This window comes from Lysinibacillus sp. FSL M8-0216, assembly GCF_038595555.1.
GTDB lineage: Bacteria > Bacillota > Bacilli > Bacillales_A > Planococcaceae > Lysinibacillus > Lysinibacillus fusiformis.
In genome coordinates, this window is sequence record NZ_CP152007.1 from 3,861,532 (window position 1) to 3,919,202 (window position 57,671).

The 57,671-nt window shown below is 37.6% G+C and carries 58 protein-coding genes and 1 riboswitch (2 of these 59 only partly in view); of the genes, 10 read left to right on the forward strand and 48 right to left on the reverse strand.

Annotation, left to right across the window (positions count from 1 at the left end; translation table 11 throughout):
* Positions 1-1,436 carry the 5' portion of a leucyl aminopeptidase gene (locus tag MKX57_RS19200; RefSeq protein WP_008178088.1) on the reverse strand. 73 nt of this gene lie to the left of the window's left edge, so only the first 1,436 of its 1,509 coding nucleotides appear in the window; its start codon is at positions 1,434-1,436; the stop codon falls past the left edge of the window.
* 123 nt (positions 1,437-1,559) lie between these two features.
* On the opposite strand from MKX57_RS19200, the gene MKX57_RS19205 reads away from it, so the two are divergent.
* Complete coding sequence (locus tag MKX57_RS19205; RefSeq protein ID WP_008178086.1) at positions 1,560-2,042, forward strand: divergent PAP2 family protein; 483 nt, start codon at positions 1,560-1,562, stop codon at positions 2,040-2,042.
* Between the two features lie 97 nt (positions 2,043-2,139).
* On the opposite strand, the gene MKX57_RS19210 is transcribed toward MKX57_RS19205, so the two are convergent.
* The 5 genes from MKX57_RS19210 to MKX57_RS19230 form a co-directional block, all read right to left on the reverse strand.
* Positions 2,140-2,469, reverse strand: a complete 330-nt coding sequence (locus MKX57_RS19210; RefSeq protein ID WP_004228336.1) for a YuiB family protein — start codon at positions 2,467-2,469, stop codon at positions 2,140-2,142.
* A 201-nt stretch (positions 2,470-2,670) separates the two neighbouring features.
* Complete coding sequence (locus MKX57_RS19215; RefSeq protein WP_008178083.1) at positions 2,671-4,464, reverse strand: carbon starvation protein A; 1,794 nt, start codon at positions 4,462-4,464, stop codon at positions 2,671-2,673.
* 118 nt (positions 4,465-4,582) lie between these two features.
* Positions 4,583-5,326 carry a LytTR family DNA-binding domain-containing protein gene (locus tag MKX57_RS19220; protein ID WP_008178082.1) on the reverse strand — a complete coding sequence of 248 codons (744 nt, stop codon included), beginning with the start codon at positions 5,324-5,326 and terminating at the stop codon, positions 4,583-4,585.
* Positions 5,327-5,332: 6 nt separating this feature from the next.
* Positions 5,333-7,084, reverse strand: a complete 1,752-nt coding sequence (locus tag MKX57_RS19225) for a sensor histidine kinase (RefSeq protein WP_043990438.1) — start codon at positions 7,082-7,084, stop codon at positions 5,333-5,335.
* A 24-nt stretch (positions 7,085-7,108) separates the two neighbouring features.
* Entirely contained in the window at positions 7,109-7,606 is a 498-nt protein-coding gene (locus tag MKX57_RS19230; protein ID WP_008178080.1) for an NUDIX hydrolase, read from the reverse strand.
* Positions 7,607-7,773: 167 nt separating this feature from the next.
* Here MKX57_RS19230 and MKX57_RS19235 point away from each other — a divergent pair, with 167 nt between their 5' ends.
* Both MKX57_RS19235 and MKX57_RS19240 read left to right on the forward strand, forming a co-directional pair.
* Positions 7,774-8,325 (forward strand): hypothetical protein, encoded by a 552-nt coding sequence (locus MKX57_RS19235; RefSeq protein ID WP_239355273.1) that lies wholly within the window; start codon positions 7,774-7,776, stop codon positions 8,323-8,325.
* A 155-nt stretch (positions 8,326-8,480) separates the two neighbouring features.
* Positions 8,481-9,002 (forward strand): GNAT family N-acetyltransferase, encoded by a 522-nt coding sequence (locus tag MKX57_RS19240; RefSeq protein WP_008178077.1) that lies wholly within the window; start codon positions 8,481-8,483, stop codon positions 9,000-9,002.
* A gap of 183 nt (positions 9,003-9,185) precedes the next feature.
* On the opposite strand, the gene MKX57_RS19245 is transcribed toward MKX57_RS19240, so the two are convergent.
* On the reverse strand, positions 9,186-9,560 hold the full coding sequence (locus MKX57_RS19245; RefSeq protein WP_036127329.1) for an iron-sulfur cluster assembly accessory protein: 375 nt from the start codon (positions 9,558-9,560) through the stop codon (positions 9,186-9,188).
* 186 nt (positions 9,561-9,746) lie between these two features.
* On the opposite strand from MKX57_RS19245, the gene MKX57_RS19250 reads away from it, so the two are divergent.
* Positions 9,747-10,439, forward strand: coding sequence for a DUF2225 domain-containing protein (locus tag MKX57_RS19250; RefSeq protein ID WP_089986182.1), 693 nt, complete (start codon positions 9,747-9,749; stop codon positions 10,437-10,439).
* Positions 10,440-10,486: 47 nt separating this feature from the next.
* Here MKX57_RS19250 and MKX57_RS19255 read toward each other — a convergent pair whose 3' ends face one another.
* Positions 10,487-10,723, reverse strand: a complete 237-nt coding sequence (locus MKX57_RS19255; RefSeq protein WP_004228295.1) for a NifU family protein — start codon at positions 10,721-10,723, stop codon at positions 10,487-10,489.
* A gap of 84 nt (positions 10,724-10,807) precedes the next feature.
* Here MKX57_RS19255 and MKX57_RS19260 point away from each other — a divergent pair, with 84 nt between their 5' ends.
* Positions 10,808-11,143, forward strand: coding sequence for a YuzD family protein (locus MKX57_RS19260; RefSeq protein WP_008178069.1), 336 nt, complete (start codon positions 10,808-10,810; stop codon positions 11,141-11,143).
* 46 nt (positions 11,144-11,189) lie between these two features.
* Here MKX57_RS19260 and MKX57_RS19265 read toward each other — a convergent pair whose 3' ends face one another.
* A complete protein-coding gene (locus tag MKX57_RS19265) occupies positions 11,190-12,254 on the reverse strand; it encodes an NAD(P)/FAD-dependent oxidoreductase (RefSeq protein WP_008178067.1) in 1,065 nt (354 codons plus the stop codon).
* Between the two features lie 269 nt (positions 12,255-12,523).
* Between MKX57_RS19265 and MKX57_RS19270 the strand changes: the two genes are divergently transcribed.
* Positions 12,524-12,760 (forward strand): YuzB family protein, encoded by a 237-nt coding sequence (locus MKX57_RS19270; RefSeq protein ID WP_008178065.1) that lies wholly within the window; start codon positions 12,524-12,526, stop codon positions 12,758-12,760.
* 80 nt (positions 12,761-12,840) lie between these two features.
* On the opposite strand, the gene MKX57_RS19275 is transcribed toward MKX57_RS19270, so the two are convergent.
* Both MKX57_RS19275 and MKX57_RS19280 read right to left on the reverse strand, forming a co-directional pair.
* Positions 12,841-13,593 (reverse strand): TIGR01457 family HAD-type hydrolase, encoded by a 753-nt coding sequence (locus MKX57_RS19275; RefSeq protein WP_008178063.1) that lies wholly within the window; start codon positions 13,591-13,593, stop codon positions 12,841-12,843.
* Positions 13,590-14,042 carry a DUF86 domain-containing protein gene (locus MKX57_RS19280; RefSeq protein WP_036119960.1) on the reverse strand — a complete coding sequence of 151 codons (453 nt, stop codon included), beginning with the start codon at positions 14,040-14,042 and terminating at the stop codon, positions 13,590-13,592. Before MKX57_RS19280 ends, MKX57_RS19275 begins: the two co-directional genes overlap by 4 nt.
* Positions 14,043-14,130: 88 nt before the next feature.
* Between MKX57_RS19280 and MKX57_RS19285 the strand changes: the two genes are divergently transcribed.
* Positions 14,131-14,397 (forward strand): DUF3055 domain-containing protein, encoded by a 267-nt coding sequence (locus MKX57_RS19285; protein ID WP_008178058.1) that lies wholly within the window; start codon positions 14,131-14,133, stop codon positions 14,395-14,397.
* A 123-nt stretch (positions 14,398-14,520) separates the two neighbouring features.
* On the opposite strand, the gene MKX57_RS19290 is transcribed toward MKX57_RS19285, so the two are convergent.
* From MKX57_RS19290 to sufC, 15 genes are all read right to left on the reverse strand, one after another.
* Entirely contained in the window at positions 14,521-14,715 is a 195-nt protein-coding gene (locus tag MKX57_RS19290; RefSeq protein ID WP_008178056.1) for a hypothetical protein, read from the reverse strand.
* A 50-nt stretch (positions 14,716-14,765) separates the two neighbouring features.
* Positions 14,766-15,293: an HAD family hydrolase gene (locus MKX57_RS19295; protein ID WP_008178054.1), complete on the reverse strand. Its 528-nt coding sequence runs from the start codon at positions 15,291-15,293 to the stop codon at positions 14,766-14,768.
* Between the two features lie 110 nt (positions 15,294-15,403).
* On the reverse strand, positions 15,404-15,754 hold the full coding sequence (locus tag MKX57_RS19300; RefSeq protein ID WP_008178052.1) for a YutD family protein: 351 nt from the start codon (positions 15,752-15,754) through the stop codon (positions 15,404-15,406).
* Positions 15,755-15,786: 32 nt separating this feature from the next.
* Positions 15,787-16,704 carry a lipoyl synthase gene (gene lipA / locus MKX57_RS19305; RefSeq protein ID WP_043990437.1) on the reverse strand — a complete coding sequence of 306 codons (918 nt, stop codon included), beginning with the start codon at positions 16,702-16,704 and terminating at the stop codon, positions 15,787-15,789.
* 106 nt (positions 16,705-16,810) lie between these two features.
* The gene (yunB, locus tag MKX57_RS19310; protein WP_008178049.1) at positions 16,811-17,608 is read right to left on the reverse strand and encodes a sporulation protein YunB; all 798 of its coding nucleotides are present in this window, start codon (positions 17,606-17,608) and stop codon (positions 16,811-16,813) included.
* A gap of 23 nt (positions 17,609-17,631) precedes the next feature.
* Positions 17,632-18,741: an HD-GYP domain-containing protein gene (locus MKX57_RS19315; RefSeq protein ID WP_008178047.1), complete on the reverse strand. Its 1,110-nt coding sequence runs from the start codon at positions 18,739-18,741 to the stop codon at positions 17,632-17,634.
* 36 nt (positions 18,742-18,777) lie between these two features.
* Complete coding sequence (locus MKX57_RS19320; protein ID WP_008178045.1) at positions 18,778-20,142, reverse strand: bifunctional UDP-sugar hydrolase/5'-nucleotidase; 1,365 nt, start codon at positions 20,140-20,142, stop codon at positions 18,778-18,780.
* 36 nt (positions 20,143-20,178) lie between these two features.
* Positions 20,179-21,003, reverse strand: a complete 825-nt coding sequence (locus MKX57_RS19325) for a sulfite exporter TauE/SafE family protein (RefSeq protein WP_090003323.1) — start codon at positions 21,001-21,003, stop codon at positions 20,179-20,181.
* A complete protein-coding gene (locus MKX57_RS19330) occupies positions 21,003-21,860 on the reverse strand; it encodes a DUF72 domain-containing protein (protein ID WP_090003324.1) in 858 nt (285 codons plus the stop codon). The genes MKX57_RS19325 and MKX57_RS19330 overlap by 1 nt, the downstream gene beginning before the upstream one ends.
* A 134-nt stretch (positions 21,861-21,994) precedes the next feature.
* Positions 21,995-22,990, reverse strand: coding sequence for an ABC transporter substrate-binding protein (locus MKX57_RS19335; RefSeq protein ID WP_043990435.1), 996 nt, complete (start codon positions 22,988-22,990; stop codon positions 21,995-21,997).
* A 406-nt stretch (positions 22,991-23,396) separates the two neighbouring features.
* Positions 23,397-24,794, reverse strand: coding sequence for a Fe-S cluster assembly protein SufB (sufB, locus tag MKX57_RS19340; RefSeq protein WP_342550524.1), 1,398 nt, complete (start codon positions 24,792-24,794; stop codon positions 23,397-23,399).
* 99 nt (positions 24,795-24,893) lie between these two features.
* A complete protein-coding gene (gene sufU, locus MKX57_RS19345) occupies positions 24,894-25,319 on the reverse strand; it encodes a Fe-S cluster assembly sulfur transfer protein SufU (RefSeq protein WP_008178033.1) in 426 nt (141 codons plus the stop codon).
* Positions 25,309-26,538 (reverse strand): cysteine desulfurase, encoded by a 1,230-nt coding sequence (locus MKX57_RS19350; protein ID WP_107922464.1) that lies wholly within the window; start codon positions 26,536-26,538, stop codon positions 25,309-25,311. The genes sufU and MKX57_RS19350 overlap by 11 nt, the downstream gene beginning before the upstream one ends.
* Positions 26,538-27,845, reverse strand: a complete 1,308-nt coding sequence (gene sufD / locus MKX57_RS19355; protein WP_107922463.1) for a Fe-S cluster assembly protein SufD — start codon at positions 27,843-27,845, stop codon at positions 26,538-26,540. Before sufD ends, MKX57_RS19350 begins: the two co-directional genes overlap by 1 nt.
* Before the next feature lie 18 nt (positions 27,846-27,863).
* Positions 27,864-28,649: a Fe-S cluster assembly ATPase SufC gene (sufC, locus tag MKX57_RS19360; RefSeq protein ID WP_085961721.1), complete on the reverse strand. Its 786-nt coding sequence runs from the start codon at positions 28,647-28,649 to the stop codon at positions 27,864-27,866.
* A 516-nt stretch (positions 28,650-29,165) separates the two neighbouring features.
* On the opposite strand from sufC, the gene MKX57_RS19365 reads away from it, so the two are divergent.
* Positions 29,166-30,068: a LysR family transcriptional regulator gene (locus MKX57_RS19365; protein ID WP_090003326.1), complete on the forward strand. Its 903-nt coding sequence runs from the start codon at positions 29,166-29,168 to the stop codon at positions 30,066-30,068.
* Between the two features lie 93 nt (positions 30,069-30,161).
* Here MKX57_RS19365 and MKX57_RS19370 read toward each other — a convergent pair.
* From MKX57_RS19370 to MKX57_RS19445, 16 genes are all read right to left on the reverse strand, one after another.
* Positions 30,162-31,519, reverse strand: a protein-coding gene (locus MKX57_RS19370; RefSeq protein ID WP_085961709.1) for an IS3 family transposase whose coding sequence is annotated in 2 segments (ribosomal slippage) — positions 30,162-31,066 and positions 31,066-31,519 — 1,359 coding nt in all. Because the reading frame shifts where the segments join, the coding sequence is not laid out codon by codon here.
* Between the two features lie 98 nt (positions 31,520-31,617).
* Positions 31,618-32,679, reverse strand: a complete 1,062-nt coding sequence (locus MKX57_RS19375; RefSeq protein ID WP_089986186.1) for a glycosyl hydrolase family 18 protein — start codon at positions 32,677-32,679, stop codon at positions 31,618-31,620.
* Positions 32,680-32,701: 22 nt separating this feature from the next.
* Positions 32,702-34,453, reverse strand: coding sequence for a polysaccharide deacetylase family protein (locus tag MKX57_RS19380; protein WP_342550525.1), 1,752 nt, complete (start codon positions 34,451-34,453; stop codon positions 32,702-32,704).
* Positions 34,450-36,321, reverse strand: coding sequence for a glycosyltransferase (locus MKX57_RS19385; RefSeq protein WP_089986188.1), 1,872 nt, complete (start codon positions 36,319-36,321; stop codon positions 34,450-34,452). Before MKX57_RS19385 ends, MKX57_RS19380 begins: the two co-directional genes overlap by 4 nt.
* Entirely contained in the window at positions 36,318-37,748 is a 1,431-nt protein-coding gene (locus MKX57_RS19390; RefSeq protein WP_237068863.1) for a polysaccharide deacetylase family protein, read from the reverse strand. The genes MKX57_RS19385 and MKX57_RS19390 overlap by 4 nt, the downstream gene beginning before the upstream one ends.
* Positions 37,749-37,764: 16 nt before the next feature.
* Positions 37,765-39,090 (reverse strand): nucleotide sugar dehydrogenase, encoded by a 1,326-nt coding sequence (locus tag MKX57_RS19395; protein WP_342550526.1) that lies wholly within the window; start codon positions 39,088-39,090, stop codon positions 37,765-37,767.
* 676 nt (positions 39,091-39,766) lie between these two features.
* Positions 39,767-40,618, reverse strand: a complete 852-nt coding sequence (locus MKX57_RS19400; protein ID WP_008178012.1) for a MetQ/NlpA family ABC transporter substrate-binding protein — start codon at positions 40,616-40,618, stop codon at positions 39,767-39,769.
* A gap of 66 nt (positions 40,619-40,684) precedes the next feature.
* Positions 40,685-41,353: a methionine ABC transporter permease gene (locus MKX57_RS19405; RefSeq protein ID WP_107922460.1), complete on the reverse strand. Its 669-nt coding sequence runs from the start codon at positions 41,351-41,353 to the stop codon at positions 40,685-40,687.
* Positions 41,343-42,371, reverse strand: a complete 1,029-nt coding sequence (locus MKX57_RS19410; RefSeq protein WP_036120001.1) for a methionine ABC transporter ATP-binding protein — start codon at positions 42,369-42,371, stop codon at positions 41,343-41,345. The genes MKX57_RS19405 and MKX57_RS19410 overlap by 11 nt, the downstream gene beginning before the upstream one ends.
* Positions 42,372-42,454: 83 nt before the next feature.
* Positions 42,455-42,559: riboswitch (SAM riboswitch) on the reverse strand.
* A gap of 56 nt (positions 42,560-42,615) precedes the next feature.
* Positions 42,616-42,927 carry a thioredoxin family protein gene (locus tag MKX57_RS19415; protein ID WP_089986190.1) on the reverse strand — a complete coding sequence of 104 codons (312 nt, stop codon included), beginning with the start codon at positions 42,925-42,927 and terminating at the stop codon, positions 42,616-42,618.
* A 15-nt stretch (positions 42,928-42,942) separates the two neighbouring features.
* A complete protein-coding gene (locus MKX57_RS19420) occupies positions 42,943-43,284 on the reverse strand; it encodes a hypothetical protein (protein WP_025116633.1) in 342 nt (113 codons plus the stop codon).
* A gap of 91 nt (positions 43,285-43,375) precedes the next feature.
* Entirely contained in the window at positions 43,376-43,756 is a 381-nt protein-coding gene (gcvH, locus tag MKX57_RS19425; protein WP_025116632.1) for a glycine cleavage system protein GcvH, read from the reverse strand.
* Positions 43,757-43,837: 81 nt separating this feature from the next.
* On the reverse strand, positions 43,838-44,194 hold the full coding sequence (locus MKX57_RS19430; RefSeq protein WP_008179957.1) for an arsenate reductase family protein: 357 nt from the start codon (positions 44,192-44,194) through the stop codon (positions 43,838-43,840).
* A gap of 182 nt (positions 44,195-44,376) precedes the next feature.
* Positions 44,377-46,161 (reverse strand): acyl-CoA dehydrogenase family protein, encoded by a 1,785-nt coding sequence (locus MKX57_RS19435; protein WP_008179958.1) that lies wholly within the window; start codon positions 46,159-46,161, stop codon positions 44,377-44,379.
* Between the two features lie 242 nt (positions 46,162-46,403).
* On the reverse strand, positions 46,404-47,576 hold the full coding sequence (locus tag MKX57_RS19440; protein WP_008179961.1) for an acetyl-CoA C-acetyltransferase: 1,173 nt from the start codon (positions 47,574-47,576) through the stop codon (positions 46,404-46,406).
* Positions 47,577-47,628: 52 nt separating this feature from the next.
* Entirely contained in the window at positions 47,629-50,013 is a 2,385-nt protein-coding gene (locus MKX57_RS19445) for a 3-hydroxyacyl-CoA dehydrogenase/enoyl-CoA hydratase family protein (RefSeq protein WP_089986191.1), read from the reverse strand.
* A gap of 375 nt (positions 50,014-50,388) precedes the next feature.
* Between MKX57_RS19445 and MKX57_RS19450 the strand changes: the two genes are divergently transcribed.
* Together MKX57_RS19450 and MKX57_RS19455 are read left to right on the forward strand one after the other, a co-directional pair.
* A complete protein-coding gene (locus tag MKX57_RS19450; protein WP_008179965.1) occupies positions 50,389-50,706 on the forward strand; it encodes a thioredoxin family protein in 318 nt (105 codons plus the stop codon).
* A gap of 59 nt (positions 50,707-50,765) precedes the next feature.
* Positions 50,766-51,269 carry a C39 family peptidase gene (locus tag MKX57_RS19455; protein ID WP_043990671.1) on the forward strand — a complete coding sequence of 168 codons (504 nt, stop codon included), beginning with the start codon at positions 50,766-50,768 and terminating at the stop codon, positions 51,267-51,269.
* An 89-nt stretch (positions 51,270-51,358) separates the two neighbouring features.
* On the opposite strand, the gene MKX57_RS19460 is transcribed toward MKX57_RS19455, so the two are convergent.
* From MKX57_RS19460 to MKX57_RS19485, 6 genes are all read right to left on the reverse strand, one after another.
* Positions 51,359-52,246: a 5'-3' exonuclease gene (locus MKX57_RS19460; RefSeq protein ID WP_008179968.1), complete on the reverse strand. Its 888-nt coding sequence runs from the start codon at positions 52,244-52,246 to the stop codon at positions 51,359-51,361.
* Positions 52,247-52,357: 111 nt separating this feature from the next.
* On the reverse strand, positions 52,358-53,344 hold the full coding sequence (locus MKX57_RS19465; RefSeq protein WP_107922456.1) for an agmatinase family protein: 987 nt from the start codon (positions 53,342-53,344) through the stop codon (positions 52,358-52,360).
* Positions 53,345-53,574: 230 nt separating this feature from the next.
* Positions 53,575-54,567, reverse strand: coding sequence for a polysaccharide deacetylase family protein (locus MKX57_RS19470; protein ID WP_089986193.1), 993 nt, complete (start codon positions 54,565-54,567; stop codon positions 53,575-53,577).
* A gap of 4 nt (positions 54,568-54,571) precedes the next feature.
* On the reverse strand, positions 54,572-55,318 hold the full coding sequence (locus tag MKX57_RS19475) for a hypothetical protein (protein ID WP_237068862.1): 747 nt from the start codon (positions 55,316-55,318) through the stop codon (positions 54,572-54,574).
* Positions 55,299-56,972 (reverse strand): GNAT family N-acetyltransferase, encoded by a 1,674-nt coding sequence (locus MKX57_RS19480; RefSeq protein WP_342530607.1) that lies wholly within the window; start codon positions 56,970-56,972, stop codon positions 55,299-55,301. The genes MKX57_RS19475 and MKX57_RS19480 overlap by 20 nt, the downstream gene beginning before the upstream one ends.
* A 1-nt stretch (position 56,973) precedes the next feature.
* Positions 56,974-57,671 carry the 3' portion of a glycosyltransferase family 4 protein gene (locus MKX57_RS19485; protein ID WP_008179977.1) on the reverse strand. It continues 433 nt past the right edge of the window, so only the last 698 of its 1,131 coding nucleotides appear in the window; its start codon lies beyond the right edge, outside the window; it ends in the stop codon at positions 56,974-56,976.

Here is a 57,671-nt window from a genome sequence, read left to right on the forward strand (position 1 = left end):
CCTAGATCATGGACAGCTACTGCATCGGATGTTCCGGCAATATCAAGGTGAATCCAAGGTGTTTCACCAACAAATTCTCCGACAAAGCCCCCACCAAAAATCATATGTCCATCACGACCAGGTGAGTTGTTTAAATCTGCCACATCAGATTTACGAATTCTCTTTTTATCATTCTCTGTCAAAGGCATACGCCAAACAAATTCATCCGTTTCCTCTGCTGCTTCCATAAATGCTGCAAAAAATTCATCATCATTAGAAAGAGCACCTGTTTTATCCATACCTAGCGCAGTAATGACGCCTCCTGTTAAAGTGGCTACATCAATTAGCGATGCAGCCCCTTGCTGCTTCGCATATGTAGTTGCATCTGCCAGAACTAAACGTCCTTCTGCATCCGTATTTAATACTTCCACTGTTTTGCCACTATACGTTGTGATGACATCATCTGGTTTAAATGCTGTGTCAGATACCATATTATCTGTAGATCCGATAACCGCCACTACATTTTTATTTGGACGTAATTCACCGATAATTTTCATGGCACCAAGCACTGCTGCTGCACCGCCCATATCGCCTTTCATCCCAACCATTGAGTCTTTTGGTTTTAAGGAATAGCCACCTGTATCATATGTTACACCTTTACCAACGAGACCAATTGGATTTTCAAAATCATCAGACGCTTTATATTTTAATGTGATTAATCGAGGTTCTTCGAAAGAGCCTTGGTTGACACTTAAAATGCCGCCCATTCCCAATTCTTCTAATTGCGCTTTACCTAGAATTTCTACTTCAAAGTCATATTCACTTGCCAAAGATTCCGCATAGTTTGCTAAATCAGTTGCCGTTAGTAAATTCGGTGGTAAATTAATTAAGCTACGTGCCTCATTCACTGCATCCGCATAAATGACACCGACCTCAAAGCCAGCTACAACTTCGTCTAAATCCCCTGCTGTCGTCACTAGATGAACAGCATCAATACGTTTATCCACTTCGTTTGAAGTTGTTTTGTAATGAGGAATAGAATAATAGCCTAGACCAGTTCCTTCACCCGCTAAGAAGGCTACATCAGTCACTGAAATTGTTTCTGTTGTAAATGATTCAAGCCAGATGGAATACTCTTTTACTTTTAAGGCTCTTAGCTCTTTCCCAACTAAACCAAAGGCTGCTCGAATATCCCCTTCTGTTAGGTTTTTACGCTCATCTAGCCCTACAAATAAAATACGTTTTAAATTGGCATGATCCTTCACAAATGGCAGCTTCGTTAGCTTCTTAAGCTCAGTTGAAACGTCTCCCGCGCTAACCCACATATCAAGTGATTCACCATAAAAAGATGAAAAGCTTGCCCAATCCTGCATTTGCTCACGGTGTTTAGTGACACCCACCACTAATAATTCAGTAGAAATTGTTTCAAATGTCTTTGCTTCTTTTACAATATTCATGTAAATTCCTCCATTCCATCTACTATTATAACGAAGTTTCTGAAAAGCGCGTAATATTTGCCTATATCTTCTTTTAGAAAATAATGAATGTTATAATAAAAGCAATTATTTGCGAAGGTTGTGATGAATTTGAGTTTACTTCAAAATACCCCATTACTGATTGCCCTCTTTTCGGTTATCTTTGCTCAGTTTGTCAAGATTCCCATCCATTTTCTAATGACCAGACAGGTGAAATGGAGCCTCTTTACTTCTACAGGCGGAATGCCTAGCTCTCACTCCGCTTCTGTTACTGGACTGGCAACCTCTATTGCTTATGAGACGGGTTTAGCATCCCCTATTTTTGCCGTAGCCGCAATGTTTTCCATTATTGTTATGTACGACGCAAGTGGTGTACGTTACCAAGCTGGGCAACATGCTGTGATTTTAAATCAATTGCGTAAGGATTTCCAAACACTGCTTCATGATTTTAAAAAATGGCCTCAGATGGATGGGCAAGAGAAAATGGAGGAATTAAAAACGTTATTAGGACACAAACGAAGTGAAGTATTTTTTGGGGCGCTCACAGGTATTTTTATCGCCATCATAACCTACGAATTTTTCATATGATAGCTAAGACACATCCTTTTATGATGGAGGATGTGTTTTTTATCGAATAAAAAAAGTACTCTTCTTTCATGCAATAGAAAGAAGAATACTAAGTAAATTAGAACATGCGATATCCACTTTTTCGTAAATAAATCATCACAATGCCTGCCACGATGGAGCCTGCAAAGCCGCCTGATAAAATAGCAATATCTACAAACTGAAGGGCTTGTAATTTATCGATTAACGCTGGAAATGCAGAACCTGGCTTGAAAATATAATCTAAGAAGCTTACTTCATCCACGATAAAGATCACAACAATTGGATATACAATCGCCATTAACCACGTCATACGTAACAGCATGTTTAATAAGAATCCGATACCAAAGAACATGACGAAAAATAACAAAATAGAAATGATTAACTGTACTAATGAAACTGGACCATCCATGTATGTATAACCTCCGTTTTCCTCTCATTAGTTTACATGATTACGACAACGCTTTCAATGAACATATCCTTGTTTTCGCTTGTTCGACATATTTATGAAATCATTTACGGTGATTGTGATTGATCATGGATATTTTATCCTAGCAAATACCAAAAAACTATTGAAGACCATTTCTTATCTCCAATAGTTTCTTCTATTACATTATGAAGTTGATTGAGTTAATACGAACTTTGGAGATTTCCATAGCTGTGCCCATTTCTTAAACGCTGAAATAACGATGAGTAGTCCTAGCATCAGCATGATAACGGATAAGATGCCGTTTAACATATTAAAGCCGGCAGCTGCTGGATTCCAATAAACGTTTTTAATCATCCAATAACCAGCCACATTCACAGTGATGTATAAATAAGTTAATGGGATAAAACAAGTTAGTGCATAGATTCGTTTATCTGCCACCTTCAGTACCATCGTCACTCCACATACTAAACCAATTGCCGCCATTAGCTGATTGGATACACCAAATAATACCCAAATGGAGCTAATATCCCCTGAATACAATAAATAACCCCACATAAAGCAAGCAAGTGCACTAGCGAAAATTGTTCCTGGTATCCAATTAGTACGCTTTAATGGCTTATAAACATTGCCCCCAAAGTCTTGAATTAAATAGCGTGCCACCCGTGTTCCTGCGTCTATCGCTGTTAGAATAAAGACAGCCTCAAACATAATGACAAATTGATAGAAATAGGAGGATAACTCCGCAAACCAAGGAATACCTGTAAAAATATCCGTCATTCCGACGGCTAATGTCACGGCTCCTCCTGTTCGTCCCTCTAAGTCCATTCCAATACTTTGAGATAATGCTTGTAAATGAACAGGCTCCATTCCTAATGAAGCAAAAACTGCTGGCGCTGAGTTAATGGCAAAATAGTCTGCTGGATGAAGGGCTGTAGCTGCAATTAACGCCATCACACCTACTAACGACTCAACTAACATTGCTCCAAAGCCAACGATTCGAATATCTTCCCAACGGTCAATCATTTTAGGTGTCGTTCCTGAGCCTACAAAGGCATGGAAGCCGGAAATAGCCCCACAGGCAATCGTAATGGATACAAATGGCCACACAGGACCTGCAATTACCGGACCTCCACCATGAATAAACTCTGTAAATGGTGGGAACTGAATAGCTGGGTTAACGAAAAAGACACCGATAATTAAAGCGATGAACACCCCAATTTTCATGAAACTACTTAAATAATCACGTGGAGCTAATAATAGCCACACAGGTAATGCCGCTGCAAAAAATGCATAGATAGGTAAAATAATTGCTAATGTATCACGGTCAAATGTTAAAAAATCACCAAATGCAGTTCCTTGAATAAGCGGCCCAATAAATACGCCTATCATTAATAAAACAAACCCAACTGCAGACGTAACAAGTAAATTGCCTGTTTTACGATAAGCAATACCCACAAGCATAGCAATTGGAATGGTGATCCCTACTGCAAACGTCCCCCATGGATTGCGTTCTAAAGCTCCTAAAACTACCATAGAAAGACCTGCCATTGTAATTGTAATAATAAACAGCATAGCAAGGCCTGTACAGAAGCCAGCAATCGGACCGAGCTCTTCCTTCATCACTTCGGATAAAGACTTACCACCATGGCGCATAGAAGCAAATAACACGACTGCATCATGGACAGCTCCCCCAATGACAGCCCCTATTAATAACCATAGAAGGCCAGGTAAATAACCAAACTGTGCAGCTAAAATCGGTCCTACTAATGGCCCCGCAGCAGCGATGGCTGCAAAGTGATGCCCAAAGGTTACCCATTTATTCGTCGGAACATAGTCTTTACCATCTTCCAAAGCGTGGGCGGGCGTGGGCGTATCATCCTTTATTTTCAGTACCTTTTTTGTAAAAAATATGCCATACAAACGATAGCTAATCACTAAAATACAAATAGAGCCTATCACAATTGTAATCGCATTCATGCAAACACCCCTTTTACTTTTTCCACATCATAGCAAAGGAATGTCCACGATATTCATAAAATTAACTGAAATGTCAGAATTAAAAGTTGAAACGTAGGTTTCTACCGCTGAAATGCAACTACCTCGACAGGTCAAAAATTTTCCGCACATCCTTCATATAGAGCCTACTGACAGGAATGGAATGTCTGTTATCCAAAATTAAATTATATTTAGAACTACTCCAAGGCTCTAGCTCCACAATATGCTCTAAATTTACGATAAACGCACGATGGACACGCACAAATCCTTTTAATGTTAGCTTCTTTTCTAATGCTGCCAATGACTCCGAAGCAAAGAACCTTCCTTGCTCTGTGACAACCACCGTTTTACTGTCCTCCGATGTACAATATAAAATATCCTGTATTTTCATTAATAGAATTCGATCGTTGACATAAACCGTTAATTTATCAAGCTTGTCCAGCTGTGAAATCTTTATTTCTTCCATCGTTTTCGCCTGTGCGGCTCTTTTTTTAGCTACTAGCTTTTCTACAGCAGCTTGTACTCGTTGTGCTTCAAAAGGTTTCAGAATATAATCAAAGGCATTCACCTCAAATGCCTGTAATGCGTATTCATCAAAGGCAGTAGCAAAGATAATTTCGGGTCTTTTTGTATGCAACAGTAATTGTTTTGCTAAATCAAGTCCATTATTCATGCCTAACTCAATATCTAAAAATACACAATCAACCTGTTCATACTGTGTCGTGTTGTAAAAATCCTTAAGACTTTCAGATTCACCACAAACATTTACTAACGCTGTTTGCTCTAATAAATAGCGCAATTCAGCGCGTGCCAACGGTTCATCATCCACAATGTATACATTCAATCTCTTTTACTCCCATCTAGTCGCCTTTAACGGCAGTTGAATCATTATTTTTGTTCCTACATCCAATGTACTCACTATATGAAAATCAGCGTCTGAGCCATAAATTTCATGAATACGCTGATAAATATTCCACAACGCCGTTCCAGTCCCTTGCTCCGATTGCATAATCCGTTTACCGAGCTGCTTTACCTGCTCTTTTCTCATGCCACAGCCGTTATCTTCAGTTAGCAAAACTAGCTTATCGTTCACTCGTTGTACTTTGACAAAAATCTTGCCTTCCTTACGATTTTTAAACGCATGATAAATAGCATTTTCAACAAGAGGCTGCAATGTAAATGGTGGAATCTGCACATCGAAAAGTGATTCATCCATAATAAACTCAACTTCGTAACGATTAGGAAATCTTGTTTGCTCAATGGATAAATAAGCCTCAACATGGTCAATTTCATTTTTCAATGGAATAAGCATTTGCCGTGCACCTTGTAAATTGCTTCTAAAAAATGTACTAAGCTTGATCAATAATGCTCTTGCCTCATCTGCATCTGTACGGATCAAGCTTGATATCGTATTAAGGCTGTTAAAGAAGAAATGAGGATGAACCTGTGCCTGTAACGCTTTAATTTCAGCATCCTTTAATAACTTTCTCTGTTGTTCAATTTCAGCATATTCCAGCTGTGAAGAGAATAGTCTACTTAAGCCCTCCGCAAGCTCCTTCTTCACCCCTGTTAATGAATCTGCCTTCGTGAAATACAGCTTTAGGCTTCCAACCGTGCGATGCTGTACCATTAAAGGCAAAACAATGGCGGCGCTTAAAGGACAATCATCATGTGGACATTGAATTTCCTTTGCCGAAGTAGCCATTAAAATTTCCCCTTCCTCTAGTACTCGCTTCGTCAAAGCCGTCATAATTTCCCGATGAATTAAATGATGGTCTTCCCCAACGCCAACATGGGCTAATACACCGTTTTTATCCGTAATGGCGACCGCCTCTACACTAATTTCTCTTTTAATAATTTCAGCCACCGTCTGACAGGATTCCTCATTCAAGCCTTTTCGGAAATGCTCAATCGTTTGTTGAGCAATTGAAAATGCTTGATGTGTTTGCAATGCCTTTGTTCGTTCTTCTTCATCAATAAATGTTTTTATAATCATAAAAAATAAGAAGATTCCAAAGGCATTCATCAAGATCATTGGCATGGCAATTAATGTTACTAGCTGCAAAGCCTGCTCGAATGGCTTCGCAACTACTAAAATCACCAACATCTGTATCGTCTCTGCACAAATTCCAATGATAACAGCTTTCTTATAGGAAAAAGTTTGACGTATTTTGAAACGGTTACTTAATCCACCGGTCATAAAGCCTGCTAAAATCGTCGAAATGCCACAGGCGATCGCTGTAAAGCCCCCTAGTGTCATACGGTGAATCCCTGCTATAATCCCAACACATACACCAACAAGGGGTCCACCGAAAATGCCTGCAATCGCTACACCAATTAATCTCGTATTGGCAATAGCCTCCTCAGCATTAATCGTACTATGTATCATCTGATTTAACGGGTGTATCGTACCGCTTTCAATTTTAATCCCTGTATAACTACTAATAATACATAAACTACTAAAGACAATGATGAGCCATATTTTCTCCTTCGATCCTTGCTCCTGAAACAGCTTCTCTCGAAACAGCCTCCACCTTGACATTAAAAAGGCAAACACAATGATCAGCCCAACGCGCTCTAACATAAATAAAAATAGCTCCATCATAGGTCCCCTCCCAAAGTCATATCATTTTTTAAAGAACAGTCGATACGAGGTATACCCAAAAATATCGCCAGGATTAATCCCCTCTATCGCATCTAGCTGATGGTTTTCGAATTGATTGGATGCCATTTCTTTTAACATAACGGAGGTAGTTTCATCTTGTGCGAGCTCCTGTGGATACAACCATTTGGCTTCCAGTATTTCTTTTTCCTGAATGCATACCTGCTGCTGTTCATCTAGCATACGACAATAAAAAATCGCCATATTATCACTGATATCATCACGGATAACGCCTGTACGAAATCCAATTAAGCCTGATACACTGCAATCTATTCCTGTTTCTTCTTTTATTTCACGGATGACCGCCTCATCCACGGTTTCACCAGCGTTAACAAATCCTGCCGGCAATGACCAACGCCCTTTCAATCCGCTATACGCTTTTTTCACAACTAACCATTGCCCAAGCTCATTCACTGTAACACCCGATACGCCCAGCCATATTTTCCCTCGATCTTTTCTCATAACCTTCACCTCTATATTTCTATTATACCTGCTTGCTTTCAGTGGAATGAAGCTTTTATTCAGAATTTTAAGACCAATTTTAATAATTCAAAAGAATGCATAGACAATCCTTATTTGTAAATATGTTACACTTAGTGTACCAATCATTTTATAAGAAAGGAGATTGTATGTTACATGCACTATCAGTACGAGCAAAGTACTTTATAGTAGCCCTTATCGTAGCGATACTCACACCTTTTTTAGCCTTTTCTACGCCTCTAACCATATCGCAGACATTCTATGCTCATAGACAGGATGTCATCCTGATGACACCACCTAGCAACTTTATTATGCTATTAATAGCCTTAGGCTTGATCTTCGTAGTTTTCATCGTACTCGGATTAAAAAGGAATCCAAACATCTACACCCTTGCATGCGTCATCATCTTAAGTAGTATCGTATTAGGTTATTATTCTTTATTAAGCTATAGCGCCATACAAAAGGATCAAATCGTTTTTCAACAGTATCACCATCAAACTATTTATAAATGGCAAGATTTAAATGAGATTATCTATGAATATGAAATAGGTACGTTTGGAACCTATTACTTTCAAACTAAAAGCAATGAACAATTTATCATTGAGGAAAATGGACAATTTGGTCTTGATGAAAAGAGGACCATCTTTAAGCTAGCAGTTTTAAACGGAGTAAAGTTTATGGAGCGTGAAAAGTCTGATTAACTCCATGCTAAAAGGCTTCTTTCATCACCAGCGAAAGAAGCACTTTTCTTATTTTCACTTTGTTTCAATAATCCAGCAATCGTCAGAGAAGATTTTTTCATAAAATAAAAGCCATCCCCTCAACCACATAGTTGAATACAGAAAGGGAGAGTAAAATGATCATTAAAATGACTCCGTCTACTATGAAGGATTTTAATAAATCAAACGATGGTTTTATAGTCTCGGGGAAAATTATACCGACATACAAAGATAAAGTTTGGACATTTACAGAGGAAATATGTTCTGTGCCTTACTTCAAAAAATATGAAGAGGATGAAATTGATCTTAGCTATATAGAAGATATCGAGAAAGCTGTATTTTTTTATTATATTGACAACAGCTGTGTAGGGCAGATTAAGATGTGCTCTAACTGGAACGGATATGCACTTATTGAAGATATCGCTGTCGCAAAAGATTATAGAAAAAACGGCGTTGGTACTGCCTTACTAAATAAAGCCATTGAGTGGGCCAAAGAAAGGAACTGCTGTGGTCTCATGCTTGAAACACAAGATATCAATGTTTCAGCTTGTCATTTTTATGCTAAAAATCAATTTGTAATAGGTGCAGTGGATACGATGCTATATTCAAACTTTCCAACAGCAAATGAACTAGCAATTTTTTGGTATTATAAATTTTAAATTATTAGAGTGCCTTGTTTATGATCTAAACAAGGCTTTCCTTTTAGACTTCAAAACACAGTAAAAGCCTCTTCCATTTGTTGTTTTCAAAACATACAAATCGAAAAGGCTTGTATTCACAACCTAATTCAGATTATGTTTACATTCCATCAGGATTGTCTTCTACATTTATATCACGTTTAATTATTCACAAATCTCAGGTGTACCTTCACGCTTTGCTGTTTTGAAAGATGTACCGCAGCCACATGAAGCAATGGCATTTGGATTATCGATTGTGAAGCCACCGCCCATTAGCGATTGTTTATAGTCAATTTTTGTTCCCATCAAAATCGGCGCATCTTCACGGGAAACAAGAATTGTTAAACCATGTTGTACATCTACAAAGTCTTCCTCTTTTTTCTCTTGATCAAAATGCATACCATAGGATAGCCCACTACAGCCGCCACCGTTTACTACTACACGTAAAAAAGAACCTTGCTCTTCATTATGCTCCATCATTTCATTAATATGAAAGCCGGCAGCCTGTGTAATTTCAATAACTTGCTTTGTACTTGTCATCCCCATCACCTTCCTTCTTACCTAATATCATATCAATTTTGACCATTGTATGACAAACATTCAGCTTCAAGGTAAATTTTAGTGAGAGTTCTCATATTTTTCACATGTTTAGGAATTTTTATTCATGTTTCTACTAGCACCATTGGTATAATAGTTACAACGACTTCTATGTAGGGGGTAATATATATGGATATTTCACCGTATTATGAAAAACAAATTCAATGTTTGAATTGTAAAAAAGATTTTCCGACGTTAAAAGTTCGTTCCAAATTTATTAAAGTAGAGCATACCGAAACCGATTTCCACCCTATTTATACGGATGATGTGAATGCGCTTTATTACAATGTCTTCGTTTGCGAGCATTGTGGGTTTTCATTTACAGAGGACTTTACAAAATATTTTGCACCAGGTATTCAAGATGAGATTCACACACAAATAACAAAAAAATGGGTGCATCATGATTTTAAGGGAGAACGTACTGTTTTTCAGGCGATACAAGCGTATAAATTGGCTTTCCTCTGCGGCACGATAAAAAAAGAAAAACATGTCGCTATTGCTGGTTTAGCTTTGCGTCTTGCTTGGCTCTACCGTTCTCTCAAAAATAGTGGGCAAGAGGAGCGCTTTATGAAACTGGCGCGTGATCATTATATGGAATCGTATTCAACAGAAGATTACAGTTCTACACAAATGTCTGCTGTACGTATTATGTATATGATTGCCGAATTATCAAGAAGAATCGGAGACATTGAAAATGCGACACGCTTCTTCTCTAGAGTAATTGAAAAACAAAGCAGCGGTGGCGAGGCAAAAATTGTGGACATGGCAAAAGAGCAATGGGCTGTCATCCGCGAAGGAAAAGAGCATACGCGCCACCTATAAATAAAAAAAGTTCTAGTCTGAGATTCAGCTAGAACTTTTTAAATGTCTTAGAATACTTGCTCTACTTCCACAATACCTGGTACTTCTTCTAATAATGCGCGTTCGATACCAGCTTTCAATGTAATAGTAGAACTTGGGCAACTGCCACAAGCACCTAATAAACGTAATTTTACAACGCCATCCTCAACATCTACTAATTCACAGTCTCCACCGTCACGTAGTAAGAACGGACGTAATTTATCTAATACCTCTTGAACTTGGTCGTTAATTGTTGCTTCAGCCATTTTATCTCGACTCCTTTCCTTATAATGATTATAATGTTAGCAACAGAAAAAATCCAATATTGAATCACAAGGAGAGAAAATACGATGCAACCAACTAAACCTATGATTGAAATTTATGGAACAGCTGTAATTTGCGCTAGCTGTGTCAATGCTCCATCTTCCAAAGATACATATGAGTGGTTACAAGCAGCTATCGATCGAAAATATCCAGATCAACCATATGATATTCGTTATATCGATATCGAAGGTCCAATTGAGAATGAACGTGATCAAGACTATGCGACACGTATTCAGGAAGATGAATTTTTCTACCCTCTTGTCCTCATTAATAATGAAGTCGTTGGTGAAGGCTATGTACAGTTGAAACCGGTTTTCACTGCACTTGAAGGTTTAGGATTTGTTCCAGACATAACAGTTTAATTAAAGCCAAGGGATTGTTTCAAATAGAAACAATCCCTTTTACTAACTAATCATTTTGACGTTTGTAATACCATAATAATCCGGATTTCATTAAACGAGCGATACGACCTGTAACTGTTGTATCTGCCAAATAGACAAAGCCTTGTTTTTTACCAAGGGCACCCATGAAACCTTTTAATTTAATATCTGGCATTTTTTCAGGTAAATGTTCGCCCTTCCAGCGCATACGAAGTACTTTAACAATTAGCTCTGCTTGTTCCTCTGCTAACTGTGCTGTTGGAGGTAAATCTGAGGAAGCACAATCTCCAACAATATATACATGTTCATCGTCAAGTACATTAAAGTACTGTGTTACTAGTGGACGACCCTGTTTATCCTTCTCCACATCCATATCACGTACGATTTTGACAGGCTGTACGCCAGCTGTCCATACGACCTTGTCGAGTAAAATTTCATCTTCATGATTGAAAATTTTACCTGGCTCCACTTTAGTAATATTGGAATTGGCAATAACATCAACGTTATGCTTCACGAACCAATCATTTACATATTTACTTAGTTTCTCAGGGAAATCCTTTAGAATACGTGGACCTCGGTCAAATAGCTTAATTTTTAAATCAGATCGACTTTCACGTAGCTCACTTGCAAGTTCGATACCACTTAAGCCAGCTCCTACAATTCCGACTGTAGACCCAGCTGGTAAACCACATAGCGCTTGAAGTGTAGCACGTGATTGTCCCATCGTTTGAATGCTATAAGTGTACTCCTCTGCACCTGGTACACCATGATATTTATCTTCGCAACCAAGACCAACGACTAAATCATCATATTCAATACGTTGTCCATCTTCTAAAATGACAACTTTTTCCGCACGATTAATTTCAGTGATTTCTCCATATACAGGCGTTAAACGTTCATGCTCAGGGAAGCTTACACGAATTTCTTTATCTGTAGCAGTTCCAGCGGCTAACGCATAAAACTCAGTTTTTAAACTATGGAAAGGGGCTCTATCTATTATGACTACCTCTCTGTCTAATGGCAGACTATTTAATAGACGAAGCATGACACGCATATTGCCATAGCCGCCACCTAAAAGTACTAATTTACCCATAATATTCTCCTTTAATATCTCTTTTAATAATTGTTCACAAAGTATCCACAAACGAGTATAACCGATTGTGAGAAGTTTCACAATATCAGAATGAAAATTTGTGAAGGATTTCACAAAATAAATGAAAAGATGTTCATTTCCATAGATTTTTAAGCAATTAATAACGGTTTTCCCTTAAAATTTTATATAAAAACACTTCTTTACCTTCAATTTAAATAATTGACGAAATTCGTAAAACCGAGTAGCATTACTTTGGTGAGGTGACATGAATGAATCCAATGGTTGAATTTTGTATTAGTAATTTAGCAAATGGCTCTCAAGCAACTTATGAAGTACTCGAACGCGATCCGAATATCGACGTTTTGGAATATGGCTGCCTCAGTTATTGTACAAAGTGCTCAGAATCTTTTTATGCTATTGTCAATGGTGAATTAGTAGAAGCTGATTCTCCAGAAGCGTTAACGAAAGCCATTTATCAGTTTATTGAAGAAAACCCTTTATGGTAGTTTGCTAAAACGCCTATATGAATAAATTTGAACAAAAAAAATGGATGTTATGCTAAAAAATCTGCATAACATCCTTTTATTTATTGTAACGCATCCACTATATATGTAGGTTGAAGTTCTTTCTCTTGTACAACCTTTGTGGGTGTAACGCCCGTATTCACATGGATTGTATCACAGCCAAAATTAATTCCGCACATGATGTCCGTATCATAATTATCACCAATCATAACCATGTCTTCTTTAGAAAAATGATGTTCTGTCGCAATTACTTCTAGGATAGCAGGTGATGGCTTCCCTATATAAATAGGATCAACGCCCGCAACCTCTCCTACTAAACGAGCAAAAGAACCATTTCCTGGTAAGAAACCATATTCTGTCGGGAACTTAATGTCCTGATTTGTGGCAATAAAGACTGCTCCTTTTTGAACAAATATTGTCGCTCTAGCAAGTGCCATATAATCAAGTGTTCGATCAATTCCCATGACAAATACATCCGCTTCATCTTCAACAGGCACAATATTTTCATCAAGTAATGCCTGACGAATACCATCAGACCCCATCATAGCTACTTTTTTACCTGTATAATGGAGTGCCACATACTTTGCTGTGACGGACGCACTTGAATAAATATGTTCTAATGGTGCACTAATCCCTATAGACATTAAAGCATCTTGCAGTTGTTCACGTGTTTTAGAAGAGTTATTTGTGACATAAAATGGCTCGATCCCTGCTTGTTGTAAGCGATGAATAAAAGCAACAGCAGAAGAAATCCCTTCCTTTCCACGATAAACAGTGCCGTCTAAATCAAAGCAATAGGCCTTATAATCTCTCATTGATGATCCTCTGGTAAAAAGGCAGAAACTGGACCTAGCTCATTTGTTAAATAACTATGGACTGCAGGCGAAAATTGCTTTAATGCCGATAAATTGGCTGTAAGTACGTGGACAACTTCATCGATATCTACCTCTATAAACTCGCGTACTAGCATTTTACGCAAGCCAACAACTGCTTTATATGGTGCCTCCATTTCAGCAACTACGACTTTTTCATCGACTAATATATCAATAATATCCTCGTAGCTTCCTGGGTCGCGCATTATGAAACCGTCAATCATTAAATTTCCTACATCCATCATTGACTCCATAATGTTGTGACCAATTCGCTCGATAGCTAATTTCTTTATATCATTTTGAGACCAGTTATTCTCTGTCTCCAAAATGGCTAATAGCCCATCTAAGTACTGTAAATTTTTTGTGATTTTATTACGATCTACAAAATACACAAGGAAAGCCCCCATTCAAATCTTTAAAAGTTGATAGTCTTTTCTCTTCTATAGTACCATAACTATAGGACTGGAAGGAGATTAAAAGATGGAACGTTTTTTTTTATATGATGATGTAGAAGATACAAAAACTCGCTTTGTTAGCTTTGCAGGAAAAAAACTGCGCTATGATTTAGCGATATTACAATCTGGCCGCTTCTTTGGGAAAGTGCTTGTCATGGATATACAATTTGGTCGATTTGCGATTATTGGCCCTGATGATGTAGAAGAGCCTGGCTACTTAGAACATGTATACAATCGTACAGAGGACGAAACCGAGGAACTTCGAGAATATTTACGTGAGCTATTGAACTAACACCCTTTTTACAGGGTGTTTTTTTGTAGGACATTATTATATTGCACGAGCATTTTTTGTGAATCAATCAAGATAAAAAAATTCCGCTCACCAGTTGGCTTTTGCGAAATCTTTTAAGATCGATTATTTATTGAGCGTGGATGGATTATCTTTATTATGTGGCTTGTCTTTATTTTCATTATTATTTTGCTTTTTCGCTTCGTTATTTTGACCAATCACGCCTAAATCATCTACACTAATATCAAAACCATATCCATATTCTTCACGATCTAGGGGCTTTTTATTGCGCTTATCCTTCGTCAACATCATCACCTCCACTCATAAATTATCCTTTTTTCAACGTTTTATACTTCTTGTAGCTTCTTTTCTCAAGCTGTTGCATCCTTTATTATCCACCGAGCAGCGCTCATCAAATCAGGAAAAATTGCATCTGCTAACGGGTCATCCTCTCCTAAAAACACGCCCTTTGTACCTGCTTGTTTTCCCGCTATAATATCTGTATCCGTATCACCCACCATATAGGATTTCGATAAATCAATATTATATTTTTTTCCTAAATCAATAATTAGTTTACTATTAGGTTTTCTACAGGCACAGCCTGACTTAGGCTTATGTGGACAATAAACTACTTCATGAATAATGGCACCGTTTTTCTTTAGCACCTTGACCATATGCTCATGTATTTTTTGCAAGCCTCTTTCACTCATAAAGCCTAAACCAACACCCCCTTGATTTGTCACAACAAAAATATAGTCAAAGTGTTTATTTAATTTGCGAATGGCTTCTGGAACTTGTGGTAAAAAGTATAAATCTCTAGGCTTATTAACAAATTTAACGCGTGTTGTTAATACTTCATTGATTACACCATCACGGTCTAAAAAGACGGCTCTTTTCATTTGTATCTCACCTTTAATTAGCTGTTTTGAGCTTTATTATTCCCCAATCATACAAAAGCTAATAAAAAAAAGAAAAAAACTTGATGCATATCGCATCAAGTTTCTTCCCTTTATTCTGCCAATGGTTCTTGGTCGTTTGGTTGCGCTGTTACTTCATTGGCATCCAACACCTCTGGCGGTTTCATAACTTTTCCTGTTTTACGTAAAACAAAATAAGCGCAGCCAAAATTGCAATACTCGTATAAATAATCTTGAAGCGTACTTATTTTCGTATCAAAAGTCGACTTTTGATTTTTATCATCAAAAAAGCCCTTTAAACGTAATTGGTTATAGCCCCAATCACCTACTATATAATCATATCTAGCCAATATATCGGAATACCTTTCCTGAAAAACTTCTTCCTGAAAGGCTTCACGAAAATCTTTTAATAGTTCATATTCCAATCCTTCAACTATGATCAAAGTGACACCACCCTCTTGTTCATCCTTGACGCTTAAAGCTCTGCTTGTAACTGACGTTCTTTTGTTGCAGCATTTACTTGTTCGTCAGCATGGTAACTACTACGTACAAGTGGGCCAGCTTCACAATGTTTAAAGCCTTTTTCCATAGCAATTTTTCGCAGTTTCCCAAACTCTATTGGTGAATAATATTTTTTAACTGCTAAATGCTTTTTCGTAGGCTGTAAATATTGACCAATCGTCATGATATCCACATTATTTGCTCGTAAATCATCCATTACCTCTAAAATTTCTTCATGAGTTTCTCCTAAACCAATCATTAAAGATGATTTCGTCGGAATATCTGGTTGCATTTCTTTAGCTAGACGAAGGAACTCCAAAGATCGCTCGTATTTTGCACGAGCACGTACTCTTGGTGTTAAACGACGCACGGTTTCAATATTATGATTTAGAATATCTGGCTTCGCATCCATTAACATTTGAAGATTTTCCTTCATACCACCTAAATCGGATGGTAATACTTCAACAGATGTGAAAGGACTTTTACGGCGAATAGCACGGACTGTTTCTGCTAATACTTCCGCTCCGCCATCTTTTAAATCGTCACGCGCTACCATAGTAATGACAACGTGCTTTAGGTTCATAATTGCTACTGAATCTGCAACACGTTCTGGCTCTGCCAAGTCTAATTCATTGGGTAACCCTGTTTTTACTGCACAAAATCGACAAGCACGTGTACAAACCGAACCAAGAATCATCATTGTAGCTGTACGTCTTTCTCCCCAGCATTCATGAATATTTGGACAGCGAGCCTCTTCACAAACCGTATGAAGATTTTTCTCACGCATTAGCTTCTTAAGACCTTTATATTCATCATTAGTGTTTAGTTTTATTTTTAGCCAGTCTGGTTTTCTTAAATGTTCTTCTTTACTTGTAGGTTTACAAGATGTCATACGGATATCGCCCCTATCAAAAATATGCATTTTTTATATTAACTATCTTCACTGTTGTCAATGTAACATAATAAATGAACTCCAACAACTATCACAGTAAACATTTCTATTTAAATGGCACAGGTATTTCAATGGATGGTTGAGGCGCATCACTACTATTGGTATAGATGTTCGGGACTGGACCTCTAGTTAACCCCATAGCTACAGGAATATCCTGTGCAACGGTTGAGGATTTACTTGCAAACGGAACAATAATTTGGACATTTACCTCTAAATGAATGCCCACTTCTACATACGCACTATTAATCCCAAATTCTTGAATGGATGAGGTGACATTACTATGGACATTTCCGATCACATGGAATCGTATAGGGATTTTTGGTCCTAAATTTCCGAGCAAAGGAATATTCGCGGCTTGCCCGAGCGGTACAAAAAAGACAATGCCATCGCCATCCTGAATTCTGTTAATATCATATTCAACATTATCTAATTCAGGCAAATGTGATAGCTCTCCTTGTTCTGCCTGCTCTAAATACATTTTTACAAGCTCTAATGTCTCCGCTCGTACACGATTAATAATTTCCGTATTAAACTTTGTCGTCATCATATCAGAACTACCTGGAGGAATATCTTCAATGATATCATTTACATCTAATACATTGGAGGTTCTTGAGTTAATGGCTTTACTTACTACATATGATGCAATTTTTGTAGTTTGTACCTCTGCATATTGCAAATAGGTGGGCATGAGCCGTTCATTTAAATAATAAATAAATAATATAAGACAAACAACCATACTAACAATTAAAATGGTTAATCGATTAAGACGTATTCCCCGTTTATTATAAGAGCGCAATTTCATCCTTTTTCGAGGGAAAAACAAAAAAATCTCCTCCTGTTCCATAACGTATGAACAGGAGGAGTATTTTATTCTACCTTTGCAGGAACCATATAATCCGTCTCAACATTTTCAATTAAAACATTTGGATAGTCCACTAAATTAATTTCATATGTAGCTGCGAGCAGTTGATTTTGCTCCTCAAAAATACGAATCCATGGTAATGCTGCATCCAATGGGTTTTGTCTAGATACAATGCCACGTCGACCATCTGATAATTTTAAGATAACACCATTTGGATAATGAACGACAGCTCTTTTAAGCGCTTTTACGATGCGAGCATCATATAGCGTACCGGAGCCTGCCTCTACAATAGCTAGTCCTTGTGAAGGAAGCATTTTTTCACGATATACTCGATTCGTTGTAACCGCGTCAAAGACATCGGCTACGCCAATAATTTTGGCAAATGGGTGAATTTCAAAATCAACTAATCCTCGTGGGTAGCCACTTCCATCAATACGCTCATGATGTTGAAAAGCGCAATGGGCCACTAGCAATGAAATAGAATGTAAATTGCGTAATAAATCAAAGCCATAGCGGGCGTGCATTTTCATCGCTTCAAATTCTTCATTAGTTAGACGACCTGGTTTTGTTAGGATATCTTTTGGTACCATTAGTTTACCTACATCATGTAGTAATGCACCAATCCCTACTAACCGTAAATCCTCAGCAGAGTAGCCGAGCTCTTTGGCGATGGCTATCGAGTAAAGTGTCACTTGGAAGGAGTGTTGATATAAATACTCATCAAATAAATAAGCATCTGTTAATATCGTTAATATTTCATCATTTCCAGTAACAGCAGAAAGTAGTTCATCTACAATCGAGACAATTGTCTTTGATTGTTGATCTAATATATAAGAGGCATTTACTGAATTTAAACCATCGATTGATTGAAATGAATCTTTAATTGTTGTAATGACTTTATTTCGCATCGCAGGTGGCACAGTTTCTTCTACTTCAATGCCCTCCGAAATATCATCGTCAATGTATAGGTAATGTGTATTTAACTGTTGAAGTCTCTGAATAATGCGGTCATTAATGATGACATCCTTCTTTAAAAGCGGATGCCCCGCCTCATTCCAAATGGTTCTGCCTAATACCATTCCTTCTTTTAATACATCGATTGAAATTAATCGCATGATTTCTTCCCCAATCTATTCTTTAAGCTAACGCTATTACTTAAAGAAACTTTGACCATAATCTATCATAATGTTCCGTAAAAATTCTGGTAATATATATTGCTTCTTTGCATATTTGAAACTTGGATAAAAATATCCAAAAGTAAACAAATCTAAAGTTACAAGTTTATAAATGTGATTATTATCTGCCAGCTTTCCATTAATTAATAACTGACGATTGTCGTTCATGGAAAAACCATATGTCAACATTTTTCCAAAAATTACACCTCTAAACCCTAATCCTTTTAATTCAATATAGGGCCATTCTTCATTTTTGGATTGCATATAAATTTCCTTTATTTCCGTAACGGATAATTCAATTGTACATAAATTAATAGGATGTGGAAAAATCCGATGCACATCTAATGCAGTCACATTTCCTTTTGGGAGGCCATCTAAAAAAATTCCTGCATTAAACAAGGCACAGTCAGCACCACTTTTTTCTAAAATAGCATGTGCAAATAAATCAGATAACTGTGAGTAGTGGAACCATTCCTTATTATAAGATTTTTCGGTCGTAAATACTGGTGTATCCAGTATTCTAATTCCTTCATCCTCTAGGGATTGTACAATTTGCTGTTCGTTTTGGATATTTGGCAAGTCCTTATTATGAATTAAAGTATCCTTTTTTTCAACAATTTTCCTCATTTTTTTATCATATTCGATAACAAGATGTCCTGTATATTGTCCAAATTTCCCGCCACCTGTCAATAAAACACCATTGACAAGTTTCCCTTCTGGCAAGACATGATGTGTATGAGAACCAAATATGACATCAATTTCTGGACATTCCTCCGCTAATAGCTCGTCTTCGGTTATCCCTAAATGTGAGAGGCATAAAACAATATCGACCTCTTTACGTAGTTGATGGGCTAAACGAAGAAGTGTGCTACGCGCTTCAACCAACTGCCAATTTAACGCCTCATAATACACGTCAAACATAGCCGTGGCTGCAATTATCCCTAGCTGTGTTCCCTTCTCTGTTGTAAGCACCACATAGGGCTTCAGCCAGGCTGGATTTCTCCCATTAACCGCATCAATATTACCTACAACGACATCAAAATTTGCATCATCATATAAATGAAAAAGCTCATTATGAGACAATGTAATGCCCTCATTGTTCCCAATTGTCACTACATCATATTCTGCCTCGTTCAGTAATTGTACATTCCCCTTACCAATTGTCGCTTCAGTATAAATATTAGAGCGATCTAAATGATCTCCCACATCAAACAAATAACTCGTTTCCCCTATTCTCGCTAGATTGTTGCGCTCCTCTTTCACATAGCTTTGCATTCGTGGCCAATACTTAAAATGACTATGCAAATCATTTGTGTGAAAAATATGGATTTTTTCAAGCATTAAAGCCACCTCATTTTCATTAGCTAGTCTAGCCGATTAAGCCAATATCCCTTCAACGATGGAACGAATTCCTAATAATAATAAAATAATTCGAAGAACCAGTACAAGCGTATCTGATTTAATTTTTTTATTTAACGCCGCACCAAGCTTCGCACCAATAAAGGCTCCTGGTATGACAGGAATTGTATAAAGCCATGGAACATGCCCCAAATATACATGGCTGGCCGTATTAACAAGAGACGTTAAAAACACTAAAAACATCGAAGTTGCTACTGCTACATGTGGGGGAAATAAGAACAAAATAATCATAGCCGGCACAATCATTGAGCCTCCACCTATACCAAATAGCCCCGAGGCAAAGCCCACCCCGAACGTAAATAAAATCGCAAACCAAATCGGATATCCGTAGACAAAGGTTTTCCCTTCGGCATCCGTAAATTCTTGTTGCAGACCATTTTTCACAAACCATTTTACAGGCTTCAATTTGTCGCGTACAAGTAAAATAATCGATAAAATAATAAGCAAAATACCAAAGTATAAATTGAAGGATGGTAAATCTAAACCTTTATTAACCCAAGCACCCAAAATGGAGCCTGGAATACTGCCGATAAAAAATATATAGCCAGTTTTATAATCCACCGTTTTTGATTTCATATAGCTTAATGTGGAGGCAAGTCCTGTAAAAATCATCATGACAACAGATAAACCAACTACTTTTTGTGGTGTTATATCTGGAATCATTCCAAGGTTTAAACCGATATATAAAGTTGCTGGCACTAATACCACGCCACCACCAAGCCCAACCAATGAGCCAAGGAGACCTGAAAATAATGCAATAATTACTAATAAAATAAACGCCATTATAATTCCCCTTCAAACATGTTTAATTGTTTAGGCGCTAACCCAACATCTTTAATATTCAAAACACCCTGTAATTCCTTTGCGTTTTTCGCTGCATGATTACCTGAATTGTTATTAAATAATATAAATAGTTCCTGCACCTCGGACTCAAGCTTCGTGATTTGCTGTCCAAGCTGCTGCAATTCTTCTTTATTATAGTCATATAAAAAGCGCACTTTGCGCCAATTTTCTGCATTCCCCGTGTTGCGCCAACCATGTATATTTCGCCCATGGATACGTACCAGTGCCTTATCTGCAGTCACTACAGGATGGAAGGGCACAGATCCTACACCAGCCTGTGGCTCATCACAAATCGTATGAATCAATTGATGCTCTCGTAAAAAGTCCATTGTTTGTTGTACTACATTATCTGCATACCATGTTTGATTGCGAAATTCGATAGCCACTTCAAAATCCTTTAGTTGTTGACGAATATACAATAAGTATTGAACATTTTTCGACTGACAATCAAACCACGGTGGAAACTGAGCTAAAACCATTCCTAGTTTCCCCAAACGTTTAAATTCATGGGCACATTCAATAAAAGCATTGAACATATCATTTTTGGATTCAAAAGGGATTTCTCCCCGCAAATGCCCCGTCATGCCTTGATAGGCCTTCACTATAAAACGAAAATTCTCCGGTGTATTCTCACACCATTTACGAACATTCTCTTTGGATGGTATGGCATAAAAGGAAGTATCTACTTCCACTGCTAAAAAATGACCTGTATAATCAAATAATTTATCCTTTGAAGTAGTCACTCCACTATAAAGTGAAGGGTGATCGCCCCATCCAGTTAATCCAACTACAATCATGTGACATCCTCCTCTATCTACAACATAATCATAGCATACAGTCTTCTCATACAATTAAACATCATGTAAAAAATCTAGCTTTTCACAAAGAAAAAGCATGAGTCCTTATACAAATTGAACTCATGCCAAACAAGTTATTTATCAAGATTTTGTTGGATTGCTTCTAAAAAAGTAATACGACTAAACGCTGGGCCACCTTCCATTAGTGGGTTCACAACATTAACAAATACTTGCTCATTTTTAAAGGCATTGATATTTTGGATAATGGGATTCTTTTTAAAATCTTCTAACGCATTTGGAGCATCCGCATTTTCATCCGTTGAAAACTGCACAAATAAATAATCTGGATTCATATCCGCTAGTTGCTCAACAGAAATCGCTTCTTGTGATTTCGCCTTAGCGATTTCAGCAGGAACTTCTAAACCAAGCTCACCATATAAAACAGGGTTTAAAAATACCTCTTTTGGATAGACATAAGCTTGTCCCCCACGAATTCGAATGGCTGCTACTTTTTTGCCTTCTAGCTTTTCTGTTAAGCTAGATTTTGCCGCTTCAATATCCGCCTTATATGTAGATAATATTTTTTCTGCCTCTGCTTGCTTGCCTGTTAATTCAGCTAATAAGTTTAAATTAGATTCCCAATTCGTAGAGATATGCGAAACTAAAATGGTTGGAGCAATTTTCTCTAATTTACTTTGTACTTCCTCTGGAAATTTCGTTGAGCCTAAAATCACATCTGGATCTAATTCTAATATTTTTTCAAAGTTTGGCTTAATCTTCTCCCCAATCGACTCTGCCTTATCTGTAACAGCAGCGTACAACTCAGGGAATTTACCACCGACCGCAATCGCTCCTACTGGATGAACATCAAGTACAACCATATCTTCCATGGCCTCCATCGCACCCGTAACAACAATTCTTTCGACCTTATCTGGCACTTCATAGCTTTCTCCAAGATAATCAATGGTTCTTGTCCCATTTTCATTGCTAGAATCATCTTGTGTTTGTGCCACTTCCTCTTTCGTCGAATCTGTGGACGTATCCTCCTCCGTTGTTTTCTTCTCTCCGCATGCAGCGAGGATCAGCATAAATACCGCTATCATACTAATAAATAGAAACTTGTTTCTCATGTACTCAAACTTCCTTTCTTAATTGATATTGATTCTCATTATCATTTTAGTATGTCTCCTTATAAAAATCCACTATTATTTCAATATATTAAGAAAATTATTTTTCATACAAAACAAAAACCCTTGCCACAAACATAGTTGTGACAAGGGTTAATTAATACTTTACCCGGTAAAACCCGTTATAATACAGGGCTTAATAAGTTCCTAATCTGATGATTGAATAAAGCTTTGAACATTGCCCTCCCTAAAGGGATAAGTGAGGGCTTCGCTGCTTCTCTCCATTTTCTCAGCAATTACTCTCAAGTGCCCCTTGAATTTTATCGAAGGCTATAAAAGCATCCTCTACTTCCTCATAGAAAACGTAAAAAAGGAGCAGATATTAGAATCTGCCCCTTTTATTTTAATTTTACCCGATAGACCCTTCCATCTCAAACTTGATAAGACGGTTCATTTCTACTGCGTATTCCATTGGTAATTCTTTTGTGAATGGCTCGATGAAGCCCATTACGATCATTTCTGTCGCTTCTTCTTCAGAGATACCACGAGACATTAAATAGAATAATTGTTCTTCAGATACTTTTGAAACTTTAGCTTCATGCTCTAAAGAAACGTTATCATTCAGAATTTCGTTGTATGGGATTGTATCAGAAGTAGATTGGTTATCCATAATCAGCGTATCACATTCAATGTTGGCACGAGCACCGCTAGCTTTAGGACCGAAACGAACTTGTCCCATATACGTAACCTTACCACCTTGTTTAGCAATCGATTTAGAAACGATTGTAGAAGATGTGTTTGGTGCCATATGAATCATTTTTGCTCCAGCATGTTGATGTTGACCTTTACCTGCTAATGCAATAGATAATGTCATACCACGAGCACCTTCACCTTTTAGGATACATGCTGGGTATTTCATTGTTAATTTAGAACCAATGTTACCATCAATCCATTCCATTGTACCGTTTTCTTCAACAACTGTACGTTTCGTTACAAGATTGTATACGTTGTTTGCCCAGTTTTGTATCGTTGTATAACGGCAGTAGGCATCTTTACGAACAACAATTTCTACTACAGCTGAGTGTAAAGAATTTGTTGTGTAAACAGGGGCTGTACAACCTTCAACATAGTGTACATGCGCGCCTTCATCCACAATAATTAGCGTACGTTCGAATTGTCCCATATTCTCAGAGTTAATGCGGAAGTAAGCTTGTAAAGGTGTTTCAACTTTAACACCTGGTGGTACATAAATAAATGATCCACCTGACCATACAGCTGAGTTCAATGCCGCAAATTTATTATCTGTGTACGGGATTACTTTACCCCAATATTGTTTGAAAATATCTTCGTTTTCGCGTAATGCTGAGTCTGTATCTTTAAACACAATACCAAGATCTTCAAGGTCTTGCTTCATGTTGTGATAAACTACCTCTGACTCATATTGTGCAGATACACCCGCAAGATATTTTTGTTCTGCTTCCGGAATCCCTAATTTATCAAAAGTAGCTTTGATTTCGTCAGGTACTTCATCCCATGATTTTTGTGTAGCTTCTGATGGTTTTACATAGTACGTAATTTCATCAAAGTCTAAATCACCAAGATCGCCACCCCATTGTGGCATTGGTTTTGCATAAAATGTTTCAAGTGCTTTTAAGCGGTAATCTAGCATCCACTCTGGCTCTTGTTTCATATTTGAAATTTCACGGACGATTTCTTCAGTTAAACCACGTTTTGAACGGAAAATTGATACGTCCTTGTCATGGAAACCGTATTTGTAATCGCCGATATCAGGCATTTTTTTAGCCATCGTTTATCCTCCGTTCATTGAGATGTATTTTTCAAGGTATTCGACCCTTGCCTTGAGTGAAAGTATGTCACTTTCACCCAGCCGACAAGGCAGTATGATTTATTTCACACCTTTTTCCATTGCTTTCCAAGCTAATGTTGCACATTTAATACGAGCAGGGAATTGTGAGACACCTTGCAGTGCTTCAACATCCTCTAGGTCATATTTATCGCTATACTCTTCACCCATCATCATTTTAGAAAAAATATCAGCAAGCTCTAAAGCTTCATCTACCTTTTTCCCTTTAATCAGTTGAGTCATCATGGAAGCAGAGGACATAGAAATTGAACAGCCTTCACCATCAAATTTGGCATCCTCTACAATACCGTCAGTCACTTTTAATGTTAAGTGAATACGGTCTCCACATGTCGGATTGTTCATATCAATCGTTACAGCTTCACCTTCTAAAGCACCCTTATTACGAGGATTTTTATAGTGATCCATAATGACTGAACGATATAGTTGATCTAAATTATTAAAAGACATCGCCAAAATACTCCTTCGCAGAACGTAACCCTGCAACAAGACGGTCAATATCCTCCTCTGTATTGTACAGATAGAAGCTTGCACGCGCTGTCGCTACTTGCTGAAGACATTTCATTAGTGGTTGTGCACAGTGATGACCAGCACGAATAGCAATACCATTCATATCAAGCACTGTTGCCACATCATGTGGATGGACATCATCTAAGTTAAATGTCACAAGTCCACAACGTTTCATTGGGTCACGTGGGCCGAAAATTTTTAAACCGTCAATGGTTTCAAGCTGATCCATTGCGTAGCCAACAAGCTTATGCTCATGCTTTGCAATATTATCTAGCCCAATCTCAGTTAAGAAATCAATAGCGGCACCTAATCCTATTGCACCTGCAATAATAGGCGTTCCACCTTCAAATTTCCACGGTAATTCCTTCCACGTTGAATCATATAACCCAACAAAATCGATCATTTCGCCACCAAATTCAATTGGCTCCATCTTTTCAAGGTGTTCCTTTTTACCATATAGTACACCTATTCCAGTAGGACCGCACATTTTATGCCCAGAGAACCCTAAGAAATCTACATCCAAATCTTGGACATCAATTTTCATATGCGGAGCAGCTTGAGCTCCATCAGCCACCATAACAGCACCATTAGCATGTGCAATTTGCGCAATTTCTTTAATTGGATTAATAGTTCCAAGTACGTTTGATGCCATTGACACCGACACGATTTTTGTTTGCGGTGTAATCGTCTCACGTACTTTTTCTAAACTAATCGTTCCATCAGCTTCTAGCTCAATGTATTTTAATGTCGCCTTTTTTTCTTTGGCTAACTGCTGCCAAGGAATAATATTGGAGTGATGTTCCATTTGAGTAATGACAATTTCATCACCCTCAGCAACATTTGCACGTCCATAGCTGGATGCTACTGTATTTAATGCTGTCGTTGTTCCACGAGTAAAAATAATTTCTTGTGTTGATTGAGCATTAATAAACTTACGAACCTTTTCACGCGCACCTTCATATTTATCTGTAGCACGGTTTCCTAATGTATGCACACCACGGTGAACATTGGAATTATCAAATTCATAATAGGCTTTAATTGCTTCAATTACTTGAACAGGTTTTTGAGACGTCGCTGCACTATCAAGATACGCAAGTCTATGACCATTTACATCCTGATTTAAAATTGGGAAATAGCTTTTAATGTCTTTTTTCATCATTAGCGAACTTTCCTTTCAATAACCTCCGTCAGTTGCTTTTGAACGCCCTCAATTGGTAATTGCGTAACAACTGGCGCAAGGAATCCATGGATAACAAGGCGCTCTGCTTCTGCTTTCGAGATACCACGGCTCATTAAATAGTAAAGCTGTAATGGATCTACTCGACCAACAGATGCTGCGTGTCCTGCTGTTACATCATCTTCATCAATTAATAAAATTGGGTTTGCATCCCCACGAGCTTTTTCAGAAAGCATTAATACACGTGATTCTTGTTGTGCATCTGCTTTCGTTGCACCATGTTCGATATAGCCAATACCATTAAAGATAGATTGAGCTGCATCTTTCATGACACCATGTTTTAAGATATGCCCGTTTGAGTTTTTACCCCAGTGACGAACCTCTGTAGTGAAGTTAAGTTTTTGTTCTCCACGACCAACAACTACTGTTTTTGTATCTGCATGAGAACCGTCACCAATTAGATGAGTAATATTTTCTGAGATTGTATCTGAGTCATTCATTAAACCAAGAGCCCAATCTACTTTTGCGTCACGCGCTAAGCGTCCACGACGGTTTACATATGTCGTAAAGCCTTTTGCAAGCACATCCACTGCTCCATATGTTACTTGCGCATTATCTTGGACAACTACTTCCGCAATAATATTTGCTTGGCCTTTTGCTTCTTCAACCGTTGAAATATATGTTTCCACGTATGTTACAGCAGAATTTGCTTCTGCCACTACTAGTACATGGTTGTATAATGATGCATCAGCATTATCGTTTAAGAAAACAACTTGAAGTGGTTGCTCAATGACTACATTTTTTGGTACGTAAACAAATACGCCACCGTTAACAAGTGCTGTATGAAGCGCTGTTAACTTATGCTCATCCACTTTAACAGCTTCAGTCATAAAGTATTTTTGAACAAGCTCACCATGTTCACGAACTGCTGTGAAAATATCTGTAAAAATAACACCCTTATCAGCAAGCTCTTGTGATGTTTTAATGTAAGCTGGTGTATTATTGCGTTGAATATAAAGGTTTCCTTGCGCTTCAAGGTCAATTAATCCTTTTGCTTCTTCAGGTAAAGCATCCAATGATGGATATGCCTCACTATGAACTGTAAATGCTGGGAAGTTCATGAAATCCCATTTCGTAATATTAGTTCTATCTGGTTTTGGCAAATCTAAACCAGTTACTTTGTCTAGTGCTGCCGCGCGAAGCTCAGTAAACCAAGTTGGTTCACCATTTGCTTCTGAGAACGAGCGCACGTCCTGTACTGTTACAGGCAAGTTAAGTTCCACTGTCATGCTAGTTCGTCCTCCCTCTTATGCTTCTTGTTCCTCTGTTTCTTCTTCAATACCTAATTCTTTTTTGATCCAGTCATAACCTTCTGCTTCTAAGCGTTGTGCAAGCTCTGCACCACCTGATTTCACAACACGTCCTTGCATCATTACGTGTACATGGTCTGGTGTAATGTAGTTAAGAAGACGTTGATAGTGCGTAATCATTAAGCAGCCAAAGCCTTCACCGCGCATTGCGTTGATACCTTTAGATACTACTTTAAGTGCATCAATATCAAGACCAGAGTCAATTTCGTCTAAAATAGCGATCGTTGGTTTAATCATCATTAATTGAAGAATTTCATTACGTTTTTTCTCACCGCCAGAGAAACCTTCATTTAAATAACGTTGTGCCATATCTTCGTTCATTTCTAGGAATTCCATGCTTTTATCTAATTCACGGATAAATTTCATTAATGAAATTTCATCGCCCTCTTCACGGCGAGCATTGATAGCTGAGCGTAAGAAATCAGCATTTGTAACACCAGCAATTTCAGAAGGATATTGCATAGCTAGGAATAAACCAGCTTGAGCACGCTCGTCTACTTCCATCTCAAGTACATCTTCGCCATCAAGCTCAACAGTACCTGAAGTAACTTCATATTTAGGGTGACCCATAATAGCAGAAGCTAGTGTTGATTTACCAGTCCCGTTTGGTCCCATGATTGCGTGAATTTCGTTTGTATTAATTGTAAGATTTACGCCTTTTAAAATCTCTTTCCCGTCGATAGCAACGTGAAGATCTTTAATAACTAAAGTTGACATGAAAATACCTCCATAGTGTTCAGTGAATGGGTCGACCATTCCTTAATTATCATCATTCTAATCTTAACTGAAAATCGTTCTCTATGCAAACCATTTCAATTACTTTCCTTCTCCTCAAATAAAATCTTGAAAAATAAAGGCTTTGTAAGCATTTTCAGATTATTACTATTTGGAATAGATATTGAGAATAGACTTTCTTCATTTTCAATGAATTATCCCTAATTGAGAATTGATTTCATCTAGCTACATAGTGGAAACCTCGTGAAAAGGGTTAATTGTAGAGGTTTTGTGACAAATTTGCATAAACAACCATAACTATACTATAACCTATTTCATTAAAATGGAATCAATTAAAATGAAGATATTTTCAAGGTAATCTCTTTTACACTCAATAAAATTCTATCGTACGAGATTACTGAATACTTAAACTTTTTTCTGTATTTACAGTCACTTTTTATCTTCAATACTATATAATTGAGCTATAATCAATCTTATTTTTAGATTAATAGAGGTGAAATGTTAGTGGAGTTACGTCAATTACGCTATTTTGTGGAGGTTGCTGAACGCGAGCATATTTCAGAAGCCGCTGAGCATCTTCACGTAGCCCAATCAGCCATTAGTCGGCAAATCGCAAATCTTGAAGATGAATTAGGTACTCCGTTATTTGAACGAGTAGGTCGTAATGTGAAATTAACCCCTATTGGGAAGACATTTCTTGAACATACCATTACAGCATTGAAGGCCATTGATTTTGCTGCCAAACAAGTAGAAGAATATCTTGATCCTGCTAAGGGCTCTATTAAGATTGGCTTTCCAACAAGCTTGGCTAGCTATGTACTTCCAACCGTTATCTCAGCCTTTAAACGTGAGCATCCGAATTTACAATTTCATCTACGACAAGGTTCTTACCGATTTTTAATTGATGCTGTCAAAAATCGAGAGTTAAACCTTGCCTTTTTAGGTCCGCTTCCTCCTAAAGATGAGTCTATTGAGTCGACTATATTGTTTACAGAAAATATTGCAGCTCTTCTCCCTGCCAATCATCCATTGGCGAAAAGAGAGAGTATCCAGCTTGCAGAATTGAGAAATGATCTATTTGTGTTATTCCCAGATGGCTATATATTGCATAAAGTGGCTATGGATGCCTGTCGTGCTGCAGGATTTTTGCCTAATATTATTTCAGAGGGTGAAGATTTGGATGCACTTAAAGGCTTGGTAGCAGCTGGAATAGGTGTTAGTCTGTTACCAGAAAGCTCACTTTATGATTCTGCTGCTCGCTTTACTGTAAAGGTGCCCATCGAATCACCCTCCATCCCAAGGACAGTTGGCATTATTTCTCCAGTCAATCGAGAAATCGCTCCATCAGAAACCATTTTTCTAAATTTCGTCAAAGGTTTCTTTTCACGTCTGTCCCAATTTCAATAAAAAAATCGCCTTGATGGGCGATTCAAACTGTAGACAAAAGCCATCGAGATGTTTGATATAATGATCTGACCCAAAAAAGTTAGACATATTTAGTTAAGCAACTGCTAAGACCTGAGTTCGGTACTCCACCGGGCTTAGGTCTTTTAATTTTTCTTTCATTCGTTTGTGATTGTAGTAGTGAATATAGTCATTGAGCTCCTGTTCAAAATGTGCCATAGATTCAAATTCTTGTAGATACAGGAGTTCAGATTTTAATAAGCCAAAGAAATTTTCGATGACTGCGTTGTCCAAACAATTACCCTTACGGGACATACTCTGCGTAATACCATGTTGCTTTAATGTTTGTTGATACTTTTTCATTTGATAATGCCAACCTTGATCTGAATGAAGAATAACTTGATCACTTGATTCAAGGCGCTCCAATGCTTGTTCTAACATATTATGGACTAGTTTATACACTGGACGCTTCATAACCGAGTATGCAATGATTTCGCCATTACATAGATCAAGGACGGGTGATAAATAGCGTTTCTCACCAAATAGATGGAACTCTGTCACGTCTGTTACCCATTTCTCGTTCATTTTTTCCGCTGTAAAATCGCGTTGTAATATGTTTGGGGCAATTTTTCCGACGTTACCTTTATACGAACGATATTTCTTCATGCGGACTTCACACTTTATGCCAATGGCATTCATCAAGCAGTTAATCGTTTTCGGATCATGATGAATACCAAATTTTTTTAGTTCTTTGGTGATCCGACGATAACCATAACGTCCCTTATGTTCATGATAAATGGACTGAATTGCGACTTTCACATCAGCGTATTTATCATGACGATTCAAACGCTTTTCCCAGTAATAATACGTACTACGTGGAATATCAGCGACTTTGATTAATTCCACTACTTCATAGATTTCCTTTAGTTCATAAATTACTTGCGCTTTGATTTGATTGGTAATTTTTCTTGCATTTGAACTAAAGTATTCAACTTTTTTAAGTACGCATTCTCCATTTCTAATTGTTTGATTCGTGCTTCTAACGCCTCAACAGATCCTTCAGCTGGTGTTGATTTCGTTGTTCTTTTTGTCTCTTTTTTCATAGATAGATGCCCCTTTTTCTTAGAAACAAGAGCATCATAACCACCAACTTCAAACTTCAACTTCCAATTCCGAATCATGCCAGGAGATGAAATATTGAATAGTGCAGCTGTGTCTCTCGAAGATGTACCTGTCTCGTTCATATAATTAAGTACATTCATTTTATAGTCAGCTGAATAGTTTGTATAGGACTTTAAGAAAGTCTCTACGCCATTTTTTTGATAACGGCGAACCCATTCACTGACAATCTGAGCTGTAACACCGATATCATTCGCAATTTCGATCAAAGTTTCATTTCCATTTAAATATCGTTGAACTGCTTGAATACGTTGTTCAACACTTACTTTTGTCATAAAAAAACCCCCGTAAAAGTTAGATTAATGTCTAACTTTTACGGGGCAGTTCATAATCTCGATGGCTTTCGTTGAAATTCTCATTATTGGTGATTTTTTTAGGGCGACGAGCGCTCTCCAGTTTCTTGCTCATTAATCCACTGTAATGTTTTGACACCTAATCCACCTGCACGCCACAACACTACATCATGATAGCTCTTCCTTTGGACATATTTGACCCATTTTTCAAGTGTTTCCTGATCGGCATACCAAACCTCATGACTAATATTACTAGAATCTGTATACGTAAAATAAACAGCTCCACTTGCTTTATCGCGTTTTTTGTTTGCGTTTGTTTCAGCTAACACTTTTTCAGCCTCAAGCTCCGTTAATGCAACCGTATTCCCTTGAGCTACCCAATCGAAACCACCCGTGGCAAAGGCGATGGCTAATTTTTGATTGGATTTCTTGATTTTTTTTATTAAATCATTGAGGAAGGTAAAAGTAGCCTTCGCACCTGGTCCACTATGATAACCATGTACATTATAGGCCATTACCGTATAGCTAGGCCCATTTGGTAGCTTCATATCAAATGGAAAGCTAGGCTCTAGCACGACATGCAGTGTAACATTCCTTTTGGCAAGCTCTCGGTAAAGCTCCTTTAAAAATTGAACATATTTTGATAGGTCCTCTTTAGCTATCTTTTCATAATCAATTTCGATGCCATCCGGTTGGTATTGTTCAACTACCTGCAAAATATTATGGATATGCTTTTTCCTTGCTGCAGAATCCTGTAATAGCCTATGCAAAAGTGTGCTATCCTTTTGAACAGATGAAGCATTATCTGTCACATAATCATTAATAAGCGTTAGGATTACACGATGTGATTCATTGTATTGCTGCTGTGTCTGTTGCAACATATCGACTGCATTATCCGTTAGCAACAATTCATCTTGATCATTAAAATACGCACCGAAAACACGTATATCTTGTAATCCTTGTTGAGAATTTTGAACATCTTCTAAGGCTAATTGATTTTGCCATTCAGGTAACCACATAGATAAACGGAGCTTTGCTTTATCTTTTAATTCTTCCTTTGCTATAGCCGGTGGTTCTTTACTATTACTACAAGCAGTGATAAAAATCAGGGCTATACAGATAAATAATATAAAATTTTTCACTTGTTTTAAATTTCACCCCAACTTAGAAGGTTTCAATAAAGAAATCCACAACATGATTAAACAATGTTGTACTTTTATACTTAACCTTCTCGAAATTCGTATATTGGTTTGTAAAAATGGTTTGATCTTTTCTATCTGTAATTAAAATATCTTCAATTAATGTATCGTATATATCATCTGCATACTGTTCATGGGACGTATCTTTATGACTAAACATCGCCCCAAATCCTATTTGTGATCCATGAAGGCTAGGATTTATTTGAATAGTTTCAGATAATATATTATCTACATCTATGTTTATTTTATCCTTATTTACTGCAATGTTAAATACTCTATTTTTTGTTAAGTTTCTTGGGTATTCTTCTTCAACAATCCGTGATCCCTTTTGGGTATCCTGATACGTATAGACGGTCGCCTTATTAAATGCATACTCCTCTTCATTCCACTTAATCTCATTCAATGGAAAACGAGCCTTTTCCACAATGTCTGAAGCTGGTAATTTTTCACTTACTACAAGCTCATTATCGATTAAGGCAATGCGTAAATAGCTATTTGTTTTATCATCATAATTGACGTAGAACGCTTGTTCACCAACAACATTCCCTTTAAATGTAAAATTCGCATTATATTGTTGTGGCATTGTTTCCTTTAAAAGAATCCTACCTTCACTAGAAGGAGCTGATGTTAATATGACTTTATTCTGATCAAATTCTGCCGCCCCATTAACTGTATGCCATTTTTGAGCTACTGCAGGATCTCCTATTTTAAACTCTACATTTTGATTGCTAGCCTGTCTGATCTTCATCATTACATGATTGGTTGACCAATAGGGGGATACTTGTAATCGATTCAAGTTATATAGATCGCTATCTTTATCATTATAGGCACTCAATTCTAAATTAAAGTGCATAAGAAACTTGTCTTTAATTTCCTTGTCATTGGCACTCTGCACCAGTGGGTCCATATTGTTATACAATGAATTAGCATGCATAATGGCATACGCTTTTGGAACTTTCCCAAACTCTTGCTGATAGATATCCTGCATAAGCTTGTAATCTTTCTTAATTCGAATTTCCATCTCTTGTCGAGTTTCACTTGGAATCATATATTGATTACGAATAAAATCCATTAAATAGTGGTTATAATATTCGATTGTTGTTTTATTTGGTATATTATTTTCATCAATCATTCCTAAGGACTGCCCTTTATCATTAAAAATATTAATATAGGTTAGTCGGTACCCATTAGAGCCTAATTCCCAATAGCCGCTTTTCTCCATCAACTTCAAATCTTTTGGCTTTAAAAATTTATGATCACGGGTATCCATTTTATTGGCATACGTAAACATCGTAGCCTTGTAATTTAATTTCTCCATAATATTTTGTGCGAAAATACTAGAATCCGTACGTCCATCCTCAAATGATAAAAACAATGCTTTTTCAGGTAATGGTTTGTTCTTTTGATAAAAATCCAATATATCCTGTTGTGTAATCGTTTGATAGCCTTGTTTTTCAAGCAATGTTAATTGTTCTTCTAAATTCTTCTTTGACACATATTTAGGGGAGTCATTTCTACTCACCCCAAAATAGGAAAGTGCTATAAATCCTTCTTTATTGTTTAATGGTACCGCCTCAGCAAATCTCTTGTCTGTCAGAAAAACGGCTTTAATTAACACGACTGCTAAAAAGACAACAACGATTAATTGTAGGATCGAACGTAGAATTTTCCTTCGATTTTTTTTAGCTGGCTGTAAAATTACATTTTTCTCTTTCATTCCTTCTCACCCATTTTTCTAATTTTCAACATTGAAAATCGGGATTTTCGTAATTTTTGCTTTTCTATTTTCTTTTCTTTTGCCAAAACGTCTTGTGGTGTTTCCCTTGTTCCCCATGTTGATTTCCAAAAAGTTACCCATGCAACTGGCATTTGCCAGAGTAAAATAAATTCATAATAAAGAACGAAGATAAACCCGAATAACCATAATTTACTTTTTCTAAAGAATAGATGAGCCAAACTCATTAGCATGGCCATTAAAAGTAAGCCTAATAAAAAGGTAGTTGGAAACACGCCATACATAATCGGCACATAGATTAAGTTGTAAACGACGACAATGGGTGCTGCAATTGGCACAATTAAACCTATGATGAAGAAAAGGAACATGAAGGGTTCTTTTTTCCACATAAATAAAAATGCTCGTAAAGATTCTCTTAACCAAGAACGTTTCCATCTCATTTGCTGAGATAAAAAAACCTTTGTGTCAGAGGGGACGATCGTCGAACAAATTGCATTATCCTGATAACCTGTTCGATGAGTTTTCAAAATATAGTTTGTCATACTACGATCATCACCAAATGTAGCAGGCTGCCCAAGAAATTTTTGATTGAGCCATGCTGTTTCATTTTTTAAAATTAGTTCTTTTCGATAACAAGCTAAAGGTCCAGATAAGCATGTCACCGTATCAAACCAAGATTCAGCCGCTTTCATAATACGGAAGGCAATATAATAACGCACTGTCTGTAGTTTTGTCAGAGCATTTGTAAATTTATTTTCTACCTCTGTCCGACCAGCTACTCCACCCATTTTAGGATCTTGGAAAGGCTGTACTAAATTGCGGATTGCATGTGGCTCCAAAAAACTATCTGAGTCCACAAAAACCACTAAATCATGTTTTGCTTGATGAACACCTGCTACCAGTGCTTCACGTTTTCCACCATTTTGAGGGAGCTTAGAAAACTTTAAGCGATCAGTCGTTTTAAAACGCCCACCCTCAAAATGAATAAGATCAATCATTTCCTTAGCTTTTTCCTCCGTCCCATCCGTAGAGCAATCATCCACGACAATCACTTCTAACTTATCTACAGGATAGTACTGATTAATACAGCTTGAAATCGTTCGATGTATCCATTCTTCCTCGTTAAACACAGGGATAATTATGGATACACCGGGCTCATAGTGCGGATTGATTGGTACATTTTTATAGAAAATACCAAATAGGTATCTACTTAATAGAAACGTTGCCGCTATAATACTATAAAGGTATAAAAATTTATTAAACCTAAAATAAATAACACTTTCTGCTCTCATCAACATGACAATAAGAGTGACCACCAGTAAAAATAAACTCGCCATAAAAACAGAAATGCCCCACCGTTTTTTTACCATATATTCATTTAGAGGTTGGAGAAATTCACAAGCAAAATAATACAGCGTTTGACCATCCACCTCTTTGGTAAAATGTCGTACCACCTTTGCCCTTAACTTTACTTTAGCCTCATAACCCTCGGGCATTGCGCCCCCTGGAATTGTAAAATTCATTTCTAAAATTTCATCTATTAATAATTGGTGAGGCTGTTGAGTATATACAAGGATTCCCGTAACTGAAATATCTTCCGCATAGTATTTGTCTGAACTGGTTTTACGTCTTGCTCTTCTCACCATTACCTCAAAATGAGTTTCATAGCGTAAGCTAAGCTGTTGGAGACGATATATTTCATTGACATCTGTCGCATCAATTTCTTCTTTCTGATAAGATGCACCTCGACGATTGACAAGGTTCCGGACATTTTCGGGATCAGGAATATTTGATAGAATCCGACGATCCGAGCGCGGTACTGTTAAAACCTCTTTTTTCGTTTTTATCATTTATTCACATCCCCATTTGCATCTTCTTCTATCCAAGTTGACATTTTACTAAAGCTATAACCATCCTGCTGCAACTTTTCAATAATTAATGGAAGTGCTTCGACTGTTTTCGTACCATCTAAGATGTGCATGACAATGACCTTACCTGGTGCCGCTCTAGATATAACCCGATCGTAAATATCCTGAGCACTGTAATCTAAATTCCAGTCAAAGGATGCAATATCATACATGGCAATGGTTTTAATTCCAGCAGCGGTAATCACTTTGGCAGTACGTTCATCCATAATTCCCTGTGCTGGTCTAAAATAAAGTATCGGTGGTTCCTGTAGCGCATAAGTAAGAGCTTTATGGGCCTTCACTAAATCATCCTGTATTTCCTCTGGCGTCATTTTAGTTACATCTAAATGGTAATAAGAGTGACTTGCTACTTCATGACCTTCCTCTAGTATTAACTTTGCCAATTGAGGATTTTTCTCCACTCCACTACCGATTAAGAAAAATGTACTTTTAATGTTATATTTTTTTAAAACTTCTAAAACATCCTTCACTTGCTGTTCATGTGCCCAGTCATCAAAGGTAATGGCCATTTCTTTTTTAGATGTCTCTTTTCGATAATATAAATGTGGTTCGATATTTTCATAATTTAAATTAGGTTTGATGGCATCATAACCTGCTATTTCTTCTAATGACTTTGTTAAATAACGGTTATCTAACACATCACTTAAAGTAGTAATTGTATAATCATGCTCTTCTGCTAATTGTGCTAGTAAAGGGATGGTATCTATAATGGCAGGATTAATATACGTATTGAGGTGAATAATAGAGCCTCTATCAATATATTTGCCTATATAATCGACCAATTCTTGGGCACCTTGCATTTTTCGATCCAGTGGATTAATAGATAATCCTATCACTGCATTCATGTCCAAAGCAGCAGCCGCTAAGCGCATATTATCTGTAATATCACCGGAACGGCTTCGAACATATTTCGGCTTATATCCTAAATGCTCTTCAAATATTTGATTCGTTAAATAAATCTCCTCATACGTTTGATCATAGTCTAAAGCTGTGACATCTGGAAATGACAATGTACCGTTTTGCACTTCATGACCTCTTTTTAAAATGTCTCGAACAAGCTCTGGCTCCTGTGCCACACGTAGCCCCTCTAAAAAGAAGGTAGCTTTCATATTAGATTCATCTAATTTCTTCAGCAGTAGCTCCATTGTTTGATTATCCGCAAAGCCATTAAATGTTAGAGCCACTTTTGGCTTAATAATATCGGCATGGCTGATTGAATCACTCATCGTACCATCCGTTTCCTTAATCTCTATAGTAGAATCAATTGGTTGAATCGTTTTTTGAGGAGTGGATTGACATCCTGCTAAGAACATCAGGAGTAGAAGCCCACATATTTTTAGCTGTTTCATGTCCCATGAACTCTCCTTATAGCTTGTAATAATTTTTATTCTTAAATAAAAAATGGGTATTACGTGTATCAAAAATTAATGACGCTTGTTGATCAATTAATGAATAATCAATGTTAGAATGGTTGGTTAAAATCAATACCGCATCTGCATCTTTAATAATTTGCTCTGTTAAAGGAACTGTATTGAATAGGGATTGTTCTACAGGGAATGTTTGAATAAAAGGGTCGATAATTTGTATTGAGCACTGATTATCAAGTAATTGTTTAATGACATGTAATGCGGGAGATTCGCGTGAATCATTTATTTCCGGCTTATACGTGACACCAATAATAACAATTTTTGCTTGGGGTAGCTCGGTATTTTGCAGACGTAAGTACTGCTCGAGTCTCTCTACAACAAAGCTAGGCATCGAATCATTAATTTTATCTGCTGCTTCTATTAATGTTGCTGAGACACCATGCTGTTGACCCGCCCACAATAAATATTTAGGGTCCACAGGGATACAATGTCCACCGACTCCTGGGCCAGGTTTAAATGGCATGAATCCATATGGCTTTGTTGAGGCGGCATCGATGACTTCCCAAATATCAATATTCATTTTATAGCAAATTTGACTTAGTTCATTGACAAGAGCGATATTGATTTGGCGAAACGTATTTTCCAGCAATTTCTCCATTTCAGCAACTTTCGGACTTGTTACTGTATATACACTAGTATGAATGACTGTTTCATAAAAAACCTTTGAAACTTCCAAGCATGTGGAAGTAACACCGCCAACAACTTTGGGTGTATTAGCAAATGAAAAATTACTATTACCAGGATCCACTCGTTCTGGTGAATAGGCTAAAAATAAATCTTGACCAACCGCAAAGCCATGTTTTTGCAAAATAGGCTGAACAATTTCCTCTGTCGTCCCAGGATAGGTCGTACTTTCAAGAATGACTAGTGCATTTGAATTAATATGGCACCCTATATCGTGAGCTGCTTCTTCTATATAGGAAATATCAGGAGTGCCATCCTCCGTTGTAGGGGTTGGCACACAAATGATGACAACATCAACAGAAGCAAGTTTGGAAAAATCATAGGTTGCTTCAAATTGATGTTCCTTTAATAGTAACTGTATATTTTCTTTCGGGATATCAGCTATATAGCTTTCACCGTTTTGCAACAGGGCGATTTTTTCTTGATTTTTATCAAAGCCTAAAACATGAAAACCTTTTTGAACAATTTCAATGGCAAATGGTAGACCTACATAGCCGAGGCCAATTACCCCGATTGTCGCTTTTTTTGTTTGAATTTTATTTAATAAAGCTGAGCTCATTGATTTCGTGTTTATCGTCATAACAATAACTCCTTTGGCTTAACTTTCATGTAATTTTTATAGCCATTTTTTTCGTTATCTATTCATCTACTTATATATGCCGAGTATTCTGCAACGTAATAGGCCATTTCTCATTGCCATTTTCACCAAACCCCTTCCATCTCCACATACTTAAGTATGATTTTTTTAGTCAAAATAGATGAATAAAATCTAAATTTCACAAAAAAACTTTTCTAACAATTATATAGTACTACTTGCAACTAAACAATTTCTAAATAATTCCTTCATTCACGATAAAACGCCTACTTTATTAGTATTTAGAACAAAAAAGTTCATTATTTATTCAGATATTTAGTAAATATATTTAGAGTCGCTTTATTAGTGTAGATGAAAAAGTTGATAAGCGACACTGAAGAATGTTAATAAATAGAAAATTAACATTTTTTCCTTTTTTGAAACTCTAAAAAAATCCCTTCAGCATTGGTTTTCACCGATACTGGAGGGATTAGGTAGAACAATCCTTTGAAGCACGTAGAATAGACATTACATAAGTTGTTGTAACTATTTTATATAGCCTTTTTATTTCCTCGGAAATCGACAACTTGTAAATAGTCACTTTCCGAAAGCTATCAAAATTCATTAAAAAAAGAAAAAGAGTACGTAAGTATTTCACTACTTAGGTACCCTTTTATTTAAATTATTGAACAGGTACTACTGCACCTTTCCATTCTTCTAAAATAAAGTCTTGGATTTCTTTAGACGTTAATACTTCTAATAATGTTTTAATTTCTGGTCTTGATTCATCACCCGCACGTACTGCGATGATGTTTACGTATGGCGACTCTTTGTCTTCAAGAGAAATCGCATCTTTGATTGGGTTTAAGCCATTATCAATAGCAAAGTTAGAGTTGATCAGTACTGCGTCCCCTTCGTCGTTTTCGTACATTTGTACAAGCATTTCTGGTGCAGTATTCGCATCAAATTTAAAGTTTTTAGGATTTTCTTCTATATCCTTAATTTCTGCTGCTGTTTTATCAATACCATCTTTTAATTTAATTAAGCCCTTAGCTTCTAATAATGACAGCATACGACCGTGATCAGATACAGAATTAGAAAGTAAGATTGTTGCACCTTCAGGAAGTTCCTCTAAAGATTTATATTTTTTTGAGTAAATACCGATTGGCTCAATATGAACACCACCAGCATTGACGAAGTCATAGCCATTGTCTTTAATTTGTAACTCTAAATACGGAATATGTTGGAAGTAATTTGCATCCAATTCTTTTGATTCTAAATCTTGGTTTGGTAGCACATAGTCTGTATATGTTTCTACTTTAAGGTCAATACCTTTCTCAGCTAAAATCGGTTTTGCTTTATCCAAAATTACTGCATGCGGTGTATTAGAAGCTCCCACTGTTAAAGTAACGTTTTCTTTACTATCTGTTTTATCACCAGATGCTGAATTTGCATCCTCTTTTTTATCAGTACCGCAAGCTGCTAAAGCTAGTACAAGTATTGATAAAAATAATCCTGTTAATAACTTTTTCATTTATGACACTCCCTTTATTTTGATGAAAATATGTTAGCGGCAAGAACCGGAATAACCTCAGTTTTATTAACGTTTATCAATTTTTTCTGTAATGAAATCACCAATCCATTGGATAATAAAGACGACTACTAAGATCAAAATAGTTGCCATTAATGTCACATCTTGGCGATTTCTTTGGAACCCGTCTAGGAAGGCTAAGTTCCCAAGACCTCCTGCACCGATTATCCCTGCCATTGCTGTATATCCAACAAGTGCTACAGCCGTAACCGTAATACCCGAAATTAGTGCTGGTAATGATTCAGGGATTAGAACTTTCCAAATAATTGTGGATGTTTTTGCCCCCATTGAACGAGCTGCTTCAATGACACCTTTATCAATCTCACGTAACGCAATTAATACCATACGTGCATAGAATGGAGCCGCACCGATAATTAAAGCAGGTAAAGCAGCATTAGCTCCACGGATTGTACCTAGTAAAAGCTTAGTGAATGGAATTAATAAAATAATTAACACGATAAATGGGATAGAGCGGAAAATGTTAACGAGTGACCCTGTTAAAAAGCTAACAATTTTATTAGCCCATAACTGATTGGGACTTGTTAAAAATAGGACGATTCCAATAGCTAACCCAAGAATAAATGTAATAACTGTAGAAATGGCCGTCATATATAATGTTTCATACGTAGCCTGCCACATGCTATCCCAGTCTACATTCGGAAAGAGATTAGTTAGCATCTGCAATCACCTCCGTTTGTACTTCCACTGTATTTAAATAGCTTAAGGCTTCAGTCACATTTGCTTTCGACCCATCAATTTGGACTATGAGGGTACCATATGCACCATTTTTCGTTTGTGAAATATTTCCGTGTACGATGCTTACTTCCACATCGAATTGCTTCACTAGATGTGAAATAACTGGCTGTTCTGTTTTTTCACCAACAAAAATCAATTTGACAAGTTGTCCAGTTGGATAATTTGCTTTGATTTGTTCTACTGTATCCTGTGTTTCCTTTGTATTTGTAATTTGGGCTACAAATTTCTTAGTAATGGCTGCCTGAGGTGCCTGGAAAACTTGCAATACTTCCCCACGCTCTACAATTTCGCCTGCCTCCATCACTGCTACACGATGACAAATCTTGCGAATGACATGCATTTCATGAGTAATGAGGACAATCGTTAACCCTAACCGTTCATTAATATCTACCAGTAAATCAAGAATGGCATCTGTTGTCTCTGGGTCTAGTGCAGATGTTGCCTCATCACATAGTAAAACCTCTGGATTATTTGCTAATGCACGTGCAATCCCTACTCGTTGCTTTTGTCCACCAGACAGCTGCGATGGATATGCTTGATCGCGACCTTCTAAGCCAACAAGTGCTATCAATTCCTTCACCCGTGCCTCACGTTGAGCTTTTGATACACCTGCAATTTCTAATGGGAAGGCAATGTTTTCTGCAACTGTTCGTGACCAAAGTAGGTTAAAATGTTGAAAAATCATACTAACCTTTTGTCTAGCTGCTCTAAGCTTTTGACCCTTAATCGAAGAAAATTCTTGATTGTTCACCGTTACTGTTCCTGCTGTTGGTTTCTCTAAACCATTAAGTAAACGAATCATCGTACTTTTACCAGCGCCACTATAGCCGATAATGCCAAAAATTTCACCCTTATTAATAGTAAGGTTAACATCTTTGACTGCCGTTAATTCGCCATTTGCTGTTTTGTATTTCTTCGTTATATTTTGAAGCTGTATCATAGCGAATACTCCTTTTCTTATATAAAAAAACCCCTCCACTTATAGACAAGTAGAAGGGGTCACGTATTATACGTTGAACCGTTCTCTCATCTTTCAAAGAAAAAATCTTTGAGTGATTTGGCACCTTTTCACTATGTGATGGTTGCCGGGCTTCATAGGGCACTTCCCTCCGCCGCTCTTTATAAGAGTTCGATATATTTAATGTTTTAGTAATATATTTGTTACTTTACCACGCTAATAAAGTTCAGTCAATTGATTTTTTTAACAATTCGTACAAAAATGGTACGGATTGAAAAGCATAAATCTTTTCTGTCACTTTGCCGCCATCACACACAAGTAAACATGGGACGCTTTCAATTTGATGTTCAATAGCAATTTGCTCCAAAAAATTAATATTTGCTTTCCCTAGTTTTAGGTGAGGTAATAGTTGTTCTACAATTGACATCATTTTCGATGCCACTGCACAAGTACCACACATCGGTGTATATAAATAAAACGCAGCTTTTTCTCCCGACTGTAAAGCCGACTCCCACTGCTCTTTTGACCATTCTTCCATTTAGTTCACGCAACCTTATAAAATATATTCATTATGGATGGAGAAATGCGCACGCAGTAAAATCATTGCTAACACTTTTCTTGGTGTCGTTTCTACTTCCTTATATGTCGGCATTGTACGTAAATGCTCCGCTTCCGGATAATGTCTGTCCATTAAAGCGCGTAGCTTATCGCCTGAAGTATCAGCATCAAAAAAAGTAAATAGCTCGCAGCCCTCATAGGGGTCTATTAGCTCCTCTAATTGATGCACTCCAATTGTTCCATTCGTACATAGTATTGTAACATTCTCGTTCAAAATCGGCTCAATTTGTAGCTTATCTGAGCGTCCTTCTACTATCAAGCATTTCCCATCGAACATTACGCCACCTCCATTTAGACATATCCACTTATACATTATTATATAATAAAAAACGCCGGTAGTTTCCGACGTTTTTTGATTATGGCTTGTCTTATTCTGCAGTCATCTCTTCGTATTGTTCTGCTGTCATAAGTTTATCAACTTCTGATGCATCAGCAGGCTCTACGACGATCATCCATGCTTTTTCATATGGTGATTCATTAACGAATTCTGGGCTATCTTCTAAATCTGCATTTACTTCCACTACAGTACCTGAGATTGGTGCATATAATTCAGAAACAGTTTTTACTGATTCTACGCTACCGAATGGATCATCTGTTTTGATTTCATCGCCAACTTGTGGAAGTTCAACGAAAACGATATCTCCTAATTCAGATTGTGCGAAGTGCGTAATACCAATACGTACTTTTCCATCTTCTACTTTTACCCATTCATGCTCTTCAGAGTAACGTAAGTCTTTCGGTGTGCTCATGCAAAAAACCCCTCCATAATTATGTAATATATTCACTTTCAGTGTGCCATACTTCTCCTATAAAAACAAGGATAAAAACGGTTATAACCAAGCTTGCTCAAAATCGGATTCTTTAAACCCTAAAGTTACTTTTTTTCCATCTGTTACGATGGGACGTTTTATTAACATACCATCCGTAGCAAGTAGCTTAAGCTGTTCTTCCTCAGTCATATCAGCTAGCTTGTCCTTCAAACCAAGGTCACGATACTTCATGCCAGAAGTATTAAAAAACTTCTTCAAAGGTAGTCCACTTGCTTGCCATAAAGCTGTTATTTCATCCTTTGTTGGTGGCTGCTCTACGATATGTACCTCTTCATAGGAAACGTCATGATCATTTAACCACTTTTGTGCTTTTTTACATGTTGTACATTTTGGATAATGGAAAAATTGAATCGTCATAAAAATGCTCCTCTGCTGTCTTTTTCTGTAGTATACCATCATAATCATTTAGAATGGTGGATCTTCGCTCATTTTCGTAAGTCTATCCATCGGTTCTGTATTTTTATCCGTTACTTTCATAAATTTATCTGGAATAAAAAAACTAGCTACCCATTTGCGGATAGCTAGCGTTTTTCATACGATTAAACGATATATTTTTCTGCTTCAATTAATTTCACAGATGCTTCACGTTTCTTCGTAATTAGGTTGTATGGATTATTACGTGTTAATTTACGTAATGCAGATAAAGTCATACGTGCTGCATCGCCATCTGCGGAAGCAAGAATTGTATCTTTTGCTTCTTTTTCGATTTCAGCAAATGCTTCTTGGCAGAAAATTTGAGTGTATAGCAATTTTTGATGTGCTTTTTCAACGCCATCACGAGCAATCGCTTTTTCTGTACGTAATACAGCTGATTCCATTGCAAATAATTGATTAGCGATATTGGCAATATTCACTAAAACTTCTTGTTCTTGATCTAACTTCGCACCAAAGCGTTGTGCTGCTAAGCCTGCCGCTAATACAGCAATCTTCTTAGCATTTTTCACTAAGTATTTTTCCTGAGCTAGTGGCTCTGTACCGATATCCTCCGGCATTAACATCAGAAGCTCTTGCTGTAGATTTTGCGCAACTTGTAATAGTGGCAGCTCACCTTTTAGTGCCTTTTTCATAAATGTACCTGGTACAATCATGCGATTAATTTCATTTGTACCTTCAAAAATTCGATTAATACGAGAATCACGGTAAATACGCTCTACCTCATATTCAGCCATGAAGCCATAACCGCCATGTAACTGTACCGCTTCATCTGCAATATAATCTAATGTTTCTGATCCAAATACTTTAGCAATTGAGCATTCAATCGCATACTCAGCGATAGCACCTGCAATCACTTTTCCTTCCTTTTGCTCCTCTGGACTTAGCTGGCTTAAACGATCTTCAAATAAACCAACAGTACGATAGTTTAAGGATTCTGATGCATACAATTGAGAAGCCATCGTTGATAATTTTTCTTTTGTAAGGTTGAAGTCAGAAAGCTTTGTTTTAAATTGCTGACGTTGGTTTGTATATTGTACTGCTAACTCAAATGCACGTTTTGATCCACCAATTGTTCCAACCCCAAGTTTATAGCGACCGATATTTAAAATATTGAAGGCAATGACATGCCCACGACCAATTTCACCTAATAAATTTTCTACTGGCACTTCTGCATCTTCTAACACTAGTGTACGAGTAGATGAAGATTTAATTCCCATTTTCTTCTCTTCAGGACCCACAGAAACACCTTTGAATGCACGTTCAACAATAAAGGCAGTGAACTTATCGCCATCAATTTTAGCGTAAACAACAAACACATCTGCAAAGCCTGCATTTGTAATCCATTGCTTTTCACCATTTAAAATATAATGTGTGCCTGCATCGTTTAGTTTCGCAGTTGTTTTTGCCCCTAAAGCATCTGAGCCTGATCCCGGCTCTGTTAATGCATAAGCAGCAATTAATTCACCTGAGGCAAGCTTCGGTAAATATTTTTTCTTTTGATCTTCGTCACCAAATAGCACGATTGGTAATGAGCCAATTCCAACGTGTGCACCATGAGTGATGGAGAAACCACCTGCTACAGACATTTTTTCTGCAATTAATGCTGAAGAAACTTTATCTAAGCCTAGTCCTTCGTATTCTTCAGGAACATCTGCTCCTAGCAAGCCTAATTCACCAGCACTTTTAAGGAGACGTACTGAATGCTCAAATTCGTGGTGCTCTAAATTTTCAACTACAGGTAAAACTTCATTTGCTACATATTCTTCTGTTGTTTTGGCAATCATTTTATGCTCGTCAGTGAAATCTTCTGGTGTAAACACACGATCTAATTCCACATCTTCAATTAAAAATCCGCCGCCTTTAATGAAATCCGTTGTTTTTTCAGTCATATAAATTCCTCCCAATATATCTATTTTGATAGTCTAATCCCCTATTGAATGATGCCTCTTCAAAATCTGTGATATTTGCTAGAGGCTTAATCTTTATTCAGCATCTTCTCCAGTCATATTAGAGAAGGTTTCTGACGCTACAAACCTTTTGCTGAGTGAAGACAAACATATATAGAAAAGCTTGACATATACATGCTCGGAGGCAACCGGAAACAGTACACCTCAAGCTGATCTAATGAAAATTATAGAATTTCAAATACTCCAGCAGCCCCCATGCCGCCACCAATGCACATAGTTACTACACCATATTTCTTGCCTTGACGCTTTAATTCATGAATAAGTTTTAGTGTTAAAATAGCACCCGTTGCACCAAGTGGATGTCCTAATGCGATAGCTCCACCATTCACATTGACCTTATCTTGGTCAATGCCTAAATGACGAACAACCTGTAAGGATTGGGATGCAAATGCCTCATTGATTTCCCATAGATCAATAGCATCTACTGATAAACCTGCAATTTCTAATGCTTTTGGTACCGCCACAATTGGACCAATTCCCATTACTTCAGGTGGTACACCACCTACTGCAAAGCCTAGGAATTTTGCCATTGGTGTTAAACCTTGCTTGACAGCCTCTTCGCGATCCATCACCAATACAGCTGCTGCACCATCGGAAGTTTGAGAAGCGTTCCCTGCCGTCACACTCCCTTTCACATGGAAAGCTGGACGAAGCTTCGCTAAGCCTTCAACCGATGTACCAGGACGTACACCTTCATCCATACTGAAAGTGAATTTTTTAACCTGTGGCTTATTGTTTTCGTCAACATAATGTTGTTCCACTTCTATTGGTACAATCTCATCATTAAATTTACCTTCTTTGATCGCCTTTTCAGCAAGTTCATGTGAACGAACAGCAAATGCATCTTGATCTTCTCGACTTACATTGTACTGTCGAGCTACTTCCTCAGCTGTATGCCCCATTCCCATATAATATTGTGGAGCTGTTTCTGCTAAAGTTGGATTTAAGCGGGGTGTGTTCCCCACCATTGGCACCATACTCATTGACTCGACACCACCGGCAAGAATAGCCTTTGAGTGCCCTAGCATAATTCGTTCAGCTGCATAGGCAATCGCCTGTAGACCTGAAGAACAAAATCTATTAATGGTTAGAGCCGGAGTTGTATCTGGCAATCCGGCAAGTGCACCGATACTACGAGCTACATTCATCCCTTGTTCTGCTTCTGGCATAGCACAGCCTAAAATTAAATCATCTATCGGTCCCTCATAGCCTGCTCTTTTTAATGTTTCTTTGACAACGGCAGCACCAAAGTCATCTGGTCTTACTGTTGCTAAAGAACCTTTTTTTGCTTTTCCAATTGGAGTTCGTGCTCCTGCTACAATAACGGCTTCACGCATCGTATAATCCCCCTTTGTTTCATGTGCAAGTTTTGTCTATTTCGTCCGTCCATTAGTTACGAAGTGGTTTCCCTTTTAGCAGCATATGTTGCATTCTTTGCTGTGAAAGTGGATCTGCAACGAGGCTAAGGAATGCCTCACGCTCTAAGTTTAATAGATACTGTTCATCGACTAATGTGCCATATGGAACCTTACCACCCGCAATAACATATGCTAGCTTTTTAGCAATTTTCAAATCATGCTTACTGATAAAGCCAGACTCATACATACCTTGCGCACCCATGAGTAATGTACCGTAGCCTGATGCACCCACCACAGGAACTTTTGTTGGTACAGGTGGTTGATAGCCTGCTTCGTAAAGTGCTAAAGCCGCTTGCTTCGCATCATATAATTGATGATCTTGGTTAACTGAAATCCCATCTACGAAGTTTAAGAAGTTATTTTCGCGTGCTTCCTCACCAGATGTTGAAACCTTCGCCATCGCAACTGTTTCAAATACTTTATTTGCAATATGTTGATAGTCTATTTCAACACCATTTGGTAGACCCTTTAGGAATTTTTGATAAAGGGCTTTATTACCTCCGCCGCCCGGAATTAACCCAACGCCTACTTCCACTAAGCCCATATATGTTTCCATCGTTGCCTGAATATGTGCAGCAGGTAAGCAAACCTCTGCGCCGCCACCTAATGTCATGGCAAACGGTGCCGCCACAACTGGCTTACGTGAATATTTAATTTTTTGCATCGCATCTTGGAATGCCTTAATGACAAAATCTAGTTCAAAGATATTATCATCCTGTGCTTCTACTAAAATCATTCCTAGATTTGCTCCAACACAGAAGTTTTTCCCCTGGTTTCCTATAACTAAGCCCTTATAATTAGCTTCTACCTCGTCAATTGCAAAATTTATCATTTGAATAATATCTAAACCAATAGCATTCGACTGAGAATGGAATTCTAATAATGCAACTCCATCACCTAAGTCTATTAAACTAGCACCTGTATTGGATTTAATTACGCCATGTTTTTTCTTATATCGTTTTAAATCAATTTCCTTTTCATTAACAGGCACTTTGACATACTCCGAACCATTATAGTAAGCCAAGTCACCATCTATATCTGAATAGAAAGTTTCAAACCCATTTGCTAACATCTCTTTTACAAAGGCAGGTACTTCTCGACCTTCTGCCTCCATTTTTGCTACAGCTTCTTTCACGCCAATAGCATCCCAAATTTCAAATGGTCCTTGTTGCCAGCCGAAGCCCCATTTCATCGCATTATCAATAGCTACAATATCATCTGCAATTTCACCGTATAACTGAGCAGAATAAATTAATGTAGGAGCAAATATTCCCCATAATAATTCACCTGTACGATCTTTTGCATATGTTAAAGCCTTCACTTTATTAGCCAATCCACGAGTTTGTTTCGCCATTTCAATGGAAGGTGTTTTTAATTTTTTCGCTGGACTATAGGCCAAAGTCGTTGGGTCAATTTCATGAATCTCTTTTCCTTGCTTTATGAAGAAACCTTGGCCTGATTTGGCACCGAGCCAACCGTTCGTGACCATTTTTTGCAAAAATTCTGGGACAGCAAATACCTGTTGTTCCTCACCTGTTGTTTGATCGTAGACATTTTTAGCTACATGAATAAATGTATCTAATCCAACAACATCGAGCGTACGAAACGTTGCCGATTTGGGACGACCAATTAGCGGACCTGTCACGGAATCTACTTCTCCAACTGAGTAACCGCCTTTTAGCATTTCCTGTAACGTGATGAGTAACCCATAAGTGCCGATGCGGTTAGCAATAAAGTTAGGTGTATCCTTTGCAAGCACAACGCCCTTACCAAGCACATCTTCACCAAATATTTTCATGAAGCTTACTACTTCAGGTGCAGTTGTATCAGCTGGAATCACCTCTAATAGTTTTAAATAGCGAGGCGGATTGAAAAAGTGTGTGCCTAGAAAATGCTTTTTAAAATCATCTGAACGTCCTTCTGCCATCGCATTAATACTAATCCCAGATGTGTTTGAGCTAATAATTGTTCCAGGTGTACGAACAGCATCGATTTTTTCATACAGACTTTGTTTAATAGGTAAGTTTTCTACAACAACTTCAATAATCCAATCTACATCTTTTAGTTTCCCTAAATCATCTTCAAAATTGCCGACCGTTAGTAGTGATAAATTTTTCTTAGAAGTAAGTGGTGCTGGCTTTTGCTTTAATAACTTTTGCAAAGCTCCGTTTACAAGACGATTTCTTACAGCTGGGTGCTCTAAGGAAAGACCTTTTGCCTCTTCCTCATGCGTTAGTTCCTTCGGTGCAATATCTAATAGTAATGTTGGTATACCGATATTAGCTAAATGCGCTGCAATTCCAGAGCCCATCACCCCAGAACCTAGAACGGCAGCTTTTTTAATGTTATAAGTCACAAGCAATTCCCCCTTATTCTTCCATTGAATGAATAGCCATTCATTTTTTAGTCAAAAAAATATCAAGTGTACCTTAGTGGATTTTTGTCCCTCTGCTGAATGAATATTTACTAAATTCAACAAGCACAACTAAGGTTTACCTCCATTTCAAAACATTGCTAATGAATGAAGATAAAACTACTTTTCTGTTTTTAGTGTAGATTATTTTGTCTAATTTAGCAATCTTTTTTCAAGAATTATTTTTGCAATACACATCTTTTTTTGTCGTTTACGAGCTAAAAGAAGACAATAAGTAGCGATGACTACAGCCAAACAGAAAACTTTCAGGTTACGCGAAAAATGTGTAGAATGGTAAGCAAGGAGAGTGAATACTTAATGAAAACAATTACTACTGCAGAACAATTTAATGAATTAATCAATGGCAACCAAAAAGTACTAGTGAAATTTTACGCTGGCTGGTGCCCAGACTGTACTCGTATGAACATGTTCATCGATCCAATCATTGAAGAGTATAACCAATTTGATTGGTATGAGCTAAACCGTGACGAGCTTCCAGAAATTGCAGACAAATATGATGTAATGGGCATCCCAAGTTTATTAATTTTCCAAAACGGTGAAAAGCTTGCTCACTTACACAGTGCCAATGCAAAAACACCTCAACAAGTAACTGAATTTTTATCTGCTCAACAATAACAATAATGAGAGCTGCATTTCTTCATGAAATGCAGCTCTTTTTGAAAGGAGATACCATTATGCGCCAACAATTGGGGCTACTCGGAAAATCACAATACGATGCTTCGATTGCAGCTAACTATCGTAATTCTGCTTGTGGCCCTACTACCATACACGTTATGTTAAATTATTTGAATGGAACTGCTCCTTCGATTAATGAGCTTTATAAACAGCTTGGTAGTACAAAAATTGGTTTGTTCAAATGGCGTTTGATTCGCAATTTACGCCGATTATATCCATCATGGGATGTTCGTACTTGTTCATTAAAAGAAGCTTTACAGGAAATTGATGCAGGGCGTCCTGTTGCTATGCGCTTTGATCGTTATTTTAGTTTTCGTTGGCGAGATCAAACCTCTACTTTCGCCTATCATTGGGTACCGCTAATTGGCTATGACATTAGAAATGATCAGCTAAACTTAATTTTTCATGATAACGGTACAGCAAATCGTGATAGCATCATTCGTCAGGCACTCTATCAACACAACGAAAAAGTATTGTCCTTTGTAAAAATGGCCCCTCACTAGAGCAAATATCGAATCGCCTACTATTTGCTCTCTATTCTTCTCCTTACCATAAAAAAGCAGAGCATATGACTATACTCTGCGATGATTGATTAAATAAGCGAATACAAAGAACGGGCATGCTTGGCAATAAGCGTGTAGCCACTCTCTTCGATCTCTTTAAATATGTGCGGCTCATAGTTTGGTAATATGAGACTTGTAAGGTCTGCTTCAATAGGCACATCGGTTTGAATCGTTGCGAGCTCATGCGATAATTTCAGCATATCTATATGGTCTTGGATTTTAGTTCGTTGACCAGGCTTTAATTCACCGAGCGACGCTAGTACACTATCAATCGAGCCATATGTTTGAATTAATGTGAGTGCTTGCTTAGGACCAATACCTTTAACGCCTGGATAACCATCACTTGTATCTCCCATAAAAGCCTTTACTTGTGCAAACTGCGCGGGCTCAATACTATACTCCTCTTTAAAACGTCCATGTGTATAAATATCATATTCTGTGTAGCCCTTTTTCATAAAGGCAATCTCTGTAGAGGGTCTCAAAAGTTGAAGTAAATCTTTATCTCCACTAATCACAGTAATTTCAGCCTCGTCCTGCCATTTGGTAATCATAGAGCCAATTAAATCATCAGCCTCCATGCCCTTCACACCAAAATTCTGCCAGCCCATTTGTAGGGATAAATTTTTTGCCATATCAAATTGAGGCAACATTTCCTCCGGTGGCGCTGGGCGATTTGCTTTATAGCCATCAAATAAATCATTGCGGAATGTATGCGCCCCCATATCCCAGCAAACTGCCATATGTGTTGGCTTCATTAAAGATTGCGCAGTTAGTACATGTCGTACAAAGCCTTGTGCTCCATTCGTTGGTGTCCCATCCGCCAAGCGAATAAAGTGACCCATGGCAGCCGAAGCGAAAAATGAACGGAATAACAATGCCATACCGTCAACAATCAGTAGCTTTGGTTTTGTTGTCATTATAAATTTCCTCTCCATAACCGTACAAGTTTGTATAAATTTTTGATACCTATTGAATAGTATAACAAACTTTCAACAATGAGCATTGTCAATACACGGCAATATGCTTACTTATAACGTCACTTTTCCTTTTTTTGAGATGCGATTGCGATGATCTAGCTGAATACCTGTTAGCCATTGTAAAAATGCCGTTACACCAATTTTAACGGTTTCTGGACGCAGCGTTCCTTCCTTAGGATCTGCATAAACAAAATCAATATGGCGAACCCCTTCATTTTCACCTATAAGTTTGAGGATATCAAATAATTCATAGGCTGTTAGACCACCTGGTGTGGCAGCGGGGACATCTCGTGCAAACATAATATCAAGTGCATCTAGATCCACTGAAACATAAATTCGATCAACCTCATACATAAGCTGACGTAACATTTCACGTATTGTGAGCTGAATACCATCACGTCGCATTTGCTTTAATGTAATCATATGAATGCCCTGTTCTCTTGCATAATGAATCATTTCCGGGGAATTGAAAAAACCATGCAATCCGACATTATAGATATGTCTCCCTTCCACAATCCCTGAGGCAATCAATTGATGGATCGGAGAATCTTGAGCCAGCCCAATTTCCTCTTGGTTTCTTGCATCTAAGTGTGTGTCAATTTGAATGATGCCAATACGGTCCTGCGGAAAGGCATTTTTTATTCCTTTTAATGAACATGCGGTAATGGCATGGTCTCCCCCAATCAAGCAAGTAAAGCTTTTTTGAAAAGCTATACTTAAATTTTCTGCCGCCGCCTCGATCGCAGATTCAGAAAGCATTCTATCTTGTTCATGAATCGCCACATCGCCAATATCAACGACTGATAGTGCACGTAAATTTATTTGCTCATCTAAGTTATATGATTGGAAGCTAGGCCATACTTTACGAAACGCAGTTGGATATTGCGCTTTTGCAGATGCTTCTCCTGCATACGATAACAGAGCTCCATACACAACTATATCCACATCATTTGGGTTTGGGTTTGTTTGCTGCTTAATCCATTGATGCATGGCCGATCCATTCTCTTGCTTCCATTGGCATTCCGGTTCTATAAACATATACATCTACCACCTTTATATCTTTTCTATTCAAGTTAAATTAACCTATATTTTTTCACATGCCCCTCAAATGTCCTACCCAATCTTCTCTCTATCTAATAGTACCATTCGTACATTCATCTTCGTCATTGTTTTTCTCTTTTCCTCTTTTCTTTTAAATTTTCTATGGAAAACACAAAAAAGCAAACTAGAAATCAGTTTGCTTCAAATTTCACTATGAGTTGGCGATGCTACTTTTGTTGTTTGAAGTGATTTTCACAAAGTTCAGCTACCTCATACATGGAATAGCTTTGAAAATTGTATTGACTACGTAATTCTTGAAAATAACGTAAGAGGTCCTCTAGCATGGCTAAATTTTTAGCTGTATTCTTCCCAAAATTATGAGGATGCCACCATAAATGATAAAAAGCCTGAGCCTTTGCAGCCTCGAGCATACTTTCCTTTATGCGTTTTACCTTTGAGCCCTCGAATACGTGAAATGGACGAAAATAGGGTCTTAAAAAGGCACTTGAACGAATATTAATCAGTTGCTCGCCCCGCATTTCCTCCAACGTTGCCATATGATGGCCAGTAAGATTGATATAGCTATCAAGCCATTTTTTCGCTCCCAAAAGTCTACCTTTTTTCGTAAACTTTTGAGCATCATACAATGGATGATTTTCAGTTCCTCTGTAACAAACATAGCCCGCTTCTACACATGCTTTAAAATAGTCCTTATTCACTTGATTTCTTGGAAAAACCATGGACTTCATTGGCGAAATATAACCCTCGCTTATGGTCTTTGTCGCGTCTAAATCTGCATAAAAGGCAGCTTCTGTTTGACCTTTTTCCAAGCAATAATAATGAGAAAAGGTATGGCTACCTATTTCCTGATGTGGTGTACGTTTAATCTCCTCTATTAAAGATTTACCAAAATGTAAGAGGTCCTCTTGTTCGTTTTCGCCTACTTTAGCTAGCTGGCTATGTGCTGCATAGCGCATATTGTCATACTTAACAGGGATACCTCGTAAATAATGAGCCATTTCAGCCTTTGATTCTGCAAACAAGAGTCCGACTGTCGCCCAAGTTGCATGAATGTCATATTGCTCAAATAACGCAAGTATGCCGGGCAAGGCTTTTCGTACACCATATAGGTTTTTATTGTATTGTCCATATCGAAATACATCATGGACGCCCCACTTCAGCTCAAAATCTAATGAAATAACGAGACCCCCACCATTCATGTTGCTACTTCCTCCATTTTTGCACGCCTAGTAGCAGTGCGCGTATTTTTGATTGGGTAATGTAGCCTGAGTAAACATTGACAACCTGTCCACCAAAGCTTAGTTTGAATGCACGTACATTCCGATTATCGGTTAATTCACCCATATCATATAAAACAAAACCTTGCTCCTTAAAATGAAGAAGATTATGCCAGATTAAAAAACGATTGGCATAGCGGTGTGGTCTCTTTAAATGTGGAGATATGGCTGATGCCGCACAAGTTGCTTCATAATAAGACATTGCTTTATTCTCATGTACAATATCCAGTCGATAGCTTAATGTTTGTCCACAAATACTTTGAATTTCAGATAATAATAATGCTCCCTGTTTGTTGAGAAGCATGATCGTATCCATTTGAGATTTACCCATACCCTCAAGCTTTTTTCTTTTAGCAAAATGATTATAAAATTGCTGAAAAGTTCGTAAGTTTTCGACAGAAGGTTCTTTATATAAAATAACTTGATAATATTCTTTATGTGCGCGTCGTAATATTTTACGGTTTCCTTCAGAAAGTGCTAAGTACAATGACAGCTCATGCCCTTGAAGATCGATATGAATCGTTTCACTTTTAACAAGCTTTCGACTTGGGACAAGAGAATTTGTATAGCCTATTACTTTCATGGATTTTCGAACATTGGCTGGCTTTTCTAGAAAATAAAAATGCTGCATCGCAATATTCCACCGCTTACTTTTAATGGACAGAATGAACATCGCCCCCACTCTCCGTATTTTTTTGTACATGTTGTCGCTCAAAACGAGCTACTTTATAATGTTTTATTCGAGTAATAGGTTTATAGCCGAGCTGTGCTAAGCGCTTCCGTTTTCGCCATTGCCAAAAGCTTGCCGTTACCCACAGTGTTTGTCCAGTTTTGATTTTTCTGAAATAGGCCGTGATAATATCGATTTGCTTGAACATATCATAGTCTAAAAAATAAGTTTGCTTCGGTAACGCTTCTACTATTTGCAGTGAATCGACACGCCAATTTGTAGCGTGTAACGCGAATGCTGGTTTATTTGTTTCCGCAAAGGAATCCTTATAAACGATGTATCCTTTATAATAGAGAGCAATGACTTCTTCCTGATCAAGCTGCATCGCTTCCTGAATAGTCATTTCCTCAAATAAGTTGCCCACAGGTTGCTGTGGTGACACATCCTCTGCTGGAGATAATTCATAGAGCTCCACTTGCTTCAAACGAATAAACCTATCTACGAATTGTTGTCCATATTCTAGCCAATCTTTAAGCTTTCCATACTTTACTAAATAGCGGAATCGTCCAAGTTTGTTACGCTTCCAATCTACAAATCGCTGATTACTTTTTACATATTCCTTAAGCCGCTCCTTTAGTAGCAATGAACCTGTCACTAGCCTCGCACGTCTCGTACCGCCACTGGCAAGCATTCGTCTAGTAAAATCGATATTCGTACGCCAATCAAATTTGTAAGGCTCATAGCCAATACTCATATCAAATAGGCGATAATTAGCCGCGAATGTTCGCTGAATAGATTCCTGATTGACTATACGTCCCGGACCAAATACATTAAATGTCGGTTCGTGAGCAAGCGCATAGGTTACATAGCGTCCACGACAATAAAGTCCATATGTGAAAGCAATCCACTGATTTTCAAAGACAAGTGCATCGACCTCTACTTGTAGCGCCTCCCCATGAAGCATTGTTAAGCGCTCAAAAAAATCTCTTTTCTTCCCTTTTGTAAAGTCACTCGTATCCAGTTTTTTTGCCCATCGTCGATCAAATAATCGAAACATTTGCCATAGCTCGTCCTGTGCAGGGACTCTTCTTGTTAATGTGCCTAGCTTCCGGAGCTTTCTTTCCCGCCGATCGACACCATGCATTTTTCGGCGTTGCTGGAAATGTTGAGGAAAGTCTACCTCGGAAAAAGCGAGATATGGAGTGACCACACGGAACATACTTATTCGTAACTGTCTTTCCACGAAATATTGTTCGATGACTTTAGTAGACTCTTTACTTTCCAATAAGCCGTGCAGTGAAAAAATGACGTGCCGATGTTTTTTAAGAAGCTCATCGAACACAAAGGTCGTTGTGTCCATTAACCATTCTTTTTTGGCAACAACCCCTGTATAATTGGCAATACTTTCACCTGCGAAGGTATACACCCTAATCCCCCATCGCCTAGTCACCGTAAAGGGGAAAAAGGCCAAAATGATTCCTTCATGTTCCACAGCGAAGAGCTCTACTCGTTCTTTACGCCCTACTATTTGCCACCAATTATAAAACCAAGCAAATTCAATAAATGGATTATCATTGTCCTCTTCCTCTAAAATGCCATCCCAAATTTCCTTGTACCACATGAGCTCATCATCTGTTCTAATACGTATTAATTGCAATTCAATCCCCTTTCTTTACGAGTTCTGAAACAGCTTGCTGATAGACCATTAATGTTTTTTGATACATCGGAGTAAACGTAAAATGCTGTAAGTAACGTCGTTCACTCGCATTACCCATTTTTTTACTTAAGGTAGCATCCATTAATAAATGGTGGAGCCTCTGCTTCAATAATTCTTTATCCTCACGCTCCACTAAAAAACCATTGTCATGATCCACCACTAACTCTTTAACACCACCAACATTTGTTGCAACTATAGGGAGACCTATACGCATCGCTTCAATAATAGAGATGGGCAAACCCTCCCAATCTGACAACAAAACAAACACATCACTTTTCTCCAAATAGCTGTGTACGTCGAATTGATCCCCCAAAAATGTTATGCGATCTGTTAAATTATGCTGTGCAACAAATTCTTCTAAAGCTGGCCGTAGAGAACCATCTCCAATCAATTGAAGCTGCCATGGAACATCTGTCAGTTCTGCTAATACCTCCAGCAATAGATCCTGTCTTTTTGGCACTTCAAAACGAGCAACCATCACTATGACTGGCTGCTCCATATAGGTCTTTTCTGTTGATGAATGACTGTCTATTGGGGCAATACCATTATGAATAGTTAGCAGTTTATGAGCTGGAGCAACCTTTTTCATGAGGGCTAGCTCCCGATCATAATCAGATACCGTTATAATTTTTGTGGTGA

What these genes read in the sequence shown, in the direction of transcription:
- sufB (WP_342550524.1), bottom strand. Translation starts at nt 24,794, where the DNA reads ATGGCTAAAAAAATGCCTGATATCGGCGATTACAAATACGGTTTCCAT.
- gcvH (WP_025116632.1), bottom strand. Translation starts at nt 43,756, where the DNA reads ATGAGCACACCGAAAGACTTACGTTACTCTGAAGAGCATGAATGGGTA.
- MKX57_RS19255 (WP_004228295.1), bottom strand. Translation starts at nt 10,723, where the DNA reads ATGGCTGAAGCAACAATTAACGACCAAGTTCAAGAGGTATTAGATAAA.
- MKX57_RS19330 (WP_090003324.1), bottom strand. Translation starts at nt 21,860, where the DNA reads ATGATTGTAGTTGGATTAACTGGATGGGGCGATCACCCTTCACTTTAT.
- lipA (WP_043990437.1), bottom strand. Translation starts at nt 16,704, where the DNA reads ATGACATCTTGTAAACCTACAAGTAAAGAAGAACATTTAAGAAAACCA.
- MKX57_RS19325 (WP_090003323.1), bottom strand. Translation starts at nt 21,003, where the DNA reads ATGGCGTTTATTTTATTAGTAATTATTGCATTATTTTCAGGTCTCCTT.
- MKX57_RS19460 (WP_008179968.1), bottom strand. Translation starts at nt 52,246, where the DNA reads ATGACAACAAAACCAAAGCTACTGATTGTTGACGGTATGGCATTGTTA.
- MKX57_RS19470 (WP_089986193.1), bottom strand. Translation starts at nt 54,567, where the DNA reads ATGAATGGTGGGGGTCTCGTTATTTCATTAGATTTTGAGCTGAAGTGG.
- MKX57_RS19275 (WP_008178063.1), bottom strand. Translation starts at nt 13,593, where the DNA reads ATGAGAGATTATAAGGCCTATTGCTTTGATTTAGACGGCACTGTTTAT.
- MKX57_RS19440 (WP_008179961.1), bottom strand. Translation starts at nt 47,576, where the DNA reads ATGCGTGAAGCCGTTATTGTAGCAGGAGCACGAACTCCAATTGGAAAA.
- MKX57_RS19380 (WP_342550525.1), bottom strand. Translation starts at nt 34,453, where the DNA reads ATGAAAGAGAAAAATGTAATTTTACAGCCAGCTAAAAAAAATCGAAGG.
- MKX57_RS19250 (WP_089986182.1), top strand. Translation starts at nt 9,747, where the DNA reads ATGGATATTTCACCGTATTATGAAAAACAAATTCAATGTTTGAATTGT.
- MKX57_RS19385 (WP_089986188.1), bottom strand. Translation starts at nt 36,321, where the DNA reads ATGATAAAAACGAAAAAAGAGGTTTTAACAGTACCGCGCTCGGATCGT.
- MKX57_RS19455 (WP_043990671.1), top strand. Translation starts at nt 50,766, where the DNA reads ATGCGCCAACAATTGGGGCTACTCGGAAAATCACAATACGATGCTTCG.
- sufD (WP_107922463.1), bottom strand. Translation starts at nt 27,845, where the DNA reads ATGACAGTGGAACTTAACTTGCCTGTAACAGTACAGGACGTGCGCTCG.
- MKX57_RS19210 (WP_004228336.1), bottom strand. Translation starts at nt 2,469, where the DNA reads ATGGATGGTCCAGTTTCATTAGTACAGTTAATCATTTCTATTTTGTTA.
- MKX57_RS19240 (WP_008178077.1), top strand. Translation starts at nt 8,481, where the DNA reads ATGATCATTAAAATGACTCCGTCTACTATGAAGGATTTTAATAAATCA.
- MKX57_RS19320 (WP_008178045.1), bottom strand. Translation starts at nt 20,142, where the DNA reads ATGCTTGAAAAAATCCATATTTTTCACACAAATGATTTGCATAGTCAT.
- MKX57_RS19415 (WP_089986190.1), bottom strand. Translation starts at nt 42,927, where the DNA reads ATGGAAGAATGGTCAAAAGAGCAGTGGGAGTCGGCTTTACAGTCGGGA.
- MKX57_RS19420 (WP_025116633.1), bottom strand. Translation starts at nt 43,284, where the DNA reads ATGTTCGATGGGAAATGCTTGATAGTAGAAGGACGCTCAGATAAGCTA.
- MKX57_RS19390 (WP_237068863.1), bottom strand. Translation starts at nt 37,748, where the DNA reads ATGAAACAGCTAAAAATATGTGGGCTTCTACTCCTGATGTTCTTAGCA.
- MKX57_RS19450 (WP_008179965.1), top strand. Translation starts at nt 50,389, where the DNA reads ATGAAAACAATTACTACTGCAGAACAATTTAATGAATTAATCAATGGC.
- MKX57_RS19205 (WP_008178086.1), top strand. Translation starts at nt 1,560, where the DNA reads ATGAATTTGAGTTTACTTCAAAATACCCCATTACTGATTGCCCTCTTT.
- MKX57_RS19430 (WP_008179957.1), bottom strand. Translation starts at nt 44,194, where the DNA reads ATGACGATTCAATTTTTCCATTATCCAAAATGTACAACATGTAAAAAA.
- MKX57_RS19435 (WP_008179958.1), bottom strand. Translation starts at nt 46,161, where the DNA reads ATGACTGAAAAAACAACGGATTTCATTAAAGGCGGCGGATTTTTAATT.
- MKX57_RS19475 (WP_237068862.1), bottom strand. Translation starts at nt 55,318, where the DNA reads ATGTTCATTCTGTCCATTAAAAGTAAGCGGTGGAATATTGCGATGCAG.
- MKX57_RS19285 (WP_008178058.1), top strand. Translation starts at nt 14,131, where the DNA reads ATGGAACGTTTTTTTTTATATGATGATGTAGAAGATACAAAAACTCGC.
- sufU (WP_008178033.1), bottom strand. Translation starts at nt 25,319, where the DNA reads ATGTCTTTTAATAATTTAGATCAACTATATCGTTCAGTCATTATGGAT.
- MKX57_RS19230 (WP_008178080.1), bottom strand. Translation starts at nt 7,606, where the DNA reads ATGAGAAAAGATCGAGGGAAAATATGGCTGGGCGTATCGGGTGTTACA.
- yunB (WP_008178049.1), bottom strand. Translation starts at nt 17,608, where the DNA reads ATGGAACAGGAGGAGATTTTTTTGTTTTTCCCTCGAAAAAGGATGAAA.
- MKX57_RS19235 (WP_239355273.1), top strand. Translation starts at nt 7,774, where the DNA reads ATGTTACATGCACTATCAGTACGAGCAAAGTACTTTATAGTAGCCCTT.
- MKX57_RS19335 (WP_043990435.1), bottom strand. Translation starts at nt 22,990, where the DNA reads ATGAGAAACAAGTTTCTATTTATTAGTATGATAGCGGTATTTATGCTG.
- MKX57_RS19395 (WP_342550526.1), bottom strand. Translation starts at nt 39,090, where the DNA reads ATGACGATAAACACGAAATCAATGAGCTCAGCTTTATTAAATAAAATT.
- MKX57_RS19465 (WP_107922456.1), bottom strand. Translation starts at nt 53,344, where the DNA reads ATGTTTATAGAACCGGAATGCCAATGGAAGCAAGAGAATGGATCGGCC.
- MKX57_RS19295 (WP_008178054.1), bottom strand. Translation starts at nt 15,293, where the DNA reads ATGAAAAGAGCCGTCTTTTTAGACCGTGATGGTGTAATCAATGAAGTA.
- MKX57_RS19405 (WP_107922460.1), bottom strand. Translation starts at nt 41,353, where the DNA reads ATGCTAACTAATCTCTTTCCGAATGTAGACTGGGATAGCATGTGGCAG.
- MKX57_RS19350 (WP_107922464.1), bottom strand. Translation starts at nt 26,538, where the DNA reads ATGATGAAAAAAGACATTAAAAGCTATTTCCCAATTTTAAATCAGGAT.
- MKX57_RS19265 (WP_008178067.1), bottom strand. Translation starts at nt 12,254, where the DNA reads ATGGGTAAATTAGTACTTTTAGGTGGCGGCTATGGCAATATGCGTGTC.
- MKX57_RS19400 (WP_008178012.1), bottom strand. Translation starts at nt 40,618, where the DNA reads ATGAAAAAGTTATTAACAGGATTATTTTTATCAATACTTGTACTAGCT.
- MKX57_RS19315 (WP_008178047.1), bottom strand. Translation starts at nt 18,741, where the DNA reads ATGCGATTAATTTCAATCGATGTATTAAAAGAAGGAATGGTATTAGGC.
- MKX57_RS19225 (WP_043990438.1), bottom strand. Translation starts at nt 7,084, where the DNA reads ATGGAGCTATTTTTATTTATGTTAGAGCGCGTTGGGCTGATCATTGTG.
- MKX57_RS19410 (WP_036120001.1), bottom strand. Translation starts at nt 42,371, where the DNA reads ATGATACAGCTTCAAAATATAACGAAGAAATACAAAACAGCAAATGGC.
- MKX57_RS19215 (WP_008178083.1), bottom strand. Translation starts at nt 4,464, where the DNA reads ATGAATGCGATTACAATTGTGATAGGCTCTATTTGTATTTTAGTGATT.
- MKX57_RS19245 (WP_036127329.1), bottom strand. Translation starts at nt 9,560, where the DNA reads ATGACAAGTACAAAGCAAGTTATTGAAATTACACAGGCTGCCGGCTTT.
- MKX57_RS19270 (WP_008178065.1), top strand. Translation starts at nt 12,524, where the DNA reads ATGAATCCAATGGTTGAATTTTGTATTAGTAATTTAGCAAATGGCTCT.
- MKX57_RS19260 (WP_008178069.1), top strand. Translation starts at nt 10,808, where the DNA reads ATGCAACCAACTAAACCTATGATTGAAATTTATGGAACAGCTGTAATT.